This is a genomic window from Chryseobacillus diguaensis (genome assembly GCF_049220665.1).
Taxonomy (GTDB): domain Bacteria; phylum Bacillota; class Bacilli; order Bacillales; family Bacillaceae; genus Metabacillus_B.
Window position 1 is genome coordinate 1 of the sequence record NZ_JBMKNV010000020.1, and the last position, 40,894, is coordinate 40,894.

A 40,894-nucleotide genomic window follows, 5' to 3' on the forward strand; every position below is an offset into this window, starting at 1 on the left:
CTTGGGAATCTGGAAAAATGGCATAAAAGTATCCAAGGAAGAGGTCTGTAAAGCATTAAATTACTTAAAAATGAACAAAAAGGCATACGGATAGAGACATCCGAATGCCTTTTGTCTACAAACTGAGATGCGCTTGGAAAAAGCGCATCTTTTTTTGCATGAATTTATTTTCTGTAGTCAATAAGGATAAAATCTCCCTGTTTAATAAATGAAACATTGCTGTTATTAATAGCAGCTTTTGCAGCTCCAGGTGCATAGAAAGCAAGAGAAAGGCGGGAAAATTGCCCCAAATCCTTTACTTGAATATTGACAGAACTGCCGTTAAGAAAAGACTTCACATTTGCCTTCATATCATAGGCTGAATTTATTGCCGTTTCCCCTTTTGCTGCAGCTAACTGACCATTCTTCAATGCTTGATAATTTTGATATAGATGCTGAATGCCTTTCGATGTGTAAATTTTAACAGCATTCAGCCCTTCTCTTTCTCCAGTTACCTTAAATTTATTTGCTCCTTCAAAAGGCTGCAGAATCGTTACAATTTGGGCTTCTTTTTCAGTTTTCCTTTGAATAAGCATGGTTGTCAGCTTATCTGGTTCATTGGAAGGACCAGGTGCTTGGGCTATAGAAACCTGACTTGTGCTGAAAGGGATTGACGAAACTCTCAAGAAGTTTTCTCCTAAAGACCAGGTACCTTCCCAGCAGTTTTCTGCAGAAGCTGTTTTAATGGACTTCAGTTGTTCGTAACCGTCTGAATTGCCTAAAGAAACTGCTTGTCTTAATGGCAGGTTTGTCTGATAAGTTCCAAGGCCATGAAGAGTCCAATCATACTGATGGCTCTTATTTGGATCATTCAGATAGAACCAATCCAGTGTATAGTCATCATCCATCCAAATCCCGCGTTCATATATTACATGATTATAAACGCTATTTGCCGCTGCATACAGATGCTTAAAGAATGGCTGTGAAGAAAACAAAATCATTTTTCCTGCAGATTCCTGCTGAGACTTGCCGTCAACTGTTACTGTATTATGGCTGATGGTTTGTTTATACCAGCTCCTGTATAGCGGATGGCTGTAAATTGGTGTTCCAAAGTCAGGTGCAAGCATGCTGCCAGCTCCGTAATAGTCGATGGCAAGCTTATCGTAGTGCCCATGGGCACCCCCGAATTCTCCGTAATCCAAGAGAAGATAATTTTGATCTTCTGTATTGTCCGGATTTCTTAAAATGGCGTGTCCGATACTGGAAAGATTATAGCTTCGCAATGCTTCCCTCTCGCCATCATCAATTTTATCCGCCCCGAAAAACAGAGCAAAGTCGCCATTTCTAGAGAGAGTTTTATATTTTTCATTAAGCAGCCAGCCATAGTTTGGATCTTTATAATAGGCATATGCTGCTTCATAATCGTTGTACCCTCTTGGTGAAGTAAACCCGATTAGAGAAGTGCCGTATTTTCCCCCATCGTTATTAGCCGGCATTACGAAATTCGGATAACTGTAAAGGAGAGGGATATCAAACATGAGCTTTAACTTCGGACTGCTGTAAAGGTCATATCCCCAATGAGATGCCGTCTGTGCCAATATGGTAAGCGGCGCCAGCGAGTAAGTATGATAAGCCATTGAACCTTCCCACCAGAACCCATCAGCCAGGACCCCATTATTCATTAAATAATAAAAACCAAGCGGTCCGTTTACAGCTTCATCAATAAGCGCTCTGTCCTGTACAGCAGCACCGATCGCTCCAATAGCAGCATCATGCCACGCCTGCCAGTTCGAACGTCCCATTGGATATTTGCGTATCGCATCTGCCATCGGACGAAGCAGCTGGCTTTCGATTTTGTGTTTATCTTTATCGCTAAAATTCGTACTTTTATAAACAAGGTCATACGCTGTTGCCAGATCAACCGCACTTACAGCTTCATCAAGGGACTGGTAATAAAGCTTGCCGCCTTTTTCCTGTGTTGAAAAAGAAGGATACGCATCAGCATACTGAATAAGAATATTTTTTGCGGCCTCTGCGTCTTTTTCGTTTCCATACAGTGCGTAAGATTCAGCGAGTAGTCTTGTATTCTGAATAAGCTCATTATTTTTGAAGGTACGCCATGCTGCATCGTATTTTTCCCCGCTGTAATACTGTTTATCTGAAGGGCAGTAATGTCTGCCATTTTGATATTGCAGCTGCATTCCATTTTTGCAGACGTACCACGAGGTGTGGCCTCCAGCTTTCGCAGGGGCTGTCATATCCTCATTTAAAATAGTCTTCGATTTTTTCTGGATCTGGCTGCCATAGGCTTTTGCCCAAGAAACGTCCTGAATTCTTCTCTTTGCTCTTTCCATCTCGTTGTATCCAATAAAGGAACTGGGCCTTTGAATGATAGGGCCGGGACTCTGATTTTTTCCTTGAGGCATTAAAGCATTCCCTCCCCCTGTTTTAATTTCCGGTCCTCCCTCTGAAGAGAGCGATCCGGCTGGTACATTGTTTGCTGATAGTTCTGGAATAGTTGTTTGATTGTTTGATCCGGTGGCTGAGACGGCAGATGGCTGGGATGCAGGAACTGCAGTTTTTTGTGTGCTCTGTTTAGAAGGAGCAATACCCGCAGATTTGGATGGAGAAACGGAAGGCTTATAGGATTTTTGATTAATGATTATTTTGTGTTTTGCTTGATCTGTTTTTGTAATGAGGCCAAAAAGACCTACCAGGCTCTCAAGCGAAATCCTATCAATTTTTTGTATCGTTTGAACTTTTCCCTTTAAATGGGATACTTTTTTGTTAATCAGTACTTTATCGGAATTTCTGTAAACGGCATAGGTTTTCCCATTCCCGCTTAATGTATAGCTTTTCTGACGGCTGTCATATTTAGCCGAAAGCTTTAAGGCTTTTGCAGTTTGGACGAGCGGCAGCATAACGATTTTATTTTGAATCACAGGGACAAGCGATTGCTGCTTTCCATTAACCTCTATTATATAATTCTCTTTAGCCTCTGCAGGCAAAGCCAACAGTAAAAAAGCAGTAATGAAGGTTAAAAGGAAGGTATTTTTTCTCATAACATTACCTCCTGATTGTCTATTATAATTCCTTTACACTACTACTTATCGGCTATAAAAAGAGAAATTATTGCTTTTTAAACAAAAAATAAGAACAAAAGAATCATTTTTTGTTGCTTATAACCCTATATTTCGATCACAGCCCACGCTATGGCAAGAACTTTAAGAAAAGCTGCCGCCAAGCTAGTCTTAATTTCTGATAAAAACTTTTACGAAAAGCAACAATCTCTGTGAAAACAGCCTTTTTCAAAATGAGGCATTCAAGAAAACGGCTTTGTAAAATGTATGGTGAATGATCTTATAATAAGGATAATTACAGAAAAAAAACCTGCAGGTCCAGCCTGCAGGCATCGAAACTTCTAATTTGTAGAGTTTAATTCGATCAGCTGATACGTCAGGGTTGTTCCTTCTTCTTCTAGCTCCACTTTTTTAATGAGCGCTTTCCCGATCAGCTCACCTTCAATTGTTTTTCTGACCTCCAGGGGTAAATCAAGCGGGTAAAGACGATATCCCGCTTTTTTTAGACTGAAGATGTTTTCATCCAGCCGCACTTCATTCCCCTTCGTTACGATCATCGTATTTAACTCCAAAGGCATTCCCATCCTGCATTCTCCTCCTTCTATCATTAGCATCATTTTATCATAAGGCTGTTTTCCTTTTCGATTATCACCTTGTTTTTTATCTGGTCTTCATCCAGTGTGTCAGTCTTCTGACAATTTCCCGATTCTTTTTTGGAGGAAAATAATGTGTATATTCTTTGTAATACCATGTTTCAACACTCTTTCCCAACTCTTTCAGCCTTTTTTCCAATTTTACTGCATGATCAAAGGAAACATTGCCATCCTGTTCGCCATGAATAATTAAAACAGGGGCCAGCAGCTGTTCTAAACTATATAATGGCGTTCTCCATTTGTAACGCTCAGGGTATTTTGCAGGTGTTCCTCCGATTACCCTCTTCATCATTCGCCGCAAATCTTCTCTTTCATAGTAGGTCAGCTCCATATCTGAGACACCGCCCCAAGTGACAGCAGAGCACACATCGTGATCATGGATTCCCGTCAAAAGAGCCATAACCCCTCCTCTTGAAAAACCAAACACATGAATTCTTCCTTCGGCTGTTTTTGGATGGTTTTTTAACAGCTCCATCCCTCCAAGAGCATCGTATCTGTCTTCACCTGCAAAGTCTTCATTTCCTTCGCCTCCCTTATTTCCTCTGTAATAGGGAGCAAAAACCACAAATCCTTCTGATGCAAATTGGATCAGCCTGCCTGCTCTGACCTTTCCGACATTTTTAATTCCTCCGCGCAAATATAAAAATCCTTCATACTCCCCGTCTGCTGTTGGTTCTGCAAGCATCCCTTTAATACGAAGGCCGTTTGAGTAATAGGTGACGGAAAACAGCTCAATTTCCGGATGCGGAGAAGGATATTTGAATTTTTCTATGATTTCTCCATTTTTCATGCTCTCACTCTTTTCATTTTGTTTAGCTCTTTTCTTTCCAGTACTAAGCCATTTGTTTTCACAGTCTTTTTTATCCATACATACTTTACATTTAGATAGAAATTTTGCGTTATAGCATGAGGAGGACATTCAATGAAAAAATGGCTTGTTGGACTTTCATTACTGCTTTTATTGGTTTTACCACTATCAGCCTGCAATCAAAACCAGGTTCAGAAAATAAGGGTTGCTGAGGTGACGCATTCCATTTTTTATGCACCTTTATATGTTGCCCTTTCAAAAGGTTTTTTTAAAGAAGAAGGGCTCGATGTTCAGCTGGCAACCACTTGGGGCGGAGATAAAACGATGACAGCCCTTCTTTCTAATGGAGCAGATGTAGCATTAGTCGGTTCTGAAACATCCATTTATGTAAAAAATCAAGGCTCCAAGGATCCCGCTATTAATTTCGCCCGGCTAACTCAGACTGATGGCTCATTCCTTGTCTCAAGAAAAAAGGTAGAGAATTTCTCCTGGGAACAATTAAAAGGCTCCACCTTCCTTGGCCAGCGTAAAGGCGGCATGCCTCAAATGGTAGGGGAATTTGTTTTGAAGAAGCATCAGATTGATCCTAAAAATGATTTAAAGCTGATTCAAAATATTGATTTTGCTAACATTGCCAATGCCTTTGCATCCGGAACTGGTGATTATGTCCAGCTATTTGAACCAACTGCCAGCATTTTTGAAAAAGAAGGCAAGGGACATATTATCGCATCGTTTGGGAAGGAATCCGGCCTCGTGCCTTATACGAGTTTTATGTCAAAGCAAAGCTACATTAAGAAAAACAGCAGTGCCTTAGAAAAGTTTACGATGGCCATTTATAAAGCACAGCAATGGGTAAAAGACCACAGCGCAAAGGAAATAGCTTCTGCCATTGCAAGCCAATTTAAAGATACAGATACCAACATTATTGAAACGGTTGTAGATAGATATAAAAACCAAGGTTCCTATGCAACATCCCCTGTTCTAGATGAAAAGTCATGGAACAACCTGCAAGATATTATGAAGGAAGCCGGTGAACTTCCACAGCGGGCCGAGTACAAAACACTCGTGAATACAACTTACGCGGAAAAGGCGGCTTCTAAATAAGGAGGCTGTAGAAATGTCCTATTTATCCATCCAGGAAATCAACCACACCTATTTAACAAAGGACTCTGCAACGCAAGCACTCCAGGACATCAGCATGGAGATCGAGGAAGGGGAATTTGTTTCCTTTCTCGGTCCCAGCGGATGCGGAAAAACGACTTTGCTTTCTATTGTTTCAGGCCTGCTCTCTCCAACAGAAGGAGAGGTTCTAATCCATGGTGAACCCGTAAACAGAATGGTTGGAACCATAGGTTATATGCTTCAGCAGGATTATTTATTTCCCTGGAAAACCATTGAAGAAAATGTTCTGATCGGGTTAAAAACGTTAAAGCAGCTTTCAGATGAGAAAAAGGCTTCCACTCTATCCATGCTCTTTGAGATGGGTCTTGAAAATGTGGAAAATAAATTCCCAAGGCAGCTATCCGGAGGTATGCGGCAGCGTGCGGCCCTTGTTCGCACACTTGCTGTGGATCCTGAAATACTGCTATTGGATGAACCTTTTTCAGCCCTTGATTACCAAACAAAGCTGAAATTAGAAAATACGGTTCACAAAACGCTGAAGGAATACAAAAAAACGGCTATATTGGTTACTCATGATATTGGGGAGGCCATTGCGATGAGCGATCGTATTTTTCTCTTTGCCTCAAAACCGGGCCGTTTGTTTAAAACGTTTACAGTTCCTGATTCACTGAAAAAGATGGCGCCATTTGATGCACGGCAGGATGAGCAGTTTTCATGGCTGTTCCAGTCCATCTGGAAGGAGCTGGAGCATCTTGAAAACTAATATGTCTAACTCGGATAACCTTCATCAAAATTATCTAAATGACCTCAAAAAACAAAAACGCAACATTCTGCTCTATCAAATCCTTATTTTTGCAGCGTTTTTCACTTTGTGGGAAACCGCTTCAAGACTGGAATGGATAGATCCCTTAATCTTCAGTTCTCCGTCTAAAATCGTTCTTTTGCTTCTGGAAAAGATTTCAGATGGTTCCCTTCTCACTAACTTAGGTGTAACAGTCTTTGAAACGATCTTAGGATTTCTTTTTGGAACTCTTTTGGGGGTTCTTCTGGCCGCTTTATTATGGTGGTCACCCATGCTTTCAAAGGTTCTCGATCCGTACCTGGTCATTTTAAATGCTATGCCAAAGGTAGCACTCGGACCAATATTAATTGTTGCGCTTGGACCAGGCTTTACTTCCATTATTGCGATGGGCACGATCATTTCCGTGATCATTACAACCATTGTCATCTATACATCATTCAGAGAAGTGGATCCTAACTATATAAAAGTTTTAAGAACTTTCGGGGCATCAAAATGGCAAATTTTTAATGATGCTGTGCTTCCCGCCTCTTTTCCAGCAATCATCTCCACCTTAAAAGTTAATGTCGGGCTTTCATGGGTTGGAGTGATTGTCGGAGAATTCCTGGTTTCCGCAAATGGGCTGGGATACTTGATCATTAACGGCTTTCAGGTTTTCAATTTCACATTAGTCTTTTTAAGCCTGCTCGTTATTGCAGTTATTGCAACGATTATGTATAAAGCTGTTGAATATTTGGAAAAGAAACTGGTCAAAGACCAATGAAACTGTAAAAATATAAAGGCTTTTTTCGCAAATATAGTTGTTATTCGTATGGGATTAGAAAACGTAAAAAGATTACTTTTCTTAAAATTCGCAATGTATGATAGCTCCCATAAATCAATCAAAAAACAACAAAGTTTAAGAAAAGAGCCAATATAAAAATGAAAAGCTTGCCGGATAATTGGCAAGCTTCTTCATCGTCCTTCAGATAAAAAACAGTCTTTGACCCTTTGTAGAGAGTGCTTTAAGACTTCGTCCTTCATAATAAAGCTGAATTTTCGATTTTGAAAAATATTGCCCGGCAGTTCATTAAACAAGACAGGCCCTTTCGTTTCAAAATAACTGTCCTTTTTCTCAAGTTCACTGATCACAGCATAATAAATGTTTTTTATAATGGTTTTTTCTTTGCCAAACACCTTGTACTGGCCAAGATAACGGAGGGTTTCAATTTTGCCGCCCGTTTCTTCCATCACTTCTCTTTCAGCTGCCTCTTCCGCTGTTTCCAGCTTTTCCACTTTGCCTCCTGGAAACTCATAGCCGCGGTCTCCGTGCTCTGTAAGCAGCCACTGTCCCTTATATCTGCAAATCACCCAGACATGCTTTGGCATTTTCGAAAATGGATGTTTGTCAAAAGAAAGCTGAACTTCATTATGATAAAAATCTTTAAAACGGTACATCTTCTAATCCCTCTGCTCTCAACTTTTCCAATCATATCTTATCACAATGAAAACCTGATGTATAATGGCTACTCTTGCTGTTTAATGTTTTTCAGAATATTTTGTGAGCGTATATGCTCTTTCGCTTCTTCATCTCCGAGCACATAAATCATTCTGTAAACTTTTAGGTTCATGTCATCGACCTCATCATTTTGCTTATCATAATGATATTCCATAAAAGGAACATGAGATCTGAAAAATCCTTGCCAGCTGGCCAAATTCACTTGGTCAAAACATTCTCTCAGCTCAACAATTTCATCAGCTGTTGCTTCTATTTTAAACTCCCATGTTGAGGCTGTCTCGCTTTGCGAGATTTCGCCGCTGCCAACTGACACATAGTATGTTTTTTTATCTTTTGACACCCTGCCCAGCTCCTTGATCCATCGGTTTTAGCCTAGTTTATAACACTGGTGCTTCTTTCATACTTCATTCGTCTTCCTATTTCCATATACTTACGTGCATGCCTGAGATCAATTAATGGAAAATTGAATGGAGAAAAGATAAGAAAGCAGGGAAGATAATGGATTGGAAAAACCACTTTATCAAAGATGCCGCTATCCGTTTTAGGGCTGATGACGAAGACATCAACGCGGCTATTGCCGACTATGTTTACCAGCTGTCAGATGAAGAAGTTCAGCAGCTCACCCGTAAAATGGACAGTGAATCGCTTCGGGACGCAATAGCCAATACAATGCTTGAGCAAGTAAACAGGCAATTTGATACCTATTAATTAAAGGCTGTTTTCGCAAAGATTGTTGCTAGTCGTATGGTCTTAAAACACATTATATAGATTAGCTTCGTGGCATCTCTTCTTAAAATACGCAAGTGTATTCATGCTCTATATTCACTTAATTGCATGAAAAAACAACAAAATTCAAGAAAAGAGCAATAACCTTTTCATTTTTGACTTTACCCTTTTTAAACACTTTTAACCCTGATCAAAAAGAGGACTCAATTTATTTGAGTCCCCTATCAAATTATTTATTTAAATAAGCTTTAAGCATCCAATTATGCTTTTCCAATTTTTGATGAATAGATAAAAGCATATCACCTGTCGTTTCATCACCAGAATCTGCAGCCAGATCCATGCCTTCTTTCAGTTCTTGGGCTACAGCAGAAAAATCATCAAATAATTGCTGAACCATTTTTTCAGCCGTTTCCTTCCCTGTTGCTTCCTCAATTGATGCGACTGACAGACAGTCTTTCATAGTAGCCACAGGTTTCCCGTTCAGTGCAAGCAGCCGTTCAGCAAGCTCGTCAATATAGGTGCCTGCCTCATTGTAGAATTCCTCAAATTTTTCATGCAGTGTAAAAAAATCCTTCCCTTTCACAAACCAGTGATAATTATGTAGTTTTACATATAGCACTGTCCAGTTGGCTACTTGCTTGTTTACCGCAGTAATTAATTTTTGCGATGACATATCCTTTTCCTCCTTAAACCTAAAATACTCCTGCGTTAGTTTGTCCTAAATATTTGCAGGAATGCACGTCTTAAGGAGCAGAAAAGATTCATTCTAATGCTTCATTTCCATATTCATTGCTTGCTTTCCGCCTTTACCTGCCATAATTTCTATTTTCGGCATATTATGCTGGTCCCGGGCACTGACGTGTGACTGAATAGAATAAATGCTGTCAGAGCGAAACGTATAATCGAGCTTGTAATCTCCGTTGCCAGCAGCAGTTGCTTTCTTCATTTCATCTGTCCCATCAGAAGAAACAACTTCAAATTCTACTTTAGCATCCTCCACTTTTTGATCACCATATGTAACATGTGCGGTATAATGATAAGATTTATTCAAATCCACTTTAATTGGGCCGTTTAAAGAGACCTTCAGCTCCTTTATTTCGTCTGATCCTGAAGCGTTAGTTTGTGCACATCCACTAAGGGCAGCTAGTAAAAGGATAACTGCAAGCGCTGTCCAATTTTTCATTATGATCCTCCTATTTCTTTTGATGACCCCCGAGAATACCTTTTTCTCCATCTTTTTACTATTCCATATCACTTTTTAAATTCCTTTTTTGAAAAAAGCTGTTTTCGCAGAGATTGTTGTTTTTCGTACATGATTTTATCATGCATTCAGACTAGCATCGGGGCATCTTTTCTTAAAGTTTTTGCCCATAAAAAGAGTTTGCGAACAAAAATAAGATTATGAACAGCAAATAGAAAAGAGCCTAAAAAGGAAAATGAAATTAAAAGGAGTATTAGTATTTGGTAGGCTTTATTGAAGCTTTATCGATTAGAGGCAGGGGTTATACAACATAATGCAGGCTCAATTAGAGTCCTCGAAAAGGCCGATTCCACAAAGAAGGCATTGCAAGAAAAAATGTGAAAATCAACGGAAAATGGGAAGATCAACGGAAAATGGGAAGATCATCAAATGCTGGCGCTAATTAATAAAAATGACTAGCCTCAATGGTCATAAAAAAACGGTGTTCGTATAGAACACCGTTCATCTTTTATATCGGGAGCTGACCAAGGCGCTTCCGCTTTAGTCATCCAGCTACAGCACGCAGCCCCTCGAAGTCGCTTCAGAAAATCCGACTTTGCATCATTTTCCTCCAGCGCTTGTCTGGGCTATACGCGTGCTTCCGCTTTAAATTTTACCCAAATACTTTTTCAAGGTCTGATTTATCCTGGTCAAGCCAGAAGTTCATTAGACGCTTAGCTCCTTCAAGGTCGTGAAGCTTTGCCTGGCCGCATTGCAGCTCATTTGCTGCCGGAATTTCAGTAACTTGAACGGCGTCTTTCATTGTTTCTTCTAGAAGATCAATAATTTCGGTCACTTTCGCATCTCCGCTGACAATTAAATAGTAGCCTGTTTGGCATCCCATTGGAGAAATGTCGATAATATCAAAGTGATCATAGTTCTCCGAATAAGTGCGAATTGTAAAGGCAAGAAGATGCTCCAATGTGTGAATGGTAGCAGGCTGCATTGCCTGTTTATTCGGCTGGCAGAAACGAATATCAAATTTATTTACTACACCGTCTGTCCCGACCTTGTGCACACCGCAATGTCTGACATATGGGGCTTTTACCGCTGTATGATCTAATTCAAAGCTTTCTACTGAAGGCATACCCTATCACTCCTTAAAAGTTCTTATTCCATTGTACTACTAATTCCGATTAATTTCATCAACTTTGTTTGATTTAAAATATTTGACCGGACAAAGTGTTCTTATTGCTTTTACCCTTTTTCTGCTTTACAGTAAACATGAAAAAGGCAGGTGTACAAAATGAAATTTGTTTTAATCGGTATTATTAAATTTTACCAGAAAGTCATCTCCCCGCTTAAACCTCCTACATGCAGATTTTATCCCACCTGTTCAAGTTATGGATTAGAAGCTGTTCGGCGCCACGGTGCATTAAAAGGAGGATATCTTGCAGCAGTACGGATTGCAAAGTGCCACCCATTTCATCCTGGAGGATTTGATCCCGTCCCTGAAGCAAAAGATTCTAATCAGAAACCTCATCATCCATAAGTTATGAACGCATTTCTCTTCCATAAATGATAACGCCTTAAGACTTTTATGTCATTTGTTTAGAACGCTGGCCATACCCAATAATGGTACTGTGAAGGAGATCATAATATGAATGCAAAAAAAGTAAAAATTCTCGCCATTTCAGGCAGTTTGCGTAAAAATTCTTCCAATACAACTATTTTGTTGGCTCTCTCAAAAATCTCACCACTCGAAACTGATTTTCACTTTTATGAAGGGTTGGAAAATCTTCCGCATTTCAATCCGGAAATTGATACAGAAGAGCCTCCTGACTCTGTTTCTAACTTTCGCAAACAGCTGAAAGAAGCGGATGGTGTGATCATTTGCACTCCTGAGTATGCACGCGGGGTGCCTGGAGTTTTAAAAAATGCGCTCGATTGGGCCGTTTCTTCAGGGGAATTCATGAATAAGCCCGTTGCTGTTATTAGTGCTTCTTCTCATTCATCAGGAGGAGAGAAAGCACATGAGTCCATCATGCTTACACTGGAAATGATACAGGCGAAAATTCCCGAAGAAAGCACTTTAAGAATTGGAGCAGCAGGAACCAAGATTAGTAAAAACGCTGAAATTATAGATGCTTTTACTAAAAAAGAGTTAGAAAATGTGCTTCACTCCCTGCTCTCTTCGGTCACTTGAAGAGCCAATTGTTATTAAAAGGCTAATCGTAACTATTACGATATAATGAGTGAGGATTTGCAATGCAAGCATATGATAGGAGAAAAAAATGAAGAAATTGATAAAATCTATGATCTTTTTAATGGGCTTTTCCATTATATTAAGCGGATGTTCTAAAAAAGACAACAAGAATGATGTTAATGGAAAACTGAAAATATACACCACTATTTTCCCTCTTGAGGATTTCACAAAAAAGATAGGCGGAAACATGGTAGAAGCAGAAAGTATTATTCCTCCAAACGTAGAAGCCCATTCTTACGAGCCCTCCACAAAGACAATGGTAGATATGTCTGAAAGCAATGCTTTTATTTATACAGGTGCAGGTATTGAAGGTTTTGGAGATAAAGCAGCGGAAATCTTAAAAAGCGAAAACATTCCTGTTGTGAAAGCTACAAAAGGGATGAAGCTTTTAAAAGGAGAACACCATCATCAAGAAAGTCAAAGCGGTGATCCTTATGGAGGTGAAGATGAAGACGAACACGGAGATACCGACCCGCATGTATGGCTTGATCCGATTCGTTCAATTCAAATTGCCGAAAACATTAAAAACTCGCTCGTTCAGCTGCACCCAAAAGGGAAAGCTCAATTTGAGAAAAACTTTCACGCATTAAAAACCGAGCTTTTAAAACTGGATAAAGAATATGCAGACACCATTAAAAAATCACCGAAAAAAGAAATACTAGTCTCTCATGCAGCATATGGATACTGGGAAAATCGATATGGCATTCATGAAATCAGTGTAATGGGCTTATCCCCTTCGGAGGAACCATCGCAAAAAACGCTTGAAAACATAATCAGTACTTCAAGAAAGCATAACATCCATTACGTTATTTTTGAAAAAAACATCAGCAGTAAAATTTCACAAATTGTTGAACAGGAATTGGGAGCTAAACCATTAACGCTTAATAACCTTGAATCCGTCTCACAAGAAGCGATTCAAAACAAAGAAGACTACTTCAGCCTGATGAGAGAGAATTTGAAGAACCTGAAAATAGCTTTATCAAATTAAAAAAGCATCCATCGGATGCTTTTCTTACTCTCATGAATGAATCCTTTTTTTATAAGGATGACTTGATGTATCATCTATTCAGGAAAGTGATCTTTAACTGCCTCTTTTATTTCCTTTGTCTCCCTCATGTCCCGTTTTTAATGTTTCTCTCCCTCTTTCCCTTCCCTCATTTTAATTCTCTGCAATCAATTGTTCCATCTTTCAATACCCAAAAGAAAAAGCGAGCATTACAGCTCGCTTTTAGTTATTTTTCATATTGTATTTTTTCATAAAGCGATCTGCACGGCCGCCTTTATCCGCAAATTTTTGTCTGCCTGTATAAAATGGATGGGTATCTGACGTTACCTCCATTTTAATCAGTGGATACGTGTTGCCGTCTTCCCATTCCACTGTTTCATTGGAAGTCTTAGTAGATCCGCTCAAAAACTGTTTTCCGCTGTTTACATCCATATATACCACTTTATTATAAGTTGGGTGAATTCCTTGTTTCATCAAAATTTCCCCTTTCATTAAATCGTAATAATTACGTTTTATATAATATCGCACAACTTACTTATTGTCAAATTACGAGTTTTAAAATCCCAGTTTTTCTAGAAGAGGAAAATAAAAGAATAAAAATTAGAAGAAAGTGGATAATAAGGTAGGAAATTTATATGAAAGCTGCTTTTAAGAAGGTCAGTTTTTCCTCCACTAAACTCATCTAAAGTTAAGCTTTTATGCACTTTAACAGATCATACAGTGTTAAGGGGCTAAAATACAAAGATAACAGTTCAGAAAGGCGGATTTCTTATGTCAGATTTAGTACTGGCCCGGTCATTATTTGGCACTACAATGGGATTTCATATCATTTTTGCAACATTGGGAGTTGGAATTCCTCTCATGATATTTGCTGCGGAAATTATGTACTTAAGAACAAAGGATAAGGATTATACCATAATGGCAAAAAGATGGACAAAAGCTCAGGCCGTCTTGCTTGGTGTTGCTATTCCAACCGGAACCATTGCTGCAACACAGCTTTCTCTCTTATGGCCGGGATTTATGGAAGTGATCGGGAAAGTAATGTCTTTGCCATTTCAAATAGAAGTTTATGCCTTTTTTATAGAAGCTTTATTTATGTCAATATATGTTTATGCTTATGACAGGCTTTCAACTAAAATGAGGCTGATCACTGTATTTCTTGTATTTGTTGGAGCAGCAGCATCTGCCATCCTTATTACAAATGTTCATGCCTTTGAAGGAACACCGGACGGATTTACCATTCGAAATGGTGAAATAACTGATGTCAGGCCATGGAAGGCCTTTTTCAATCCAAGTTTTGCTGTCTCGGCAGGACATGTAGCCGTCTCTGCTTTCATGACAGGCGGCTTTGTCATCGCCTCTATTGCAGCCTTTAAAATGGTCAAGCACCGCAAAAAAGAAAGATTATATCACTTTCACCGGAAAGCTTTAATGATGGGGCTTGTACTGGGAGGTATCTTTTCTTTCGTTACAGCTTTGAACGGCCATGCTTCTGCGCAAAAACTCTATGAATACCAGCCGGAGAAACTTGCAGCAGCAGAGGGGCTGTTTAAGACTCAGGATCATGCTCCGCTTGCAATTGGTGGTTTTACTGATAAAGACACCCAGGAAGTCAAAGGGGCTATTGAAGTCCCATGGGCATTAAGCTTCCTTGCAGCCAACAGCTTTGACACGGTTGTGAAAGGGTTAAATGATTTTCCAAAAGATGAATGGCCGCCTCTTTTTGTACATACACTTTTTAATTCGATGGTAGGTATAGGCAGCCTGCTGATTGTTCTTTCTCTTTCCGGATTTTTATGGAGAAAGGTGCTTAAAAAAGATACTTTTCCAAAATGGTTTTTATGGGTATGTATGATATCCGGTCCGTTATCTATACTTGCAGTTGAGTTCGGGTGGATTTTCGCTTGTACTGGAAGACAGCCGTGGGTGATATACAGAATGCTAAGAACGGCTGATGTTGTCACACAATCTGGCCAGATTGGAACCCTCTTTATTTTATTTACCGCTATCTATCTCATTTTAGGTGCAGCAGTAATCCTTGTACTGACCTTTTACTTTAAAAGAAATCCGCTTGAACCGGAAATCAAAGAACAAGTCAAAAGTGATGGTGTTAATGCTTACTAACTAATCATTTCCTAGCTTTTAACTGCTTTATTATTCTTTACTGGAAAAGGACGTGAGAAAATGGGTGTCTCTCTTAATGCGCTGCTAGCCATTTCAGTTCTTTGGGGATTTATATTCATATATGCCTTTATGGCCACAATGGACTTTGGTGCAGGCTTTTGGTCCATGCTTTATATTAAAAGCCAGAAAACGAAAGCGACCAGCATTGCCAACCGTTATCTTTCTCCAACATGGGAAGTAACAAATGTTTTCATTGTAGCGATCGTTGTTGCCTTGTTTAGTTTTTTTCCCGGTGCTACCTTCATTCTGGGAACTGTCCTTCTTATTCCGGGCAGTATCATTCTCATTCTCCTGGCCATTCGAAGCGGATTTTTGGTTTTTTCTCATGTAGCCAAGAAATATCATAATGCTTTAACTTACATATCGGGAATTTCGGGTTTTATTATTCCCGCTTTTTTAATCTCTGTCCTTCCCGTCACACATGGAGGATATATTGAAATTGTGAATGGTGTTCACCAGCTTCAGTTTTCAAAACTCCTTACAAGCCCTAATATACTTTCGTTTGTAGGATTCGCTATCAGCAGCACGCTTTTTTTGTCAGCCTTATTGCTTGCTGATTACTCTGTCAACCTGGCAAAGGATCTTGATGCTTATCGGGTTTACAGACGCGATGCCCTGATAACAGGTCCAATTTCACTAATAATGGCCTTTTTCATTATGCTTACCTTAAAAAGCGAAGCATCCTGGATTTATTTGAACATGATGAACTACATCCCTTATTTGATTGGTTCCGTTATTATGTTTATTGTAGCTGGCGCCGCTTTGTTTTTCCCTTCAAGAAAACATAAAGGAGTGATTGGAAGACCAAGACTCGCCATGATTGCTATAGTGATTCAGTATCTTCTTGCCAGCTATGCTTACGGAAGAGCCCATCTTCCCTATATGATTTACCCGGATGTTACACTGGATGCCGGTTTCACACACCCTAATACCTTTAAAGCGCTCTTCATCTCGTACATTGTCGGTTTTATCATTCTTTTCCCTGGCTTTATCTTTTTCTGGAATATGTTTATGAAAGATAACAGAGAACTAAAAGAAAATGATTCAAGTCGGCCTGAATGAACTTTGTTCGGTGTGGAGAAAATATATTCGTTCCACACTTAAAGGGGGGATGGCAATGGCAAATCAGAAAATTATGTGTGAAGTCCACAACTGCAGTTACTGGGGCAGCGGCAATCACTGCACAGCAGATGAAATCTATGTAGTCAGCCACACTGGAGAACATGCTTCAAAAACAGAAGAAACAGATTGCAAAACCTTCAAACCACAAGACATATAAGGACTGGGCTGGCCCGACAAGAGGGCCAGTTTTTTAAGTTTTCAAAGCCTCTTACGAATCGTATTTTTATACAGCCTATTGTAAAAAGAGGCCGGCTGCAAAGTCCGGCACATCAGAAAAGGATAAGCAGGAAGGGGAAGTGTTTTCCTTGCACTTTTGCTGCAGCCCTAAAGGCAAAGCAGTTATTGTTCCCCCTTTCTTTATCAAGAATAGGTAACTCCATTTGTTTTGACAAATGCAAATGACACAATTTTTCTGAATAAAAATCCCCTTTTTACAAGATAAAATAAAAAAACTTCCCTAAGGAAGCTAGTTTCGGTATATCTTTTTCATTTTTGTATATTTATGCAGTTTTTTCAGATCTACGGTAAATCCAATTCCCAGCTCCTTTGGTACTCTGACTTTGCCATTTGTCACTATTACTTCTGGAGAAATAAGATCTTCTTTCCAGTACCTGGATGAAGCTGAAATATCGCCTGGAATGATAAAGTTCGGCAAGGATGAGCAAGCAATATTATGCGCCCTTGAGATCCCTGTTTCAAGCATCCCGCCGCACCAAACCGGAATATTATTTTCCTGGCAAACATCATGGATTTTTATGGTCTCTGACAACCCGCCTACTCGTCCAGGCTTGATATTAATGACTCTGCAGCTTCCCAATTGAATCGCTTTGCGTGCATCTTCCCTTGTAACAATACTTTCATCAAGGCAAATTGGGGTTTTAAGTTCTCTTTGCAGCTGGGCATGATCAATGATGTCATCAGCTGCAAGGGGCTGTTCAATCATCATTAGCGAGAAATCATCCAGAGCTTTTAACCGGGCTGTATCCTGTAAAGAATAGGCAGAATTTGCATCTGCCATAAGCGGAATATTCGGAAATTCCTTTCTTATGCTGCTGATCAGCTCGATATCCTGTCCAGGCTTTATTTTGACTTTAAAGCGCTTGTATCCTTCATCTAAATGGTTCTCTATGCTTTTCAGCATAATAGGAAGCGGGTTAAGCCCAACCACCACTCCTGCCTCAATTTCAGAACGGGTCCCTCCAAGCATACTGGCTAGCGATTTGCCGTTTTTCTTTGAAAAATAATCCCATACTGCTCCTTCAAGAGACGCCTTTGCCATGTTGTTTCTTTTCAAGCCTCCGAAAAGAGGCTGCAGGTCGCTTGGATGCTCGAATTCATGTGATAAAAGCAGAGGTATCAAAAAATCTTTCAGCATATGAAATACTGTTTGAACCGTTTCCTCTGTATACCATGGAGAAGAAAAGGCAACAGCTTCTCCCCAGCCTGTCAGTCCATCTTTATCTGCCGCTTCAATAATAATGCTTTCCCTTTTTGTTACTCTTTCAATACTTGACGTAAAGGGGCTCACTAATTCCATTTCGGTAAAATGCAATGATACTTCTTTTATTCTCATCGACTTTGATCCTCGTTTGCCCACTCTTTTAACGTTCTGCGAAGCAGTTTCCTTGAAGCGTTTCTCGGAAGCTCCGATGTAAAAGTGATATAAGCAGGAATCTTGTATGGGGCAAGATATTCTTTGCAATAATCAATAAGATCTTGCTTTTCAGCATTAGAAGAAAGCACGATAAAGGCATGTGGAACTTCTCCCCATTTTTCATGGGATGCACCTGCGACCCCTGCTTCTTTTACAGACGGATGTCCAGAGAGTACTGACTCGATTTCTGCCGGATAAACATTTTCTCCTCCTGAAATAATCAAATCAGATCTCCGGTCCAAGACATATAAAAAGCCTTCCTCATCAAGAAGGCCGATATCTCCAGTGCGGAACCAGCCGTTTATGATATTTTTTTCTGTTGCCTCCTCTCTTTTCCAGTACCCTGGTGTTACATTCGGTCCCTTCACGAGAATCTCTCCTGCCTCATTAGCTGCTTTCTCTTCCCCGTTCTCGCCCAAAATTTTTATTTGGTTTGGGAAAAGAGGCTTTCCCGCAGAACCAAGCTTGGAAATACTGTATTCAGGAGAAAGAGTAGTGAACTGAGATGAAGTCTCGGTCATTCCAAAGGTCTGAAAGACAGGGATCTTTTTTTCTTTGCACTCTTCAAGCATGCTTTTAGCAGCTGGTCCGCCTCCAAGCAGCATGCAGCGGAACGTTTTAGGATATTTTCTTTCTCCCATTTCTTCAATCATTTCCTTCAGCATCGTTCCTACTACTGAAATCGTTGTAATTCCTTTTGTCATAATCGTTTGATTGATGGACTTTGCGTCAAATTTATCAAATAATACGACAGAAATTCCATATATGACGCTTCGAAAAAGAATCGACAAACCGCTGATGTGAAATACAGGGACAGCTGCAAGCCACTTGTCATTCTCACTGAGTCCCAAATTCAGCAAAGAACCCGAAGCACTCCACCAATGGTTGCCAAAGGTTTGCTGTACTCCTTTAGGAAAACCAGTCGTGCCGGATGTATACATAATGCTTGCTGTTTGCTTTAGATTAAATTCCTTTTCTGGAGTATAAGCAAGTTCCTCTGCTTGATTTAATTGATCTAAGCTAATGACACTCGTATTGGATGCTTCTATTTTTCCTATTAGAGAAGCATCACAAACAGCCAATTTCGCTTCCGCATCTTCAAGCTGCCACCTTAGTTCTTCTTCCGTCAGCCTTGAATTTAAAAGCACAGCTTGTGCTCCTGCATAAAAGATCGCATGCAGCAAACTCACCATTTCAGCACTATTTTTCATAAGGACAGCAACATGGTCACCTTTCTCTACACCAAAATTTTTCAGCTTAAGAAATTTTAATGTTGCTTCTTCATGTAATTTCAGAAATGTAAACTCCTTCTCGTTATATACCAGACCGATTCGTTCAGGAGTCAGGTGAGCCCTCTGCATCAGCCAGTTGGGCATAACCATTCCATCTTCCAACATTTTCACCTCTTAAAATAAGACCGTTCTCAATATTGTTATTCGTTCCTGTTTTAATTTCGGTAAGCTGTTAAACTTGGCTGTTGATTCAAGCAGGCACTCAAGCTTTAGCGGGCTTACCTTAGAGCTTCCTCGTCGCTTTGCTCCTGCGGGGTGTCTCCCATGACACGTTTTCTAAGCAGGAGTCTCACGCCCTCCGCTCCAATCAACAAGGTGTAAAAATCAACTTTAAGCTTTAACTGAGCCACTTTTCAATAAAAGAGTGTGCTGATTAAATATCAATACTCTTTCTGATTGTGTTTAAAAACCTAAAGAAAACAGCCTGACGAGGAACTCATCAAGCTGTTTGGCCAATTAAACTTAAGGGAAACGAGGGAACTGCTTGAAGTCCGGATTGCGTTTTTCTTTAAAAGCATCCCGGCCTTCTTTCGCTTCATCTGTTGTATAGTATAGCAAAGTAGCGTCCCCGGCAAATTGCTGAATCCCTGCAAGACCGTCTGTATCAGCATTAAATGCCGCTTTAAGAAAACGAATTGCAGTCGGGCTTTTTTCAAGAATTTCTTCGCACCATTGAACTGTTTCTTTTTCCAATTCTTCAAGAGGAACGACTGTATTGACAAGTCCCATGTCCAAAGCTTCCTGTGCGCCATATTGACGGCATAAATACCAGATTTCGCGGGCTTTTTTATGTCCTACAATGCGTGCAAGGTAACCTGATCCATAGCCTCCATCAAAGCTTCCCACTTTAGGTCCTGTTTGTCCGAATACAGCATTTTCTGCTGCAATCGTTAAGTCACAAACGATATGAAGAACATGTCCTCCTCCAATCGCATAGCCTGCAACCATCGCAATAACAGGCTTCGGTATCACACGGATCAGACGCTGCAAATCAAGCACATTCAGCCGTGGAATATTGTCGTCACCAACATATCCGCCATGACCGCGGACTTTCTGGTCTCCGCCTGAGCAGAATGCTTTTTCCCCTGCACCAGTTAAAATGATGACTCCTACATCAGAATCGTCTCTTGCATATGCAAAAGCATCAATCAATTCCATTACAGTTTTTGGACGGAATGCGTTATGTACTTCAGGACGGTTAATCGTGATTTTAGCAATGCCATTATACGTTTCATACAGAATATCTTCGTAGTTTCGTTTGGATACCCAATCAAAAGCCATGTTTAAATCCCCCTTAATTTGTTTGTGTTAAAAACTCATTTACTATTTTACCAAAAATCTGAGGTTGTTCTACATGCACTGCATGACCTGAATCTTTTATAATCTGCAAACTGGCTTCAGGCAAAAGAGATTGCATCTCTTCGTTTATCATACAAAACTTCGTATCCCATTGGCCAGATATCAGCAGCACTTTTTTATTAAATCTGTTCAGCCTGTCCCACCAGGACGGCTGAGCACCTGTTCCCATACCGATCAGGCTGCCGGCAAGTCCTTCAGGAACATTCTGAAGACGCTGCTCCCGAATACATTTACGCAACTTTTCAGGAAGTCTTTTTTGCGTTTCAAACAAAGAGATATTTTCCCATTTATCAACAAACGCAGATATTCCCTTTACCTGAATTTCATCTGCAAGACTTTGATCCTGCTGCATGCGCTTCTTTCTTTCAGCCGGAGCTTTTAGACCTGGTGAACTGCTTTCAAGAATCACCTTTTCAACCCATTCAGGATAAGTCATTGCAAAAGAAAGAGCAAGTCTTCCTCCCATGGAATACCCTAAAAGAGAAACGGGTTCACCAGCCAGTTCTTCTACTATTATTTTAAGATCTTCCACAGCATTCATCATGCTATAATGTTCTGTTTCCTTCGGGCTGGCCGATTTGCCATGGCCAATAATGTCTATCAAAATTAGCCGAAATCCAGGAAAACTATCAACAAAAGGGATCCAATTTTGTGAAGAGCCGGTAAAACCATGGAGGAATACTAGCGGCTCTCCCTCTCCATATATTTCAATATGATAATGAAGGTTTTTGACATTTTTAATCATGTTTTAGCCTGCTTTTTATTTCCCGGGAAACACGTTGCAACAAATCCCGATGGAAACTGACACGCTCGTGACGGTTCGTCTTAATTTCCAAAAGAGAAATCCCCCTCTTTTGAAGGCTTGCTGAAAATTCCTGTTTAAAATGATCCCAATTTTTGATTAGGCTGTAGCTCGCATCATACAGATCTGCAGCATGCTTGAAGTCAAGTCCTGTCGGCGTTCCGAAAAGCGTTTCAAAATGTTTTTCTTCCTTAGATTGAGGCAAAAAGGAAAAAATGCCTCCTCCATCATTATTAACGAGAATGATGGTAAGCGATACATCATTCAGTTTTGCTCCTAGAAGACCATTTAAATCATGATAAAATGAAAGGTCGCCTATTACCAGTACAGCAGGTTCGTCCTTTGCAGAAGCTATCCCGACTGCTGTTGAAACAACTCCGTCAATTCCATTTGCTCCTCTGTTTGCAAATATGGTTATTTCTTTTTCAGATACAGGAAAGTACGTATCTGTATCTCTAATAGGCATACTATTCCCCACGATTAACTGAGAGTGAGATGGCATAAGCTCTCCCAATAGAGAATATATTTTCCCTTCAAACATATCCGGTTCATCTTCTATGCTTGAAAATGCTTCCCGAAATACATGGTTTGCTCTCTTCCAATCAGAGAGCCACTCATTGCCAGCAACTTCAGACTCCAATAAAAATTCCATCACGGTACTGCAAAATAATCCTTCGTCAGCTGCAATAATTTCCGAAGCAGCAAGAGATGGATCTCTCCACTCACCTTCTCTGTCAATAATCAGCTGAACAATTTCAGGATGGTCTCTCAACTGCAGAAAGAGAGGCTTTGAAACAGGCATGGCACCAAATCGAATGACCAAATCAGGCTTAAAATGCTTGTTTAGTTCATCATCTTTCAGGATCGAATCATAATATTCAATTATTTGGTCCTTATTGTGACCGCCTGTCCTTAAATTGGAAAGCGGATCAGCCAATATAGGAAATTGACATTTTTCCGCAAAAGGAAGGATGTGTTTGTGAAATTCTTCACTTTGTACGTCACCGCAAACAATCAGGCCTTTTTCAGCCTGCCGAATTACTTTGGCAATCCGGTCAGCCTCAATTGCTGAAATGGCTGGCAATGAAGATGTCCTTACAACATGTCTCTTTCGCTCCCAATCATTTTCCCATAAATTTTCGAGCTCAAGGTCAGGCAAAAGCGGCTCGCGAAATGGGAAATTCAAATGAACAGGGCCCATCGGCACTCCAGTACTGTATCCAGCTGCACGGCCAGCAAGAGTTCTAGCATATTGCCTCATAGAAATACTGCTTTCCGGAAGGGCTGCATCAGCAAACCACTTGACATATTTTCCATATATATGGATTTGATCTATTGCTTGCGGAGCCCCTGAGTCCCTCAATTCATGCGGCCTATCGGCTGTTAAGACAATAAGAGGCACGTGGCTGTAATGGGCTTCAATAATAGCAGGGAAGTAGTTGGCTGCTGCCGTGCCCGAGGTGCAAAGGAGCGCCACCGCATTTTTTTTAGCTTTGGCAAGTCCAAGGGCATAAAAGCCAGCAGAACGCTCATCTATTTGCAAATGAACTTTAATATTTGGGTGCTCCGAGAGCAAAATCGCCATCGGAGTGGACCTTGACCCGGGGCTCACGACAGCATCTGTTATCCCTTGTTTAAACAGCTCATCTACAAATCCCGCAGTATAAGCTGTTAACTGGTCAGATTTCATGTAAATCCCCTCCTAACGCTGATAACATAGGTTTTAGCTTTATCATCGTTTCAGCATACTCCGATTCGGGTTCTGAGTCCTTTACAATCCCGCATCCTGCATATAGGTCAGCTTCTTTTCCCCTTAACAGGGCGGACCTTATCGCAACTGCAAACTCTCCATTATCTTCACCGTCAAACCATCCAACGGGACCTGCGTACCAGCCTCTGTCCATTGGTTCAATTTCTCGAATCATTTCAACAGCTTTTTCTTTAGGCAATCCCCCAAGAGCTGGTGTTGGATGAAGTGTTTCAACGATGCTCAAAAAAGAGCAGCCTTTTTTTAAGGTTCCTTCAACAGGTGTAAACAGATGCTGTATATTTTTAGTTTTATACAGGCCAGGTTCCTGCGGAATTTGAACTTCATCACAGCAGTCCTTCAAAGCTCCTTTAATCATTTGAACAACATAATCATGCTCTTCAAGATTTTTTTGGTCATGAAGGAGTGTTTCGCCTAGTAATATATCTTCCTCATCAGTTTGTCCCCTTTTTATGGAGCCGGCCAAACAAGTTGAAAGCACCTTCTGTCCCTCCAGTTTGACAAGTCTTTCCGGTGTAGCTCCAAGGAAACAGCTCTCACCGTTTTCAACTGCAAAGATATAGGAAGTTTTCTGTTCATTAATCAGTGTTTGAAGAACTTGCTCTGCTTGAAGCTGATCATTAAAAGTCAGCGTAATATCCCTTGCAAGGACAACTTTATCAAGTTTTCCTGCTTTAATGGAATCTGTTGCTTTTTTGATGGATTGCATCCATTCTGATTTATGATGTTCAGCAAAAGAAAGTTGCTGCGGGTTTTTTTCTTTCCATTCAGCTGCGTGTTTTTTTATTCTTACAGTCTGGAATTTCTGGAAATATTCCAGACATCGTTCAACAGGATCATAACTTTGAATAACCTTATTTATCGTTAAAAATACACCTTTATCTGTTTTTGAAAGCATACAGGAAGGCAAAATAAAACGCGCTTCTTTAAAGTCTTTCCATTTCGCTTCATCATTTTTAAAAGGATCAAATGAGAATCCTCCTAATAAAAGCGGTCCGAAAGCCTGATCCTGATCATTGGCTTCCTGATAGAATACAACTTTTTTAAAGCGCTTCCATTCCTTTTCAACTTCCTGAAACCTTGCGTTCGTTTTATCTTCGGATGTAATGACAAGTTCATTGCCCAATCCTGCGAATGACTGTCTTCCATTTGGTGACATCCAGAAAAACCTTTCTCCCGGAGACATTTCCTTTCCGAATGTAAAGAACTCAAGGGGGCCCATTGAATCCAACTTAGAGACATGGCTGACGATCACAGGGTTTCCTGTTTTAACTGCCATATCCAAAGCAGATAATATGGTTCGCTTAAACGTGTCCTGCAGCGTAGTAATCACCTAAATTACCCCCCAAATCCGTAAACTCACTTTTTTAAACATACATCTTTGAAATTAGCGTGTCAATAGTTGCAGATTGGCTCAGCTTGACTGCTTTTAACCTCATTATATAGATTTTATCTTCATTTAGAAATTAATGCGTCTCAAAAACTTGCTGGAATTATTGGAAAGAGCAAGAAAAGCTATTATCCTCAAGGATTGACACAAGGCTTACTTTTCCCTACACTATTGTTGGGTCCGTTTGCTTTTTTTAAAATGGAGTTAAGACTCATTTGTATTTGATCGTTATACAAAAGAATCATTTTTTTTATTAGGTATTAAAGGAGAGAAAACTATGCATCCTGATACACATACACCTGATGCTAATCCTAGCGGGTCTGATAAAAATTGGAAAGTATGGTGGATGCTGCTTCGCCCTCATACACTGACAGCAGCTTTTATCCCCGTTACGCTCGGTACAGTCATGGCATTAAAGGTACATTCATTTCATATATGGCTCTTTCTTGCCATGCTGTTTGCATCTATTTTGATACAGGCCGCAACGAACATGTTTAATGAATACTTTGATTTTAAAAGAGGTCTTGATAACAAAGATTCTGTCGGAATTGGAGGGGCAATTGTCCGAAACGGAGTAAAGCCTTCAATCGTATTGAATCTTGCGTTTACGTTCTTTGGCATTTCGACTTTGCTGGGTGTTTACATTTGTTTTGCGTCAAACTGGTGGATTGCATTAATAGGTACTCTTTGCATGGCAGCAGGCTACTTATATTCTGGAGGACCCAGACCGATTGCATATACACCTTTTGGAGAGCTGACGGCCGGTTTTTTAATGGGAGTTGTAATAGTACTCATTTCTTTCTTCATCCAAACTGAAACCATTACACTTAATTCCTTTCTTATTTCTATTCCTGTTTCACTGCTGATCGGTGCGATCAATCTCGCTAACAACATAAGAGATCTTGATGGAGACAAATTAAATGGAAGAAAGACATTGGCTATCCTTATGGGAAAAAGAAGAGCAGTAAAGTTTCTGGCATTTATTTTTATCCTTTCTTATTTGCTTATTATTTCTTTCATCCTTCTGGATATTGCACCTATATGGAGCTTGCTTGTCTTCCTAAGTCTTCCTAAATCCATTTTTGCTGTTAAAGCATTTATCGGAAAAGAAATGCCGATCGAAATGATGCCTGCTATGAAAGCAACAGCACAGACAAATACTCAGTTCGGCTTCCTTTTGGCAATTGGACTGTTTTTAAGCTATCTGATCTGATACGGACTTGTGTCCGTATCTTTTTTAATGGCTGTTTTTTCCATAGATTGTTGCTATTCGCAAATCCCTTTATCACGCATTTTGTCTTGCTTCTTGGCATCTTTAAGATATTTATTTTTAAAAAGCAACAAAGTTCAACAGTCCAATTATTTCAACTCATGAATCACTCTCGGAATGCTCATAATAATGTAAGGAAAAAATTATTGCGAGGAGAGGGTAGAAATGCTGACACCCGAACAGCTGGACAATTTCCGTTCACAGCTCGTTACAGCAAAAAATGAACTAATTGCGCGTTTTAATGAGAACGGCCATTATGGTTTGGAGAATGGTCACGCCCATGAATCGACAGGTGAATTATCAAGCTATGACAACCATCCTGGTGACGAGGCAACAGAACTGTTCGAAAGAGAAAAAGATCTGGCCCTGAACGAGTTATCTGAAGAGGAGCTTCATGATATAGATCATGCACTTAAAGCATTAAATGAGGGAAGTTATGGGATATGTGAAGTATGCGGCAAGCCAATTTCAGTGGAACGTCTTTCAGCACTTCCAACAGCTGTTACTTGTAAAGACCATTCCCCTAACCAAACTGTTTCTCATGACAGGCCAATTGAAGAATCCGTGCTCAAGCCGCCATTCGGGCAATTTGATTTCGATGATCGCGACGAGTCTGTGGCATATGACGCAGAAGATACTTTTCAAGAGGTTGCTGAATTCGGTACCTCTGAAAGCCCATCTGATTTTGAATATCCTCCTGAAAGATATGATGATATGTATATTGAATCCGATGAACCGATTGGATATGTTGAGGACCTTGAAAACTACATTGGAACAGATATTTCCGGAAAAAATGTTACTGTTTATCCAAGTGAGCTTCATGAAAAATATGAATCAGAGCTTGACGAGGAAGGAATCATGACTGAGTTTGGCGACCTGCCTGCTTATGAGAAGGATCCGTATACAGAGGATTACGAGAAAAGGGATTGATGAAAATCCTGTAGTTATTACCGCTCTCTTAGTAATTATTATGGCAAGTAAGATCAGCTGGATTTCTGCTATTTTGCTGGTTCCTTATCTTTTGTGGACAGGATTTTCGACTTGTTTTAATTGAGAGAGCCAGAAATAAGGCTGGCTCTCTTATCTATTTTTTTCACAGGAAAAAATTAAAAATAACGGAATTCGCATCCTTCTTTCGTATTCGTTTTTGTTCTCAAAATATTCTTTTACAGGCTTTCCCTCCCGCAATTCCTTCACAGTAAAGCCAGCTCCTGTTAATAGCCCAAAATAGTCTTCCACTGTGCGATGGTATTTTACAACCACTTCCCCAATCCATGGCTCTATTCTTTTCCCGCTCTGAAAATAATCATCTACAATCCAATCTAACCTCTTGCCGGATGCTTCGAGGCTTTTAGAAGAAGAAGTAAGCAAAGGGTGCTGAACGCTAAACACAAACTTTCCTCCGTTTGAAAGGCAATCATATACTTTATCAATAATGCGGTCTATTTTTTCAACGTAATGAAGTGCTAATTGGGAGACAACAATGTCAAAAGAATTCGAAGGAAACCCATAATTCTCCATCGATTGATGGATAATATTTCCATTCCTGCCTTTTATTTTTTCTCCTGCTCTTTCACACATGTTTTTCGACCCGTCGACTCCTGTATAGGAATGACATTCTTCAAGCAATTCCAATCCAAGGGAAGCATCCCCGCATCCTAAATCGAGAAGAGCCTTCCCGTCTATCTTACCCAGCATCTCCCTTAGCAAAGGGTTTTCCATAATGATGTTAGGACTTTCCGGACGATGCCTGCGCTCCATATACCGCTCAAAAAACTCATTATTATCATAAACTGCTGAACCTTTATATTCCATTCCCAGACACTCGCTCCCCTTTTCCAGAATATTGTATTTATTCGACCATACCAAATACCGTTAAAATAATATATATTAAATATATCTGCTGAACAATTGGAGACAATGTATAAGGCTCTTTTCTTAAACTTTGTTGCCCATGACCTTATATTACGGTTAACAAACCATCGGGAAGGTAATATTCTTTAAGAAAAGAAGCCCCGAAGCTTGGCTGAATGCGTGATAAGAGCTTGTACGAATGTTTGTTTCCATTCAGCGAATACTACAAATAAAGATAAACTTGAGGGGGACCTAAAATGAATGCACATGAAATTGCCTACAAAATTTATGGCGATGATATGCAGTATGTTGAAATTGAGCTTGATCCTGAAGAAAGTGTAATTGCGGAAGCAGGCGGTATGATGATGATGGAAGACGGCATAGATATGGAAACCATCTTTGGCGATGGCGGCAATCAGGGTGGCTTTCTCGGTAAGCTTGTCGGGGCCGGCAAACGGGTTTTAACAGGCGAAAGCTTGTTCATGACTGTATTTACAAACAAATTTGCAGGAAAAAAACATGTCTCTTTTGCAGCGCCATATCCTGGGAAAGTCATTCCAATTGATCTGACTCAGATGGGAGGAAAGGTGGTTTGTCAAAAGGATGCCTTTTTATGTGCTGCCAAAGGGGTAACGGTCGGAATTGATTTTCAGAAAAAGCTTGGCACAGGCTTCTTCGGCGGGGAAGGCTTTATAATGCAAAAGCTTGAAGGAGACGGACTTGCTTTCCTGCATGCAGGCGGAACGATCCGTAAAATTGACCTGACACCTGGTGAAACGCTTCGAATAGATACTGGCTGCCTCGTTGCGATGACAAAAGATGTTGATTATGGTATTGAATATGTAGGTAAAGTAAAATCTGCCTTCTTCGGAGGCGAAGGACTATTCTTTGCTACAGTGAAAGGCCCTGGCAGCGTTTGGGTGCAAAGCCTTCCGTTCAGCAGGCTGGCAGACCGGGTAATGGCAAGTGCTCCAGGCCATTTTGGACAATCAAGAGATGAAGGAAGCATTCTTGGCGGCATTGGCAGGCTGTTTGACGGCGATAATTAATTGTTTATGAAGCACTGAGGTTTATAATATTGCCCTTTTATTAAGGCTCTTTTCTTAAACTTTGTTGCTTTCTCATCTATATTAGATGATTGCGAACCAATATACCTTGTGAATTTTAAGGAAAGATGCCACGAAGTAAGTCTTAATACCTGTTCAAGGTTAGTACGAATAGCAACAATCTTTGCATATAAAATTTATCAGAAAAGGGGCTGTCTTAAAAGAGCAGTTCCTTTTTCAAATTTGTAATTTACAGTTTCCACATTATGGTTTAAAATAATAGCTTCATTGGTTACTAGAGAAAGGATTTCATCCATTTATTACAGGAGGATTTTGTATGGAAAGCTTACCCTGCCAAGGATGCAAAGGTCTTTGTTGCGGACCCGTTCCAGTAACAGAAAAGGAACTTTCAAAGTTAAAAAAGAAAATTAAATCAATGCCAGCAAAAAAACGCCTTGAGCTCAAAAACCAGCAGCGATACCATGGAACTTGTATCTTCTACGATCTCACTTCTGATAAATGCGGCGTCCATTCGGCCAGGCCGTCTGTGTGCCGGGCTTTCGGATACCATAAAAATCTCGTCTGCTTCCGTAATCCTAAAGCTGCATCAGAGCAGTCTTGGCAGCTTTCCGAAGAAGCTGCAGGTATATTATCGGTAGACTTTACATGGAAAAACTTCGGTTAATAAGGGCATTCACCCATTTACTCTTCTGTTCATAGATTGGTTATACAACAGTCCTAAACAGGAGGAAAATGACGTGAAAATGAAAGGCACTGTAAGAAAAGATATTGCGGTATTCCTTGCTGAGTGCAGTATACTGACCTATGAGCAATTTCATCAGAACGGACTTTTTACAATCCCAGAAGGCTTTCAGGTGGTACTTTCCTTTAAAGCCCTCTCCATATATGAAGAAGAATGGTTTGGTTTTATTTTGGAATCGGATCAATGTGCCGTTATTTCATTTAGAGGGACGCAATCCGACCCTGATTGGATAGCAGATGCAAATATTGGCCAAACCGTCTATCCCTATGCAGATGCAGGAAAAGTGCATAAAGGATTTCTCTCCATTTATGAATCCTGCCGAGAGACAGTTATGGAAGCTCTTAAAGCAGTTCCCTCTCATAAACAGCTTCTGATAACCGGTCATAGTCTTGGAGCTGCCCTTGCGACCCTTTGCGCTCTTGATGTCTATGAAAATACCGATTTCCCCTCCCCTCTTATGTATACATTTGGCGGCCCAAGAGTCGGCGATCAGTCGTTTGTTAACGTTTTTCAGCAAACAGCTATTCAATATCTTCGTTTTGTCAATTTAAGCGATCTAGTCCCTCTGCTTCCTCCTTCACGTATTAAAAACCCTTACACGAACACGGTCTTTACCTATAGGCATTTGCCGCGCCTTTTTCTCTTTTCCATCCAAAAGGGTTCCATCAAAAATAATCACAGTATGTATACGTACCTTGAAGCTATTGAAGAACTTCCTGAAGAATAAAAAAAGCAGAGCACAAAAAAAGACTCTCTAGAGAGCCTTTTAGGAATAAATTGAAATCGGATGGATCTTCCAAATATCATCTGCATATTCCTTAATAGTTCGGTCGCTTGAAAAGCCGCCTGATAAAGCAATATTCATAATGGACTTTTCAAGCCATTTGTCCTTTTCAATATAGGCTGCTTCAACCCGCTCATGTGCTTCAGCATAGGAAGAGAAATCACGAAGGACAAAATATTCATCATTATGGGTCAGCAATGAATCAAAAACAGGCTCGAATTCGCCTTCTGTCTCGTGAAAATAACTGTTCATCAGCTGATCAATGACCTGGCGAAGACGGATATCATGATGATAGTACTCAGCTGCCCGATAGCCGCCGTTTTCATAGTAGTTCAATACCTCTTCAGCGGTAAGACCAAAGGTAAAGATATTTTCTTTCCCGACTGCCTCAAGAATTTCAATATTGGCGCCATCAAGCGTTCCTATTGTAAGAGCACCATTCATCATAAACTTCATATTACCGGTCCCTGAAGCTTCCTTGCTCGCTGTGGATATTTGTTCACTTACATCTGCTGCCGGAAAAATATATTCAGCAAGAGAAACCCGGTAGTTTTCCATAAAGACGACCTTCATCATTTTTGACAGTTTTGGATCATTATTTACTTTATCAGCAAGAGAGTTAATAAGTTTAATGATTTTTTTTGCATAATAATAACCTGGGAAAGCTTTTGCACCGAAAATAAAGGTTCTTGGATAAATACTGAAATTGGAATCCTCCTTAAGGCGATTCGCAAGATACATAATATGAAGCACATTCAGCAGCTGCCGTTTGTATGCATGAAGCCTTTTTACCTGGACATCAAATATAGAGGTTTCGTCAATTTTTAAACCTGTTTGTTTAAAAATTTTATCCGCTAATATTTGTTTGCGTGTATGTTTTACAGCTGACAGCTTCTCTTTGAAAGCGGGATCATAAGCAAATCTTGTAAGCTCAGACAATTGAACAGGATTTCTGATCCAGCTGTCACCCGCTGCCTCTGTAATAAGTCCTGAGAGCTCTGGGTTTGCTTTCAAAAGCCATCTTCTGTGAGTAATTCCATTCGTTTTATTGTTAAATTTTTCGGGCTCAAAATCATAAAACAGCTTCATTTCACGATGCTTTAAAATTTCGGAATGAATCTTTGCAACTCCATTGGTGCTGTGGCTTCCTGCAATGGCCAGGTGAGCCATCTTTACAACATCGTGGGCAATTATGGCCATTTGCTCAATTCTGCCCCAATCTCCAGGGTATCGGTTCCATAATGCTTCGCAAAAGCGTTTGTTTATTTCTTCAATAATCATGAAAATTCGGGGGAGCAGCGCTTTAAATAAATAGACAGGCCATTTTTCAAGTGCTTCTGAAAGGGTAGTGTGATTGGTATAAGAAAAAGTGTGAGTAGTTATATGCCATGCTTCATCCCAGCCCATGCCTTCCTGGTCAAGCAGGATTCTCATAAGCTCCGGTATAGCCAGTACAGGATGAGTGTCATTTACATGAATGGCAACGTGTTCGTGGAAATCCCTGACACTGCCTTTGTTATCACGGTGTGAAGAGATAATGTTCTGAAGACTTGCAGAAACTAAAAAATATTGCTGCTTTAACCGAAGGAGCTTTCCTTCGTCGTGAGTATCATCAGGATAAAGATATTCCGATACTGCTTCTGTATCACGTTTATACTTAATCAAATCTGTCGTAGGAGAAGTGGTGTGAGATGGCTCTGCACTCCATAGCCTCAATGTGTTCACCGTTTGGTTAAGATAACCGATTACTGGCATATCATAAGGCACTGCACTAATGTTTTCGGAATGAACATGCCTGAATTGTGTGCGGCCAGCTTCTTCCCTTACATCAATATATCCCCAGAAAGCAACTTCAACTGATTGATCCGGCTTTCTTACCTCCCAAACATTCCCATGGCGAAGCCATTGTTCAGGGTATTCTACCTGATATCCATCGACAATTTTTTGATCAAACAGGCCGTGTTTATAACGAATGCCGCATCCATTACCAGGCAAATCGAGAGAAGCCATGGAGTCAAGGAAACAGGCGGCAAGCCGCCCCAATCCTCCGTTTCCAAGACCCGCATCAGATTCTGCTTCTTCAATCTCACTCAGCTGAATACCAAGCTCTCCCAATCCTTCCTGGACTACTTCCCTGATACCAAGATTAATTAAATTCTGTCCAAGCATTCTGCCAAGAAGAAATTCAATGGAAAAATAGTAAACTTGCTTATTATTTGCCGTTCTGTTCATTTCGTTCGTCTTTATCCAATTGGAACTGATATGTTCTCTTACCATCAGTCCGAGCGTGTTGTACTGATCTCTGCTGGTGGACTCCCTAAAAGTTTTACCATACATCATTTCAAGGCGTTTTAAAAAACTTCTTTGAAAGGTTTCCTTACTCGAGAACACGGCTCCCACTCCCCGCAATCAAACCAGCATACAGCTGATTATATTGTAATGCAGACTGCTTCCAGCTGTAATCCTTTGACATGGCTCTTCTAACAAGCTTCTCCCAGAGTTTCTGTTCATCCATATAAAAAGCAACAGCACGTTCAATCGTATTTTTCATATCGTGTGCATTGAAGTTGGTAAAGCTGAATCCATTTCCTTCTCCAGTTGCTTCGTTATAAGATTGCACCGTGTCACTTAACCCTCCTGTTTCTCTCACGATCGGAAGAGTTCCGTACCTGAGAGCTATCAGTTGCCCGAGACCGCATGGTTCAAATTTTGACGGCATCAAAAACAAATCAGATCCTGCATAAATTCTATGAGCGAGCTTCTCATCAAAACCTATGTATGCTTTAAATTTATCAGAATGGGAGGATTCCATATACCTAAAATAATTTTCAAATTCCACTTCGCCTGTACCAAGAATAATCCATTGAACATTCATTTCCATCATTTCATCCAGTACACGTTTGACTAGATCAAGGCCTTTTTGGCTTGTCAGACGGGTAATCATAGAAATGATTGGAATGTCCAGATTCTCTTCCAGACCAAACTCTCTTTGCAGCGCAAGTTTGTTTTCTTTCTTTCCTTCAAGAGATTGTGCATCAAAAGGGACGCTTAGACTGGAATCAGCTGCAGGATTATAAATATCAGCATCAATCCCGTTCAAGATTCCAACCACTGAATCTCCTTTATATTCAAGAAGGCCTTCAAGACGTTCGCCGTAATAAGCTGTCCGGATTTCATCTTTGTATGTTGGACTTACTGTAGTAATAACATCAGAAGCACCAATCGCTGCCTTCATAAAATTCACGTTTCCGTAGAATTCAAGTTTATCTGCAGTAAATGCTTCATAGCCCAGATTCAGGAGCTCAAATAAAACTTCCTCAGGAAAAATCCCCTGAAACTGCAAATTATGAATGGTAAATACCGTTCTGATTCCCTGGTAAAATTCATGCTGCATGTATTGCTCCTTCAAAAGGAAATTCGCCATGCCAGTATGCCAGTCGTGGCAATGAAGGGCATCCGGCTTGAAATCAATCACCGGCAGAACATCCAGCACCGCCCTTGAAAAGAAAGCAAAACGTTCTCCATCATCAAAATGTCCATATAAACTATCTCTTTTAAAATAATACTCATTATCAAGGAAGTAGAAGGTAACACCGTCGTGTTCAAGCACTTCAATACCGCAGAACTGTTCTCTCCAGCCGACATGGACGGTAATCTCTCCGATTTTTTCCATGCCGCTTTTATATTCATCAGAAATTTGTCCGTACTTTGGCATTATGACCCGGACATCTTCCCCAAGACGTTTCAATTCCTTGGGGAGGGCGCCTGCAACGTCCGCTAATCCCCCGGACTTTACAAATGGGACACATTCAGAGACAGCGAATAAGACTTTCACGAGTTCATCAGAGCTCCCTGAACTGATCCTTTTTGAAGAACCTTTGGCGCGTCTTCCGTTCCAATGATTTCTATCCCATTTCCAATTTTAACGTCTTTATCTAAGATCACATTTTCTAATTTGCAGTCCTGCCCAATATGTGTTTTTTGCATTACGATGCAATTTTTTAGCACAGTGCCTTTTTCAATGTGAACAGCTCTGAAGAAAATGCAGTTTTCAACGTGGCCTTCAATTCTGCTGCCATTTGCAATCATGGAGTTTTTCACAAAGGAATCTTTATAATACTGCGTTGGCGGCTCATCCTTTACTTTTGTAAGAATTGGCGCTGACTTAAGGAATAACTCATTCCATACTCTTGGCTTTAGCAATTCCATGCTGATTTTAAAATAGCTTTGAATAGAATCCACAACAGCAGCGTAGCCTTCATGTTCATATGTGCAAATATTCATTTCGTTTCTGCCATTCGTAATGGCTTCCTGCAGTGTACGGTAACCATTATTTTGATAACTCTCCATAAGTTCCATGAGCTTTTTCCTGGAAAGAATATACATTTGAAGGCTCTGTTCATCCTTCATTATTTCTGTAATGTCGCAGCCAATATCAATATGGCGCTTTAAAACAAGCTCATAGTCAATGTTGCAGATTGTGTTGCAGCTTGTGATAACAGCATATTCCTGTTTGCTTCTATGAAAATAGTCGATATGGTCAGTGAATTGGCGGAATGAGCCAAACTCATTATATTCTTCATGAAGATTCTGGGATGGAAAGAAAAACAGACCGTCTCTTTTCCGATTCAAATCCCATTCTTTTCCTGAACCAAGATGGTCCATTAAAGAGCGGTATTGGTGTTTAGGGAAGATAGCGACACTTTCTATCCCTGAATTTACCATACTGGATAAAATGAAATCGATTAATCTGTATCGTCCGCCAAATGGGACAGCGGCAAGTGACCTATTATATGTTAATTCTTCAATCTCTGGTTTTTGAATCGTCGCATCTATAATTCCGAGCATGCTCATCTTCATGTCTATTCCACCTTCCGAATCATTTATTAAGGCTCATTTTTTTAAAACTTTGCTGCATGTCATCTCTATTAATGAATTTACAGCCTTGATTAAATACTGAAAGATTGTTTTACATACTCCTGTGTAACAAGCAATACTTCATCAGCATTTTCGGATTTAATTACTGTACCATCAGGTATTTCCATGTCTTCGGGCACGATCGCGTTCTCTATGTAGACGTTCTTACCTACGGTGGCACAAGGCATAATGACCGATTTTTTTATCGTCGAATTTTTGCCGATTGTTACTCCTTGGAAAAGCACTGAGTTGAAAACATTACCATGAACAATACAGCCTTCATTAACAAAGGATTCGGTAACTTCGGCTGAATCCGAAATAAATTGCGGCGGCTGATTCGGGTTAACAGAGTAAACTCTCCAGTCATAATCAAAAAGATTCAAAGTGGAATTGGAGTCTAGAAGATCCATATTTGCTTCCCAGAGCCCTTTAACCGTTCCTACATCTTTCCAATAACCTTTAAATGGATAAGCTACAACTTTTTTATGTTCCTCCAGCAGCAATGGAATGATATCTTTACCGAAATCATTGCTTGAGTATGGGTTGCGGTCATCCATTTCCAAGTAATCTTCCAAAACGGAATATTTGAAAATGTAAATTCCCATAGATGCAAGATTATTTTTTGGATTCTGAGGCTTCTCTTCGAATTCAAGAATATCCATGTTTTCATCAGTGTTCATAATTCCAAAGCGGCTTGCTTCATCCCAAGGAACCTCAATGACAGAAATAGAAACGTCAGCATCCTTTTCAATATGATAATCAAGCATTTTGCCGTAATCCATTTTATAAATGTGATCTCCGGATAAAATCAATACATATTCAGGCTCGTATTGTTTCAAATAGTTTAGGTTTTGATAGATCGCACTTGCTGTACCTTTATACCATTTCACTTCAGAAGATTCTGCGTATGGAGGCAATACGGTAACTCCTCCGTTTTTGCGGTCAAGATCCCAGGCACTTCCGATACCGATGTAAGAATGGAGAACAAGAGGCTGATACTGTGTCAAAACACCCACTGTATCCATTCCTGAGTTGGTACAGTTGCTTAGTGTAAAATCGATGATGCGATATTTTCCTCCAAAAGGAACAGCCGGTTTTGCCAAATTTTTCGTTAAAGAGCTTAGACGGCTACCTTTTCCCCCTGCCAGGAGCATCGCTACGCAATTCTTTCTCATTTTTCATTTCCCCTCTCTTTTTAATTGCTCTTAAAATACTGATGCCCATAGGCGGAATTGTCATGGAAATAGAATAGCTTTTACCATGTATTTCTCCTAGTACAGCTTTTAATTCTTTTTTATTGATTTGTCCAGAACCGCCGAAGTCTACATGGTCACTATTCAGGATCTCTTTATACCTTGTATCAATAGGAACCCCAATTTGATAATCATGATAGACTTCAGCTGTAAAGTTGCACACGATGATAAGCAGTTCGTTTGGAGTCGAACCTTTACGGATAAAAGAAAAAATGCTTTGCTCCGAGTTATCGGCATCAATCCATTCAAATCCTTCTGGCTCGTGATCCAGTTCATAAAGAGGCCGCTGTTTTTTATAGATATTGAGCAGTTCTTTAAAATATATCCGGACTTTTTGATGCATTTCGAACTCATCAAGTATCCAATCCAGCTTTTCAAGGTCTTTCCACTCATCAAATTGCCCGAACTCCCCTCCCATAAAAAGGAGTTTTTTTCCAGGATGAGCGATCATGTAGCCGTAAAGAAGTCTGAGCTGAGCGAATTTTTGCCAGTAATCGCCAGGCATTTTATTCAGCAGCGACTTTTTCCCGTGAACCACTTCATCATGGGATAAAGGCAAAATAAAATTTTCACTGAATGTATAAACAAGAGAAAAAGTTATCTTATTATGAAGGTACTTTCTTTCATGGGGGTGTGCTTCCATATAAGTGAGCACATCGTTCATCCAGCCCATGTTCCATTTATAGTTGAAACCAAGCCCTCCGTCGTATGTAGGACCCGTAACCAAGGGCCAGTCGGTTGAATCTTCGGCTATCATTAAAGTTGCAGGATCTTTAGCAAATACAACTTCATTTAGCTTTTGAAGGAATTTTACGGCGAAAGGATTTTCGAAATAGTCCTCGTTGTTAGGCCAATAGAGCATGTTTGCCACTGCATCTATTCTAAAACCATCAATGTGGAAATATTCCAACCAAAAAAGTGCATTGGAAATAAGAAAACTTTGCACTTCTGTTTTTCCCAAATCAAAATTAGCAGTTCCCCAAACCAAATTTTCCCTGTCTTTGTAATTTGAGTACTCATAAGCAGGCTGGCCATCAAACATATAAAGGCCATGTGCATCTTTACAGAAGTGTCCTGGAACCCAATCCATAATCACTCCTATGTCGTTTTGGTGGCACTCGTCAATGAATGCCATTAATTCATGAGGGGTGCCGTACCTGCTTGTAGCTGAGTAGTATCCTGTACCTTGATATCCCCAGGAACGATCATAGGGATGTTCCACTAAAGGAAGTAATTCTATGTGAGAAAAGCCATGGTCTTTAATATATGGGATTAGCTGCTCAGCCATCTCTTGATATGAATAAAGGCTTCCATCCTCTTTCTTATTCCAAGTACCCAAATGCAGTTCATAAATAAACATAGGACGGTTAAAAATTGTTTGTTTTGTTCTTTTTTTTCTCCATTTCAGGTCGTTCCATTGATATCCTTCCATGTTATAAACTATGGATGATGTGCTAGGTCTTTCTTCTGAGAAAAATGCGTACGGATCAGATTTTAGCAATACCTCCCCTGAAACAGTGAGAATCTCATATTTATACAGGTCTCCTTCTTTTAATTCCTCTAAGAAACCTGACCAGATTCCCTGATCACTTACTTTCTGGAGCGGATGGCTTTTTCCGTTCCAATTATTAAAATCACCTGCTACTCTTACTTCTTTAGCATTCGGAGCCCAAACACAAAACTCTGTGCCGCAGACACCATCTACTTCCTTTATATGAGCCCCAAATTGCTCATAGCTGTTAAAGTAGTTTCCTTCGTGGAAAAGATGTATCTGCAAATCTGTTGGGCATAAGAGAATCATCATGTTCACCCTTTCAATACAAATTGACGTATATATCGACTTTATTCAAGGCTAAAGTCGGAAATCCTCTTTTATAAGATATTTAATTTTTGACACATTTTTACACAACTAATAACAAAATTTTTAAACAATTTTCTTTGAAATAATGAATTGGAAATAAAGCATTTCATTGAAATAGGAGTCTTAAAGGCTTTGAGCAATTTCAGTTTGCTTTTGAATGAGGAGAAAGATAAGAAATGAAAGAGAGAGATTATATTAACATAACATAGAATTCGACATTATGTCGAAACTTAATGGGGGGGTTTTAAGTAAATAAAAAACCGCTGCTGTTAAAAGCAACGGTTCTTATAATATAAATATGACCCCTACGGGATTCGAACCCGTGTTACCGCCGTGAAAGGGCGGTGTCTTAACCGCTTGACCAAGGGGCCTTGAAATGTAAAAGGTTGACTGGCGGAGAAGGAGGGATTTGAACCCTCGCGCCGCTTACGCGACCTACACCCTTAGCAGGGGCGCCTCTTCAGCCACTTGAGTACTTCCCCAGTAAATTACTGTAAAAATAAAAAATGGCTCCGCAGGCAGGACTCGAACCTGCGACCGATCGGTTAACAGCCGATAGCTCTACCACTGAGCTACTGCGGAATAATGGTGGGCCTGAATGGACTCGAACCATCGACCTCACGCTTATCAGGCGTGCGCTCTAACCAGCTGAGCTACAGGCCCATAAATATGGGTTATATTTGGAGCGGGTGATGGGAATCGAACCCACGACATCAGCTTGGAAGGCTGAGGTTTTACCATTAAACTACACCCGCAGTGTAAATGGGGCGATTGATGGGAATCGAACCCACGAATACCAGAGCCACAATCTGGCGTGTTAACCACTTCACCACAACCGCCACATAATTCTTAAAAATAATGGTGGCTCGGGACGGAATCGAACCGCCGACACATGGATTTTCAGTCCATTGCTCTACCGACTGAGCTACCGAGCCATATAAAATGTTTGATACTATTAAGTTCCTTCTTGCTGGCAATCCCCAAATCTCAGGATGTTTAGCCAAGCAACAGCTCGATTTGTGCGCTGAAGCATCGCTTCGCAGCTTATTCGAACGTGCTCTACCGACTGAGCTACCGATCAATTATGTTTCGGCTTCCACTAAGCTTCGAATCTATTCATCAGCTCCTTCGATCGCATCCTCATGTATTACTTATACGCTGCGGTGCTCACTCAGTCGCTTCCCCGACCTTATCGCTTATTGAAACCCTCTTACATTGTATTAAGTTTTATATGTATAGAAGAAAATATAAATGGCGGTCCCGACCGGGATCGAACCGGCGATCTCCTGCGTGACAGGCAGGCATGTTAACCGCTACACCACGGGACCAATTGGTTGCGGGGACAGGATTTGAACCTGCGACCTTCGGGTTATGAGCCCGACGAGCTACCGGACTGCTCCACCCCGCGACAATAATAAGTATTTAGTTTTTCTATGCACATAGAGAGCATGACTGTCCTCACCTAAGGAAGCCAAAGCAAGATGCGGCTCAGTGAGTACAACTCGAAGATTTTTCGCAGAAGCAGCGCTCGTTGCTCCACCCCGCAATAATATTAAGCATTTATAAAATTATGGAGGAGGAAGAGGGATTCGAACCCCCGCGGGCTTTGACACCCCTGTCGGTTTTCAAGACCGATCCCTTCAGCCAGACTTGGGTATTCCTCCATGGCAGTAGTATAAGTGGTGGACCTTGTAGGACTCGAACCTACGACCGGACGGTTATGAGCCGTCTGCTCTAACCAACTGAGCTAAAGGTCCAATATGGTAGCGGCGGAGGGAGTCGAACCCACGACCTCACGGGTATGAACCGTACGCTCTAGCCAGCTGAGCTACACCGCCATATTGTTAAGTATTAATATGAATGGTGGAGCCTAGCGGGATCGAACCGCTGACCTCCTGCGTGCAAAGCAGGCGCTCTCCCAGCTGAGCTAAGGCCCCATTCTAATATGTAAGTGGTCGGGAAGACAGGATTCGAACCTGCGACCCCTTGGTCCCAAACCAAGTGCTCTACCAAGCTGAGCTACTTCCCGATATTCTTATGTAATACAAGAATAAATTGGCGCGCCCGAGAGGAGTCGAACCCCTAACCTTTTGATCCGTAGTCAAACGCTCTATCCAATTGAGCTACGGGCGCATATGAAATTAAGTCTAAGTGCCGAGGACCGGAATCGAACCGGTACGGTAGTCACCTACCGCAGGATTTTAAGTCCTGTGCGTCTGCCAGTTCCGCCACCCCGGCTTGAGTTGGAGCGGAAGACGGGATTCGAACCCGCGACCCCCACCTTGGCAAGGTGGTGTTCTACCACTGAACTACTTCCGCAAATGAAAATGGTGCGGGTGAAGGGACTTGAACCCCCACGCCGTAAGGCGCCAGATCCTAAGTCTGGTGCGTCTGCCAATTCCGCCACACCCGCATATGAAAATGGTGAGCCATGAAGGACTCGAACCTTCGACCCTCT

At 40.6% G+C, this 40,894-nt stretch carries 37 protein-coding genes, 18 tRNA genes and 1 pseudogene; 17 read left to right on the forward strand and 39 right to left on the reverse strand.

Features of this window, described 5'->3' with window-relative positions:
* Window positions 1–164: 164 nt before the first annotated feature.
* From ACOT8F_RS19655 to ACOT8F_RS19665, 3 genes are all read right to left on the reverse strand, one after another.
* Complete coding sequence (locus tag ACOT8F_RS19655; protein WP_421653634.1) at window positions 165–3,041, reverse strand: heparinase II/III domain-containing protein; 2,877 nt, start codon at window positions 3,039–3,041, stop codon at window positions 165–167.
* 359 nt (window positions 3,042–3,400) lie between these two features.
* Window positions 3,401–3,643 carry a DUF2584 domain-containing protein gene (locus tag ACOT8F_RS19660; RefSeq protein ID WP_421653635.1) on the reverse strand — a complete coding sequence of 81 codons (243 nt, stop codon included), beginning with the start codon at window positions 3,641–3,643 and terminating at the stop codon, window positions 3,401–3,403.
* 76 nt (window positions 3,644–3,719) lie between these two features.
* Window positions 3,720–4,502: an alpha/beta hydrolase family protein gene (locus ACOT8F_RS19665; RefSeq protein WP_421653636.1), complete on the reverse strand. Its 783-nt coding sequence runs from the start codon at window positions 4,500–4,502 to the stop codon at window positions 3,720–3,722.
* A 132-nt stretch (window positions 4,503–4,634) separates the two neighbouring features.
* Between ACOT8F_RS19665 and ACOT8F_RS19670 the strand changes: the two genes are divergently transcribed.
* Genes ACOT8F_RS19670 through ACOT8F_RS19680 form a run of 3 tightly spaced genes read left to right on the forward strand, consistent with a single transcriptional unit; the run spans window position 4,635 to window position 7,204 of the window.
* Window positions 4,635–5,624, forward strand: coding sequence for an ABC transporter substrate-binding protein (locus ACOT8F_RS19670; RefSeq protein WP_421653637.1), 990 nt, complete (start codon window positions 4,635–4,637; stop codon window positions 5,622–5,624).
* Window positions 5,625–5,637: 13 nt separating this feature from the next.
* On the forward strand, window positions 5,638–6,405 hold the full coding sequence (locus ACOT8F_RS19675; RefSeq protein ID WP_421653638.1) for an ABC transporter ATP-binding protein: 768 nt from the start codon (window positions 5,638–5,640) through the stop codon (window positions 6,403–6,405).
* A 1-nt stretch (window position 6,406) separates the two neighbouring features.
* Entirely contained in the window at window positions 6,407–7,204 is a 798-nt protein-coding gene (locus tag ACOT8F_RS19680) for an ABC transporter permease (RefSeq protein WP_421653668.1), read from the forward strand.
* 191 nt (window positions 7,205–7,395) lie between these two features.
* Here the strand turns inward: ACOT8F_RS19680 and ytkD are convergent, their stop codons facing one another.
* A complete protein-coding gene (gene ytkD, locus ACOT8F_RS19685; RefSeq protein ID WP_421653639.1) occupies window positions 7,396–7,878 on the reverse strand; it encodes an RNA deprotection pyrophosphohydrolase in 483 nt (160 codons plus the stop codon).
* 68 nt (window positions 7,879–7,946) lie between these two features.
* Window positions 7,947–8,279: a hydrolase gene (locus tag ACOT8F_RS19690; protein ID WP_421653640.1), complete on the reverse strand. Its 333-nt coding sequence runs from the start codon at window positions 8,277–8,279 to the stop codon at window positions 7,947–7,949.
* A 158-nt stretch (window positions 8,280–8,437) separates the two neighbouring features.
* Here ACOT8F_RS19690 and ACOT8F_RS19695 point away from each other — a divergent pair, with 158 nt between their 5' ends.
* Entirely contained in the window at window positions 8,438–8,647 is a 210-nt protein-coding gene (locus ACOT8F_RS19695) for a hypothetical protein (protein WP_421653641.1), read from the forward strand.
* Window positions 8,648–8,894: 247 nt separating this feature from the next.
* Here the strand turns inward: ACOT8F_RS19695 and ACOT8F_RS19700 are convergent, their stop codons facing one another.
* A complete protein-coding gene (locus ACOT8F_RS19700; RefSeq protein WP_421653642.1) occupies window positions 8,895–9,338 on the reverse strand; it encodes a Dps family protein in 444 nt (147 codons plus the stop codon).
* 93 nt (window positions 9,339–9,431) lie between these two features.
* The gene (locus tag ACOT8F_RS19705; RefSeq protein ID WP_421653643.1) at window positions 9,432–9,848 is read right to left on the reverse strand and encodes a FixH family protein; all 417 of its coding nucleotides are present in this window, start codon (window positions 9,846–9,848) and stop codon (window positions 9,432–9,434) included.
* 291 nt (window positions 9,849–10,139) lie between these two features.
* On the opposite strand from ACOT8F_RS19705, the pseudogene ACOT8F_RS19710 reads away from it, so the two are divergent.
* Window positions 10,140–10,312, forward strand: a pseudogene (locus ACOT8F_RS19710) (GNAT family N-acetyltransferase); the annotation flags it as partial.
* 206 nt (window positions 10,313–10,518) lie between these two features.
* Here the strand turns inward: ACOT8F_RS19710 and ACOT8F_RS19715 are convergent.
* On the reverse strand, window positions 10,519–10,992 hold the full coding sequence (locus ACOT8F_RS19715; protein ID WP_421653644.1) for an S-ribosylhomocysteine lyase: 474 nt from the start codon (window positions 10,990–10,992) through the stop codon (window positions 10,519–10,521).
* Between the two features lie 159 nt (window positions 10,993–11,151).
* Between ACOT8F_RS19715 and yidD the strand changes: the two genes are divergently transcribed.
* From yidD to ACOT8F_RS19730, 3 genes are all read left to right on the forward strand, one after another.
* Window positions 11,152–11,397 carry a membrane protein insertion efficiency factor YidD gene (gene yidD, locus ACOT8F_RS19720; RefSeq protein ID WP_421653645.1) on the forward strand — a complete coding sequence of 82 codons (246 nt, stop codon included), beginning with the start codon at window positions 11,152–11,154 and terminating at the stop codon, window positions 11,395–11,397.
* Between the two features lie 108 nt (window positions 11,398–11,505).
* Window positions 11,506–12,051: an NADPH-dependent FMN reductase gene (locus ACOT8F_RS19725; protein WP_421653646.1), complete on the forward strand. Its 546-nt coding sequence runs from the start codon at window positions 11,506–11,508 to the stop codon at window positions 12,049–12,051.
* Window positions 12,052–12,139: 88 nt separating this feature from the next.
* Window positions 12,140–13,099: a metal ABC transporter solute-binding protein, Zn/Mn family gene (locus ACOT8F_RS19730; RefSeq protein WP_421653647.1), complete on the forward strand. Its 960-nt coding sequence runs from the start codon at window positions 12,140–12,142 to the stop codon at window positions 13,097–13,099.
* Between the two features lie 240 nt (window positions 13,100–13,339).
* On the opposite strand, the gene ACOT8F_RS19735 is transcribed toward ACOT8F_RS19730, so the two are convergent.
* On the reverse strand, window positions 13,340–13,591 hold the full coding sequence (locus ACOT8F_RS19735) for a type B 50S ribosomal protein L31 (protein ID WP_421653648.1): 252 nt from the start codon (window positions 13,589–13,591) through the stop codon (window positions 13,340–13,342).
* 297 nt (window positions 13,592–13,888) lie between these two features.
* On the opposite strand from ACOT8F_RS19735, the gene ACOT8F_RS19740 reads away from it, so the two are divergent.
* Genes ACOT8F_RS19740 through ACOT8F_RS19750 form a run of 3 tightly spaced genes read left to right on the forward strand, consistent with a single transcriptional unit; the run spans window position 13,889 to window position 16,580 of the window.
* Window positions 13,889–15,241 (forward strand): cytochrome ubiquinol oxidase subunit I, encoded by a 1,353-nt coding sequence (locus tag ACOT8F_RS19740; protein ID WP_421653649.1) that lies wholly within the window; start codon window positions 13,889–13,891, stop codon window positions 15,239–15,241.
* Window positions 15,242–15,301: 60 nt separating this feature from the next.
* Window positions 15,302–16,363: a cytochrome d ubiquinol oxidase subunit II gene (locus tag ACOT8F_RS19745; RefSeq protein WP_421653650.1), complete on the forward strand. Its 1,062-nt coding sequence runs from the start codon at window positions 15,302–15,304 to the stop codon at window positions 16,361–16,363.
* Window positions 16,364–16,418: 55 nt separating this feature from the next.
* Window positions 16,419–16,580 carry a DUF1540 domain-containing protein gene (locus ACOT8F_RS19750; RefSeq protein WP_421653651.1) on the forward strand — a complete coding sequence of 54 codons (162 nt, stop codon included), beginning with the start codon at window positions 16,419–16,421 and terminating at the stop codon, window positions 16,578–16,580.
* A 309-nt stretch (window positions 16,581–16,889) separates the two neighbouring features.
* On the opposite strand, the gene menC is transcribed toward ACOT8F_RS19750, so the two are convergent.
* From menC to ACOT8F_RS19780, 6 genes are all read right to left on the reverse strand, one after another.
* Entirely contained in the window at window positions 16,890–17,996 is a 1,107-nt protein-coding gene (menC, locus tag ACOT8F_RS19755; protein ID WP_421653652.1) for an o-succinylbenzoate synthase, read from the reverse strand.
* The gene (locus ACOT8F_RS19760; protein WP_421653653.1) at window positions 17,993–19,474 is read right to left on the reverse strand and encodes an o-succinylbenzoate--CoA ligase; all 1,482 of its coding nucleotides are present in this window, start codon (window positions 19,472–19,474) and stop codon (window positions 17,993–17,995) included. Before ACOT8F_RS19760 ends, menC begins: the two co-directional genes overlap by 4 nt.
* Before the next feature lie 357 nt (window positions 19,475–19,831).
* Window positions 19,832–20,650 (reverse strand): 1,4-dihydroxy-2-naphthoyl-CoA synthase, encoded by an 819-nt coding sequence (menB, locus tag ACOT8F_RS19765; protein ID WP_421653654.1) that lies wholly within the window; start codon window positions 20,648–20,650, stop codon window positions 19,832–19,834.
* Window positions 20,651–20,663: 13 nt separating this feature from the next.
* Window positions 20,664–21,473 (reverse strand): 2-succinyl-6-hydroxy-2,4-cyclohexadiene-1-carboxylate synthase, encoded by an 810-nt coding sequence (gene menH, locus ACOT8F_RS19770; RefSeq protein ID WP_421653655.1) that lies wholly within the window; start codon window positions 21,471–21,473, stop codon window positions 20,664–20,666.
* Window positions 21,466–23,220, reverse strand: coding sequence for a 2-succinyl-5-enolpyruvyl-6-hydroxy-3-cyclohexene-1-carboxylic-acid synthase (menD, locus tag ACOT8F_RS19775; RefSeq protein ID WP_421653656.1), 1,755 nt, complete (start codon window positions 23,218–23,220; stop codon window positions 21,466–21,468). Before menD ends, menH begins: the two co-directional genes overlap by 8 nt.
* Complete coding sequence (locus ACOT8F_RS19780; RefSeq protein WP_421653657.1) at window positions 23,210–24,631, reverse strand: isochorismate synthase; 1,422 nt, start codon at window positions 24,629–24,631, stop codon at window positions 23,210–23,212. Before ACOT8F_RS19780 ends, menD begins: the two co-directional genes overlap by 11 nt.
* 334 nt (window positions 24,632–24,965) lie before the next feature.
* Between ACOT8F_RS19780 and ACOT8F_RS19785 the strand changes: the two genes are divergently transcribed.
* The 3 genes from ACOT8F_RS19785 to ACOT8F_RS19795 all read left to right on the forward strand — a co-directional run bounded on the left by ACOT8F_RS19785 (window position 24,966) and on the right by ACOT8F_RS19795 (window position 27,012).
* The gene (locus ACOT8F_RS19785) at window positions 24,966–25,901 is read left to right on the forward strand and encodes a 1,4-dihydroxy-2-naphthoate polyprenyltransferase (RefSeq protein ID WP_421653658.1); all 936 of its coding nucleotides are present in this window, start codon (window positions 24,966–24,968) and stop codon (window positions 25,899–25,901) included.
* A gap of 222 nt (window positions 25,902–26,123) precedes the next feature.
* Window positions 26,124–26,888, forward strand: coding sequence for a TraR/DksA C4-type zinc finger protein (locus ACOT8F_RS19790; protein WP_421653659.1), 765 nt, complete (start codon window positions 26,124–26,126; stop codon window positions 26,886–26,888).
* Window positions 26,845–27,012, forward strand: a complete 168-nt coding sequence (locus tag ACOT8F_RS19795; RefSeq protein WP_421653660.1) for a tryptophan-rich sensory protein — start codon at window positions 26,845–26,847, stop codon at window positions 27,010–27,012. The genes ACOT8F_RS19790 and ACOT8F_RS19795 overlap by 44 nt, the downstream gene beginning before the upstream one ends.
* Before the next feature lie 26 nt (window positions 27,013–27,038).
* Here ACOT8F_RS19795 and ACOT8F_RS19800 read toward each other — a convergent pair whose 3' ends face one another.
* The gene (locus ACOT8F_RS19800) at window positions 27,039–27,773 is read right to left on the reverse strand and encodes a class I SAM-dependent DNA methyltransferase (protein ID WP_421653661.1); all 735 of its coding nucleotides are present in this window, start codon (window positions 27,771–27,773) and stop codon (window positions 27,039–27,041) included.
* A gap of 296 nt (window positions 27,774–28,069) precedes the next feature.
* Here ACOT8F_RS19800 and ACOT8F_RS19805 point away from each other — a divergent pair, with 296 nt between their 5' ends.
* The 3 genes from ACOT8F_RS19805 (at window position 28,070) to ACOT8F_RS19815 (ending at window position 30,348) form a co-directional block, all read left to right on the forward strand.
* Complete coding sequence (locus ACOT8F_RS19805; protein WP_421653662.1) at window positions 28,070–28,861, forward strand: TIGR00266 family protein; 792 nt, start codon at window positions 28,070–28,072, stop codon at window positions 28,859–28,861.
* A gap of 334 nt (window positions 28,862–29,195) precedes the next feature.
* Window positions 29,196–29,543 carry a YkgJ family cysteine cluster protein gene (locus tag ACOT8F_RS19810; RefSeq protein ID WP_421653663.1) on the forward strand — a complete coding sequence of 116 codons (348 nt, stop codon included), beginning with the start codon at window positions 29,196–29,198 and terminating at the stop codon, window positions 29,541–29,543.
* Window positions 29,544–29,622: 79 nt separating this feature from the next.
* Complete coding sequence (locus ACOT8F_RS19815; protein ID WP_421653669.1) at window positions 29,623–30,348, forward strand: lipase family protein; 726 nt, start codon at window positions 29,623–29,625, stop codon at window positions 30,346–30,348.
* Window positions 30,349–30,387: 39 nt separating this feature from the next.
* On the opposite strand, the gene ACOT8F_RS19820 is transcribed toward ACOT8F_RS19815, so the two are convergent.
* The 23 genes from ACOT8F_RS19820 to ACOT8F_RS19930 form a co-directional block, all read right to left on the reverse strand.
* Window positions 30,388–32,796 carry a glycogen/starch/alpha-glucan phosphorylase gene (locus ACOT8F_RS19820; RefSeq protein WP_421653664.1) on the reverse strand — a complete coding sequence of 803 codons (2,409 nt, stop codon included), beginning with the start codon at window positions 32,794–32,796 and terminating at the stop codon, window positions 30,388–30,390.
* Window positions 32,783–34,240, reverse strand: a complete 1,458-nt coding sequence (glgA, locus tag ACOT8F_RS19825; RefSeq protein ID WP_421653665.1) for a glycogen synthase GlgA — start codon at window positions 34,238–34,240, stop codon at window positions 32,783–32,785. Before glgA ends, ACOT8F_RS19820 begins: the two co-directional genes overlap by 14 nt.
* On the reverse strand, window positions 34,237–35,265 hold the full coding sequence (locus ACOT8F_RS19830) for a GlgC family sugar phosphate nucleotidyltransferase (protein ID WP_421653666.1): 1,029 nt from the start codon (window positions 35,263–35,265) through the stop codon (window positions 34,237–34,239). Before ACOT8F_RS19830 ends, glgA begins: the two co-directional genes overlap by 4 nt.
* Before the next feature lie 89 nt (window positions 35,266–35,354).
* Window positions 35,355–36,497, reverse strand: a complete 1,143-nt coding sequence (locus tag ACOT8F_RS19835; protein ID WP_421653667.1) for a glucose-1-phosphate adenylyltransferase — start codon at window positions 36,495–36,497, stop codon at window positions 35,355–35,357.
* The gene (glgB, locus tag ACOT8F_RS19840) at window positions 36,451–38,376 is read right to left on the reverse strand and encodes a 1,4-alpha-glucan branching enzyme (protein ID WP_421653670.1); all 1,926 of its coding nucleotides are present in this window, start codon (window positions 38,374–38,376) and stop codon (window positions 36,451–36,453) included. The genes ACOT8F_RS19835 and glgB overlap by 47 nt, the downstream gene beginning before the upstream one ends.
* 359 nt (window positions 38,377–38,735) lie before the next feature.
* Window positions 38,736–38,807: transfer RNA gene (locus ACOT8F_RS19845), tRNA-Glu, on the reverse strand.
* A 20-nt stretch (window positions 38,808–38,827) separates the two neighbouring features.
* Window positions 38,828–38,918, reverse strand: a tRNA-Ser gene (locus ACOT8F_RS19850).
* A gap of 25 nt (window positions 38,919–38,943) precedes the next feature.
* Window positions 38,944–39,018 (reverse strand) — tRNA-Asn (locus tag ACOT8F_RS19855).
* Between the two features lie 4 nt (window positions 39,019–39,022).
* A tRNA-Ile gene (locus ACOT8F_RS19860) sits at window positions 39,023–39,099 on the reverse strand.
* A gap of 18 nt (window positions 39,100–39,117) precedes the next feature.
* A tRNA-Gly gene (locus ACOT8F_RS19865) sits at window positions 39,118–39,191 on the reverse strand.
* An 8-nt stretch (window positions 39,192–39,199) separates the two neighbouring features.
* Window positions 39,200–39,275, reverse strand: a tRNA-His gene (locus tag ACOT8F_RS19870).
* A 20-nt stretch (window positions 39,276–39,295) separates the two neighbouring features.
* Window positions 39,296–39,371 (reverse strand) — tRNA-Phe (locus tag ACOT8F_RS19875).
* Between the two features lie 317 nt (window positions 39,372–39,688).
* Window positions 39,689–39,764, reverse strand: a tRNA-Asp gene (locus tag ACOT8F_RS19880).
* Between the two features lie 3 nt (window positions 39,765–39,767).
* Window positions 39,768–39,844, reverse strand: a tRNA-Met gene (locus ACOT8F_RS19885).
* A 163-nt stretch (window positions 39,845–40,007) separates the two neighbouring features.
* A tRNA-Ser gene (locus tag ACOT8F_RS19890) sits at window positions 40,008–40,100 on the reverse strand.
* Between the two features lie 16 nt (window positions 40,101–40,116).
* A tRNA-Ile gene (locus tag ACOT8F_RS19895) sits at window positions 40,117–40,193 on the reverse strand.
* A gap of 4 nt (window positions 40,194–40,197) precedes the next feature.
* Window positions 40,198–40,274: transfer RNA gene (locus ACOT8F_RS19900), tRNA-Met, on the reverse strand.
* A 23-nt stretch (window positions 40,275–40,297) separates the two neighbouring features.
* A tRNA-Ala gene (locus tag ACOT8F_RS19905) sits at window positions 40,298–40,373 on the reverse strand.
* Between the two features lie 15 nt (window positions 40,374–40,388).
* Window positions 40,389–40,465, reverse strand: a tRNA-Pro gene (locus ACOT8F_RS19910).
* Between the two features lie 27 nt (window positions 40,466–40,492).
* Window positions 40,493–40,569: transfer RNA gene (locus ACOT8F_RS19915), tRNA-Arg, on the reverse strand.
* A gap of 19 nt (window positions 40,570–40,588) precedes the next feature.
* Window positions 40,589–40,674: transfer RNA gene (locus ACOT8F_RS19920), tRNA-Leu, on the reverse strand.
* Between the two features lie 6 nt (window positions 40,675–40,680).
* Window positions 40,681–40,755, reverse strand: a tRNA-Gly gene (locus ACOT8F_RS19925).
* Between the two features lie 9 nt (window positions 40,756–40,764).
* A tRNA-Leu gene (locus tag ACOT8F_RS19930) sits at window positions 40,765–40,849 on the reverse strand.
* Between the last annotated feature and the right edge of the window lie 45 nt (window positions 40,850–40,894).

Excerpts from the sequence above, each read along its gene's own strand:
- ACOT8F_RS19760 (WP_421653653.1), bottom strand. The coding sequence starts at position 19,474 with ATGTTGGAAGATGGAATGGTTATGCCCAACTGGCTGATGCAGAGGGCT.
- ACOT8F_RS19785 (WP_421653658.1), top strand. The coding sequence starts at position 24,966 with ATGCATCCTGATACACATACACCTGATGCTAATCCTAGCGGGTCTGAT.
- ACOT8F_RS19730 (WP_421653647.1), top strand. The coding sequence starts at position 12,140 with ATGAAGAAATTGATAAAATCTATGATCTTTTTAATGGGCTTTTCCATT.
- yidD (WP_421653645.1), top strand. The coding sequence starts at position 11,152 with ATGAAATTTGTTTTAATCGGTATTATTAAATTTTACCAGAAAGTCATC.
- menH (WP_421653655.1), bottom strand. The coding sequence starts at position 21,473 with ATGATTAAAAATGTCAAAAACCTTCATTATCATATTGAAATATATGGA.
- glgB (WP_421653670.1), bottom strand. The coding sequence starts at position 38,376 with ATGATTCTCTTATGCCCAACAGATTTGCAGATACATCTTTTCCACGAA.
- menC (WP_421653652.1), bottom strand. The coding sequence starts at position 17,996 with ATGAGAATAAAAGAAGTATCATTGCATTTTACCGAAATGGAATTAGTG.
- ACOT8F_RS19725 (WP_421653646.1), top strand. The coding sequence starts at position 11,506 with ATGAATGCAAAAAAAGTAAAAATTCTCGCCATTTCAGGCAGTTTGCGT.
- ACOT8F_RS19695 (WP_421653641.1), top strand. The coding sequence starts at position 8,438 with ATGGATTGGAAAAACCACTTTATCAAAGATGCCGCTATCCGTTTTAGG.
- ACOT8F_RS19835 (WP_421653667.1), bottom strand. The coding sequence starts at position 36,497 with ATGAGAAAGAATTGCGTAGCGATGCTCCTGGCAGGGGGAAAAGGTAGC.
- ytkD (WP_421653639.1), bottom strand. The coding sequence starts at position 7,878 with ATGTACCGTTTTAAAGATTTTTATCATAATGAAGTTCAGCTTTCTTTT.
- ACOT8F_RS19665 (WP_421653636.1), bottom strand. The coding sequence starts at position 4,502 with ATGAAAAATGGAGAAATCATAGAAAAATTCAAATATCCTTCTCCGCAT.
- ACOT8F_RS19735 (WP_421653648.1), bottom strand. The coding sequence starts at position 13,591 with ATGAAACAAGGAATTCACCCAACTTATAATAAAGTGGTATATATGGAT.
- ACOT8F_RS19675 (WP_421653638.1), top strand. The coding sequence starts at position 5,638 with ATGTCCTATTTATCCATCCAGGAAATCAACCACACCTATTTAACAAAG.
- menB (WP_421653654.1), bottom strand. The coding sequence starts at position 20,650 with ATGGCTTTTGATTGGGTATCCAAACGAAACTACGAAGATATTCTGTAT.
- menD (WP_421653656.1), bottom strand. The coding sequence starts at position 23,220 with ATGAAATCTGACCAGTTAACAGCTTATACTGCGGGATTTGTAGATGAG.
- ACOT8F_RS19670 (WP_421653637.1), top strand. The coding sequence starts at position 4,635 with ATGAAAAAATGGCTTGTTGGACTTTCATTACTGCTTTTATTGGTTTTA.
- ACOT8F_RS19815 (WP_421653669.1), top strand. The coding sequence starts at position 29,623 with ATGAAAGGCACTGTAAGAAAAGATATTGCGGTATTCCTTGCTGAGTGC.
- ACOT8F_RS19700 (WP_421653642.1), bottom strand. The coding sequence starts at position 9,338 with ATGTCATCGCAAAAATTAATTACTGCGGTAAACAAGCAAGTAGCCAAC.
- ACOT8F_RS19745 (WP_421653650.1), top strand. The coding sequence starts at position 15,302 with ATGGGTGTCTCTCTTAATGCGCTGCTAGCCATTTCAGTTCTTTGGGGA.
- ACOT8F_RS19795 (WP_421653660.1), top strand. The coding sequence starts at position 26,845 with ATGAGAAGGATCCGTATACAGAGGATTACGAGAAAAGGGATTGATGAA.
- ACOT8F_RS19740 (WP_421653649.1), top strand. The coding sequence starts at position 13,889 with ATGTCAGATTTAGTACTGGCCCGGTCATTATTTGGCACTACAATGGGA.
- ACOT8F_RS19705 (WP_421653643.1), bottom strand. The coding sequence starts at position 9,848 with ATGAAAAATTGGACAGCGCTTGCAGTTATCCTTTTACTAGCTGCCCTT.
- ACOT8F_RS19800 (WP_421653661.1), bottom strand. The coding sequence starts at position 27,773 with ATGGAATATAAAGGTTCAGCAGTTTATGATAATAATGAGTTTTTTGAG.
- ACOT8F_RS19715 (WP_421653644.1), bottom strand. The coding sequence starts at position 10,992 with ATGCCTTCAGTAGAAAGCTTTGAATTAGATCATACAGCGGTAAAAGCC.
- ACOT8F_RS19655 (WP_421653634.1), bottom strand. The coding sequence starts at position 3,041 with ATGAGAAAAAATACCTTCCTTTTAACCTTCATTACTGCTTTTTTACTG.
- ACOT8F_RS19810 (WP_421653663.1), top strand. The coding sequence starts at position 29,196 with ATGGAAAGCTTACCCTGCCAAGGATGCAAAGGTCTTTGTTGCGGACCC.
- ACOT8F_RS19805 (WP_421653662.1), top strand. The coding sequence starts at position 28,070 with ATGAATGCACATGAAATTGCCTACAAAATTTATGGCGATGATATGCAG.
- ACOT8F_RS19830 (WP_421653666.1), bottom strand. The coding sequence starts at position 35,265 with ATGAAGATGAGCATGCTCGGAATTATAGATGCGACGATTCAAAAACCA.
- ACOT8F_RS19750 (WP_421653651.1), top strand. The coding sequence starts at position 16,419 with ATGGCAAATCAGAAAATTATGTGTGAAGTCCACAACTGCAGTTACTGG.
- ACOT8F_RS19660 (WP_421653635.1), bottom strand. The coding sequence starts at position 3,643 with ATGGGAATGCCTTTGGAGTTAAATACGATGATCGTAACGAAGGGGAAT.
- ACOT8F_RS19790 (WP_421653659.1), top strand. The coding sequence starts at position 26,124 with ATGCTGACACCCGAACAGCTGGACAATTTCCGTTCACAGCTCGTTACA.
- ACOT8F_RS19680 (WP_421653668.1), top strand. The coding sequence starts at position 6,407 with ATGTCTAACTCGGATAACCTTCATCAAAATTATCTAAATGACCTCAAA.